Source organism: Oscillibacter sp. 1-3, from assembly GCF_000403435.2.
GTDB lineage: Bacteria > Bacillota > Clostridia > Oscillospirales > Oscillospiraceae > Oscillibacter.
Window position 1 is genome coordinate 1 of record NZ_KE159703.1, and the last position, 57008, is coordinate 57008.

The 57008-nt window shown below is 63.3% G+C and carries 51 protein-coding genes and 1 riboswitch (1 of these 52 running past the window's edge); of the genes, 28 read left to right on the forward strand and 23 right to left on the reverse strand.

Annotated elements, in window-relative coordinates; genetic code table 11:
• Positions 1–183 precede the first annotated feature (183 nt).
• Positions 184–1107, forward strand: a complete 924-nt coding sequence (locus C816_RS00005) for a hypothetical protein (RefSeq protein WP_016320342.1) — start codon at positions 184–186, stop codon at positions 1105–1107.
• Between the two features lie 40 nt (positions 1108–1147).
• Here the strand turns inward: C816_RS00005 and glyA are convergent, their stop codons facing one another.
• From glyA to dinB, 3 genes are all read right to left on the reverse strand, one after another.
• Entirely contained in the window at positions 1148–2395 is a 1248-nt protein-coding gene (gene glyA, locus C816_RS00010) for a serine hydroxymethyltransferase (protein WP_016320343.1), read from the reverse strand.
• 135 nt (positions 2396–2530) lie between these two features.
• A complete protein-coding gene (locus C816_RS00015) occupies positions 2531–3118 on the reverse strand; it encodes a 5-formyltetrahydrofolate cyclo-ligase (RefSeq protein ID WP_016320344.1) in 588 nt (195 codons plus the stop codon).
• Positions 3115–4332 (reverse strand): DNA polymerase IV, encoded by a 1218-nt coding sequence (dinB, locus tag C816_RS00020; protein WP_016320345.1) that lies wholly within the window; start codon positions 4330–4332, stop codon positions 3115–3117. The genes C816_RS00015 and dinB overlap by 4 nt, the downstream gene beginning before the upstream one ends.
• Positions 4333–4541: 209 nt before the next feature.
• Here dinB and C816_RS00025 point away from each other — a divergent pair, with 209 nt between their 5' ends.
• Positions 4542–5051: a helix-turn-helix domain-containing protein gene (locus tag C816_RS00025; protein ID WP_016320346.1), complete on the forward strand. Its 510-nt coding sequence runs from the start codon at positions 4542–4544 to the stop codon at positions 5049–5051.
• A 210-nt stretch (positions 5052–5261) separates the two neighbouring features.
• Here the strand turns inward: C816_RS00025 and C816_RS00030 are convergent, their stop codons facing one another.
• Entirely contained in the window at positions 5262–5957 is a 696-nt protein-coding gene (locus C816_RS00030; RefSeq protein ID WP_016320347.1) for an ECF transporter S component, read from the reverse strand.
• A 104-nt stretch (positions 5958–6061) separates the two neighbouring features.
• Positions 6062–6187, reverse strand: a riboswitch (FMN riboswitch).
• A 422-nt stretch (positions 6188–6609) separates the two neighbouring features.
• Here C816_RS00030 and C816_RS00035 point away from each other — a divergent pair.
• Positions 6610–7719 carry a KamA family radical SAM protein gene (locus tag C816_RS00035; protein ID WP_016320348.1) on the forward strand — a complete coding sequence of 370 codons (1110 nt, stop codon included), beginning with the start codon at positions 6610–6612 and terminating at the stop codon, positions 7717–7719.
• A 36-nt stretch (positions 7720–7755) separates the two neighbouring features.
• Here C816_RS00035 and C816_RS00040 read toward each other — a convergent pair whose 3' ends face one another.
• A complete protein-coding gene (locus tag C816_RS00040; protein WP_016320349.1) occupies positions 7756–8277 on the reverse strand; it encodes a spore maturation protein in 522 nt (173 codons plus the stop codon).
• On the reverse strand, positions 8274–8858 hold the full coding sequence (locus tag C816_RS00045; protein ID WP_016320350.1) for a spore maturation protein A: 585 nt from the start codon (positions 8856–8858) through the stop codon (positions 8274–8276). Before C816_RS00045 ends, C816_RS00040 begins: the two co-directional genes overlap by 4 nt.
• Before the next feature lie 140 nt (positions 8859–8998).
• Between C816_RS00045 and C816_RS00050 the strand changes: the two genes are divergently transcribed.
• Positions 8999–9241 (forward strand): AbrB/MazE/SpoVT family DNA-binding domain-containing protein, encoded by a 243-nt coding sequence (locus tag C816_RS00050; RefSeq protein WP_016320351.1) that lies wholly within the window; start codon positions 8999–9001, stop codon positions 9239–9241.
• A gap of 103 nt (positions 9242–9344) precedes the next feature.
• On the opposite strand, the gene rsmI is transcribed toward C816_RS00050, so the two are convergent.
• From rsmI to C816_RS00065, 3 genes are read right to left on the reverse strand one after another with little or no spacing between them, the layout of a single operon-like run.
• The gene (gene rsmI, locus C816_RS00055) at positions 9345–10181 is read right to left on the reverse strand and encodes a 16S rRNA (cytidine(1402)-2'-O)-methyltransferase (protein ID WP_016320352.1); all 837 of its coding nucleotides are present in this window, start codon (positions 10179–10181) and stop codon (positions 9345–9347) included.
• A 28-nt stretch (positions 10182–10209) separates the two neighbouring features.
• On the reverse strand, positions 10210–10932 hold the full coding sequence (locus C816_RS00060; protein ID WP_016320353.1) for a tRNA1(Val) (adenine(37)-N6)-methyltransferase: 723 nt from the start codon (positions 10930–10932) through the stop codon (positions 10210–10212).
• Positions 10911–11243, reverse strand: a complete 333-nt coding sequence (locus tag C816_RS00065) for a hypothetical protein (RefSeq protein ID WP_016320354.1) — start codon at positions 11241–11243, stop codon at positions 10911–10913. Before C816_RS00065 ends, C816_RS00060 begins: the two co-directional genes overlap by 22 nt.
• Before the next feature lie 119 nt (positions 11244–11362).
• Between C816_RS00065 and C816_RS00070 the strand changes: the two genes are divergently transcribed.
• Positions 11363–11809, forward strand: a complete 447-nt coding sequence (locus C816_RS00070) for a helix-turn-helix domain-containing protein (RefSeq protein WP_016320355.1) — start codon at positions 11363–11365, stop codon at positions 11807–11809.
• A 57-nt stretch (positions 11810–11866) separates the two neighbouring features.
• Here the strand turns inward: C816_RS00070 and C816_RS00075 are convergent, their stop codons facing one another.
• Positions 11867–13651: a sigma-54-dependent transcriptional regulator gene (locus tag C816_RS00075; RefSeq protein WP_016320356.1), complete on the reverse strand. Its 1785-nt coding sequence runs from the start codon at positions 13649–13651 to the stop codon at positions 11867–11869.
• Positions 13652–13895: 244 nt separating this feature from the next.
• On the opposite strand from C816_RS00075, the gene C816_RS00080 reads away from it, so the two are divergent.
• The 8 genes from C816_RS00080 (at position 13896) to C816_RS00115 (ending at position 23445) form a co-directional block, all read left to right on the forward strand.
• Complete coding sequence (locus tag C816_RS00080; RefSeq protein ID WP_016320357.1) at positions 13896–15167, forward strand: four-carbon acid sugar kinase family protein; 1272 nt, start codon at positions 13896–13898, stop codon at positions 15165–15167.
• Entirely contained in the window at positions 15161–16315 is a 1155-nt protein-coding gene (locus tag C816_RS00085) for an iron-containing alcohol dehydrogenase (protein ID WP_016320358.1), read from the forward strand. Before C816_RS00080 ends, C816_RS00085 begins: the two co-directional genes overlap by 7 nt.
• A gap of 34 nt (positions 16316–16349) precedes the next feature.
• The gene (gene dapA, locus C816_RS00090; RefSeq protein ID WP_016320359.1) at positions 16350–17255 is read left to right on the forward strand and encodes a 4-hydroxy-tetrahydrodipicolinate synthase; all 906 of its coding nucleotides are present in this window, start codon (positions 16350–16352) and stop codon (positions 17253–17255) included.
• Between the two features lie 22 nt (positions 17256–17277).
• The gene (gene pdxA / locus C816_RS00095) at positions 17278–18357 is read left to right on the forward strand and encodes a 4-hydroxythreonine-4-phosphate dehydrogenase PdxA (protein ID WP_016320360.1); all 1080 of its coding nucleotides are present in this window, start codon (positions 17278–17280) and stop codon (positions 18355–18357) included.
• Between the two features lie 67 nt (positions 18358–18424).
• Positions 18425–19525, forward strand: a complete 1101-nt coding sequence (locus tag C816_RS00100; RefSeq protein WP_016320361.1) for a TAXI family TRAP transporter solute-binding subunit — start codon at positions 18425–18427, stop codon at positions 19523–19525.
• Between the two features lie 135 nt (positions 19526–19660).
• Positions 19661–21643: a TRAP transporter permease gene (locus C816_RS00105; protein WP_016320362.1), complete on the forward strand. Its 1983-nt coding sequence runs from the start codon at positions 19661–19663 to the stop codon at positions 21641–21643.
• Positions 21644–21923: 280 nt separating this feature from the next.
• Positions 21924–23084, forward strand: a complete 1161-nt coding sequence (locus C816_RS00110) for a sialidase family protein (protein WP_016320363.1) — start codon at positions 21924–21926, stop codon at positions 23082–23084.
• Between the two features lie 13 nt (positions 23085–23097).
• Positions 23098–23445, forward strand: a complete 348-nt coding sequence (locus C816_RS00115; protein WP_016320364.1) for a VOC family protein — start codon at positions 23098–23100, stop codon at positions 23443–23445.
• Positions 23446–23512: 67 nt separating this feature from the next.
• Here the strand turns inward: C816_RS00115 and C816_RS00120 are convergent, their stop codons facing one another.
• From C816_RS00120 to C816_RS00130, 3 genes are all read right to left on the reverse strand, one after another.
• Complete coding sequence (locus tag C816_RS00120; RefSeq protein WP_016320365.1) at positions 23513–24718, reverse strand: NADP-dependent isocitrate dehydrogenase; 1206 nt, start codon at positions 24716–24718, stop codon at positions 23513–23515.
• Between the two features lie 12 nt (positions 24719–24730).
• Positions 24731–27514: a hydratase gene (locus C816_RS00125; protein WP_016320366.1), complete on the reverse strand. Its 2784-nt coding sequence runs from the start codon at positions 27512–27514 to the stop codon at positions 24731–24733.
• Positions 27515–27690: 176 nt separating this feature from the next.
• Entirely contained in the window at positions 27691–29097 is a 1407-nt protein-coding gene (locus C816_RS00130) for a citrate synthase (RefSeq protein WP_016320367.1), read from the reverse strand.
• A gap of 588 nt (positions 29098–29685) precedes the next feature.
• Here C816_RS00130 and C816_RS00140 point away from each other — a divergent pair.
• From C816_RS00140 to C816_RS00165, 6 genes are all read left to right on the forward strand, one after another.
• A complete protein-coding gene (locus tag C816_RS00140) occupies positions 29686–30978 on the forward strand; it encodes a UDP-N-acetylglucosamine 1-carboxyvinyltransferase (protein WP_016320368.1) in 1293 nt (430 codons plus the stop codon).
• Between the two features lie 308 nt (positions 30979–31286).
• Entirely contained in the window at positions 31287–32087 is an 801-nt protein-coding gene (locus C816_RS00145; RefSeq protein WP_016320369.1) for an MBL fold metallo-hydrolase, read from the forward strand.
• Entirely contained in the window at positions 32075–32557 is a 483-nt protein-coding gene (rlmH, locus tag C816_RS00150; protein WP_016320370.1) for a 23S rRNA (pseudouridine(1915)-N(3))-methyltransferase RlmH, read from the forward strand. The genes C816_RS00145 and rlmH overlap by 13 nt, the downstream gene beginning before the upstream one ends.
• A gap of 113 nt (positions 32558–32670) precedes the next feature.
• Entirely contained in the window at positions 32671–33057 is a 387-nt protein-coding gene (locus tag C816_RS00155) for a hypothetical protein (RefSeq protein ID WP_016320371.1), read from the forward strand.
• Positions 33058–33084: 27 nt separating this feature from the next.
• Positions 33085–33468 (forward strand): hypothetical protein, encoded by a 384-nt coding sequence (locus tag C816_RS00160; protein WP_016320372.1) that lies wholly within the window; start codon positions 33085–33087, stop codon positions 33466–33468.
• A gap of 215 nt (positions 33469–33683) precedes the next feature.
• Positions 33684–35411, forward strand: a complete 1728-nt coding sequence (locus C816_RS00165; RefSeq protein WP_016320373.1) for a phospho-sugar mutase — start codon at positions 33684–33686, stop codon at positions 35409–35411.
• 321 nt (positions 35412–35732) lie between these two features.
• On the opposite strand, the gene C816_RS00170 is transcribed toward C816_RS00165, so the two are convergent.
• The 8 genes from C816_RS00170 to C816_RS00210 all read right to left on the reverse strand — a co-directional run bounded on the left by C816_RS00170 (position 35733) and on the right by C816_RS00210 (position 45781).
• Positions 35733–36797 (reverse strand): Coenzyme F420 hydrogenase/dehydrogenase, beta subunit C-terminal domain, encoded by a 1065-nt coding sequence (locus C816_RS00170; RefSeq protein ID WP_016320375.1) that lies wholly within the window; start codon positions 36795–36797, stop codon positions 35733–35735.
• Between the two features lie 13 nt (positions 36798–36810).
• On the reverse strand, positions 36811–37068 hold the full coding sequence (locus C816_RS00175) for a hypothetical protein (RefSeq protein ID WP_016320376.1): 258 nt from the start codon (positions 37066–37068) through the stop codon (positions 36811–36813).
• On the reverse strand, positions 37068–37691 hold the full coding sequence (locus C816_RS00180) for an indolepyruvate oxidoreductase subunit beta (protein ID WP_016320377.1): 624 nt from the start codon (positions 37689–37691) through the stop codon (positions 37068–37070). The genes C816_RS00175 and C816_RS00180 overlap by 1 nt, the downstream gene beginning before the upstream one ends.
• The gene (locus C816_RS00185) at positions 37688–39571 is read right to left on the reverse strand and encodes a thiamine pyrophosphate-dependent enzyme (protein WP_081646223.1); all 1884 of its coding nucleotides are present in this window, start codon (positions 39569–39571) and stop codon (positions 37688–37690) included. Before C816_RS00185 ends, C816_RS00180 begins: the two co-directional genes overlap by 4 nt.
• 455 nt (positions 39572–40026) lie before the next feature.
• The gene (locus tag C816_RS00195) at positions 40027–41646 is read right to left on the reverse strand and encodes an ABC transporter ATP-binding protein (protein ID WP_016320379.1); all 1620 of its coding nucleotides are present in this window, start codon (positions 41644–41646) and stop codon (positions 40027–40029) included.
• A 3-nt stretch (positions 41647–41649) separates the two neighbouring features.
• Positions 41650–43479 (reverse strand): ABC transporter permease, encoded by a 1830-nt coding sequence (locus C816_RS00200; protein ID WP_016320380.1) that lies wholly within the window; start codon positions 43477–43479, stop codon positions 41650–41652.
• Positions 43480–43490: 11 nt separating this feature from the next.
• Complete coding sequence (locus C816_RS00205; protein WP_016320381.1) at positions 43491–44111, reverse strand: HAD family hydrolase; 621 nt, start codon at positions 44109–44111, stop codon at positions 43491–43493.
• Between the two features lie 254 nt (positions 44112–44365).
• Entirely contained in the window at positions 44366–45781 is a 1416-nt protein-coding gene (locus tag C816_RS00210; protein WP_016320382.1) for an LptM family lipoprotein, read from the reverse strand.
• A gap of 213 nt (positions 45782–45994) precedes the next feature.
• Here C816_RS00210 and C816_RS00215 point away from each other — a divergent pair, with 213 nt between their 5' ends.
• From C816_RS00215 to C816_RS00235, 5 genes are all read left to right on the forward strand, one after another.
• Positions 45995–47020 (forward strand): ABC transporter substrate-binding protein, encoded by a 1026-nt coding sequence (locus C816_RS00215; RefSeq protein ID WP_016320383.1) that lies wholly within the window; start codon positions 45995–45997, stop codon positions 47018–47020.
• Positions 47017–48720: a sensor histidine kinase gene (locus C816_RS00220; protein WP_016320384.1), complete on the forward strand. Its 1704-nt coding sequence runs from the start codon at positions 47017–47019 to the stop codon at positions 48718–48720. Before C816_RS00215 ends, C816_RS00220 begins: the two co-directional genes overlap by 4 nt.
• Positions 48714–49463: a response regulator transcription factor gene (locus C816_RS00225; RefSeq protein WP_016320385.1), complete on the forward strand. Its 750-nt coding sequence runs from the start codon at positions 48714–48716 to the stop codon at positions 49461–49463. Before C816_RS00220 ends, C816_RS00225 begins: the two co-directional genes overlap by 7 nt.
• Before the next feature lie 54 nt (positions 49464–49517).
• Complete coding sequence (locus tag C816_RS00230; RefSeq protein ID WP_016320386.1) at positions 49518–49877, forward strand: DUF1294 domain-containing protein; 360 nt, start codon at positions 49518–49520, stop codon at positions 49875–49877.
• A gap of 80 nt (positions 49878–49957) precedes the next feature.
• The gene (locus C816_RS00235; protein ID WP_242832082.1) at positions 49958–50524 is read left to right on the forward strand and encodes a TIGR04076 family protein; all 567 of its coding nucleotides are present in this window, start codon (positions 49958–49960) and stop codon (positions 50522–50524) included.
• 35 nt (positions 50525–50559) lie between these two features.
• On the opposite strand, the gene C816_RS00240 is transcribed toward C816_RS00235, so the two are convergent.
• Entirely contained in the window at positions 50560–51051 is a 492-nt protein-coding gene (locus tag C816_RS00240) for a GNAT family N-acetyltransferase (RefSeq protein ID WP_016320388.1), read from the reverse strand.
• Entirely contained in the window at positions 51048–51545 is a 498-nt protein-coding gene (locus C816_RS00245; RefSeq protein ID WP_242832083.1) for a GNAT family N-acetyltransferase, read from the reverse strand. Before C816_RS00245 ends, C816_RS00240 begins: the two co-directional genes overlap by 4 nt.
• A 158-nt stretch (positions 51546–51703) precedes the next feature.
• Here C816_RS00245 and asnS point away from each other — a divergent pair, with 158 nt between their 5' ends.
• The 4 genes from asnS to C816_RS00265 form a co-directional block, all read left to right on the forward strand.
• A complete protein-coding gene (asnS, locus tag C816_RS00250; protein WP_016320390.1) occupies positions 51704–53098 on the forward strand; it encodes an asparagine--tRNA ligase in 1395 nt (464 codons plus the stop codon).
• Positions 53099–53162: 64 nt separating this feature from the next.
• A complete protein-coding gene (locus tag C816_RS00255) occupies positions 53163–53933 on the forward strand; it encodes a heparan-alpha-glucosaminide N-acetyltransferase (RefSeq protein ID WP_016320391.1) in 771 nt (256 codons plus the stop codon).
• 186 nt (positions 53934–54119) lie between these two features.
• Positions 54120–55856 (forward strand): pyruvate kinase, encoded by a 1737-nt coding sequence (pyk, locus tag C816_RS00260; protein WP_016320392.1) that lies wholly within the window; start codon positions 54120–54122, stop codon positions 55854–55856.
• 462 nt (positions 55857–56318) lie between these two features.
• Positions 56319–57008, forward strand: partial view of a mannitol-1-phosphate 5-dehydrogenase gene (locus tag C816_RS00265; RefSeq protein ID WP_016320393.1) — the 5' portion only. The gene runs 462 nt beyond the window's last position; 690 of the gene's 1152 nt are visible here — the first part of the coding sequence; it begins with the start codon at positions 56319–56321; the stop codon falls past the right edge of the window.

A 57008-nucleotide genomic window follows, 5' to 3' on the forward strand; every position in this document is an offset into this window, starting at 1 on the left:
GCGACGGCCCGGAAAAATAGGTGGTGCCAACATCTGAGACACACTCTTTGGAGTGTGTCTCTTTTTTGTTACGCTTTTGTGATGAATTCCGATATTCCCCCTGCTAAAATATAGTAAAAAAGGGAGAACGATGTGGAAAAGACGTGGAACTGCGCCCGCTCTGCTGCCAGGAAAGGAGATCACATGAAAAAAGGAATTGTACTTTGGATATTGACGCTTGCCCTCGGCCTAACGGCCTGCGGACAGAGCGGAGAGACGCAGCCGGAGGAAGTAGCTCCGACACCGGAGATCCAGGCGCCGGAGCAGTCTGGGGAAACCTTGAGCCTGCCCCGGCGAATCATGTCCGAGGAGGCGTTGGAGTACACCAATCGGGAGGACTGCTCCAACGGCTTTGTTCTGGCGGAGCGGGAGGAGGACGGAGTGCCTTTTCTGGAATTTACCCGCCCGGAGACGCCGGACTTTTCCCTGCAGATCAATCAGGACCTGACGGAGGCGGTGGCGAAGTACCAGGGGCGGAGCATGACGCTGGAGCGGGTGGAGACACCCAACGGGGCGCTCTATGACTGGTATGTCTCCGCGGGCTACGGCGGGCTGGTGTCCGGGTACAGTATGCCTTTCTGGGTGGATTTCACCGGGGACGGGCAGCCGGAGCTGGCCTGGCTGCGGCACGGATATGGAACCGGCTTTCACGAGAGCGTCTGTACGGTCTACAACATCAGTGGCCGGGGGGAGATCATTTCCCTTGTGGAGCCATGGGAGGAAATGGCCGCCTCCATCACCGTAGAGCCCCAGGGCTGGGAGGACGGCTATATTCGCGCTCTTGTGACGGACAGTGAGGGACAGACCCATACGGCTTGGCTGATGGCCCAGGAGAAGGGCTGGCGGGAGTGCTATTACTGGCCTGGAAAGAGCGGATGGGCCAGTCTGGAAATTGACCAGGAGAGGGGAACATTGGAGGCCGTTATGATGTTTGGCATGGAGCAGCCTCACTCCTTTGGCATGTATATGGGCGAGCTGCAAACTGAGCTCGGCTATGACGCGGAGCGAGGGGCCATTGTCCGCTCCGGTCCAGTCTTCGTGTCCGTCTTTGAAAAGCCGGAGGCATAGAGAGCCGCGCCCGGCATGGGCGCGGCTCTCCGCATCTGCCTTATTGATAAATGGGGAACTCCCGGCAAAGGGCGTCCACCTCCTGCCGGACCTGCTCCCTGGAGCCCTCAAAATCCCGGGCCGCCATGGCCATCCAGCGGGCGATTTTCACCATCTCCGGCTCCTTGAAGCCACGTGAGGTGACGGCGGGGGTGCCTACCCGGACACCGCTGGTGACAAAGGGCTTCTCCGGATCGTTGGGGATGGCGTTCTTGTTCACGGTGATCTGGACCTCGTCCAAGCGGTGCTCAAACTCCTTGCCCGTGATGTGAAAATTCCGCACGTCCACCAGACACAGGTGATTGTCTGTGCCGCCGGACACCAGGCGAAAGCCCTGCTTTACCAGCTCCTCCGCCAGAACATGGGCATTTTTCACCACCTGCTGCCCATAGGCCTTGAATTCCGGCTTCAACGCCTCCCCCAGGCATACCGCCTTGGCGGCGATGATGTGCTCCAGCGGGCCGCCCTGGGTGCCGGGGAACACAGCGGAGTTGATCCTCTTGTACATGGCCTCGTCATTGCACAGGATCATGCCGCCCCGGGGCCCCCGGAGTGTCTTGTGAGTGGTGGTGGTCACCACGTCGGCATAGGGCAGGGGAGAGGGATGGACCCCGGCGGCCACCAGCCCCGCGATGTGGGCCATGTCCACCATCAGATAGGCGCCCACTTCGTCGGCTGCGGCCCGGAATTTAGCGAAGTTGATGGTCCGGGGATATGCGCTGGCACCGCAGACGATCAGCTTGGGACGGCAGGCTCTGGCGGTCTCCAAAAGGGCGTCGTAGTCAATGGTCTCGGTGTCGCCGCTGACGCCGTAGGACACGATGTTGAAATACTTCCCGGAGATGTTCACCGGGCTGCCGTGGGACAGGTGGCCGCCGTGGGCCAGGTTCATGCCTAGGATGGTGTCGCCGGGCTGGACCAGGGCGAAAAAGGCCGCCAGATTGGCGTTGGCGCCGGAGTGGGGCTGGACGTTGGCATAATTGCAGCCGAAGAGCGCACAGGCCCGCTTCCGGGCGATCTCCTCGGTGACATCCACGGCGTAGCAGCCGCCGTAGTACCGCTTGCCGGGATAGCCCTCGGCGTATTTGTTGGTGAGACAGGTGCCCATGGCGAGCATCACGGCGGGGCTTACCAAGTTCTCTGAGGCGATGAGCTCAATGTTGCGGCACTCCCGGGCGAACTCCTCCCGGATAGACGCGCCCACCTCCGGATCGAACTGGGAGATATAATCCATAGTCTGCTGTATCATCAGGGAATTTCCTCCTTTGTTGACGGCGAAAGTATTACCTCTATTTTAGGCGATGGAGCTCCTTTTAACAATGGCATATTTTCACCGGAAATTCCTTGGTATTTGCGGGGATATTGGTGTTTCTTACAGCTCTTTCTACCCCAGCCGGGCCGGGACGCCGTCCTCGTACAGCCCCCGCTCCGTCAGTACCCAGGGGACGGGATAGTCGTGGGGCTCCACGGGAATCTCCTCCCGAATCAGCCGCTCCCGGCACAGCAGAACCGTTCCGCCCCGGTAGCGGGCCAGGAAGCGGTCGTAGTATCCGCCGCCGCGGCCCAGGCGGTGTCCGGCGTGGTCACAGGTGACGCAGGGCAGGACGGCGAAATCCACCTCGTCGCTCCGGACCGCAGGACTGTCCGCCGGAGGCTCCAGAATGCCGAAGGCTCCGGGGGAGAGCCGGGCCGGATCGATGATTTGTCGCAGCTCCATCTGTCCCGGACCGGTGCACAGAGGCACGCAGAGGACCTTGCCGGCGGCCAGGGCGTGCTCCAGAATGGGCCGGGTATCCACCTCCCGGCCGATGCCTGCGAAGCAGAACACCGTCCCGGCGGCCCGGTATTCTGGCATGGCCAGCAGGCGGGCGGCGATGGCCCGGCCGGATTCCTCCAGATACCGGGGGGAGAGACGCTCCTCCAGCCCCCGGATAGTGCGGCGAAGACGCCGCTTTTCCTCTTGTCTTGTCATGGCAAAGGGTCCTCCTCTCGATGACCGGGCCGGGACGCGCCGAAGGCGATGGCGTCTGCGCCGAATCTGCCCCGGATGCGGTCCATGGCGGCCTCCAGTTTCTCCTGCTTTTCCTTTTTGGGCAGGGCCCCGGCGTTAAAGAGATCCACCTGCTCATAGGCCGCATCCTCCGGGGACAGGTGAATGGCGGTGACAGTCAGGGCCCGGATGGGGGCGGGGGGCTGCCACAGCTCCGCAGTCAGGGCCATGGCGGATTCCGTCAGGTCCCGGATAAGATGGGTGGGGGCGGCGAACTGCCGCTGGCGGGAGCGGTCGTGAAAGGCCGGGTCCCGGACGGTGACCTGGACGCCTCCGGCATACAGCCCCAGGCGGCGCAGGCGGGAGGCTACAGAGTCCGCCAGCACGGCGATGCCCCGTCGCACCTCCTCCCGGGTGGTGAGATTCTGGGGAAAGGTAGTGCCGTTGCCCACAGACTTCACCACGTCCGCCTCCGCCCGGGAGCGGACGGCTTCCCGGTCCAGGCCGTTGGCATACTCATACAGCTGGGCGCCCATCTTGCCCATGAGGGTCTCCAGCATCTCCCGGCGGCAGGCCGCCAGCTGCCCGATGGTCTCCACCCCATACTGGCGCAGGAGCTTTCGTGCCGCGCCGCCCACGTACAGCAGGTCTCCCACCGGCAGGGGCCAGACGATGGACTGCCAGTTTTCCCGGGAGATCACCGTGGTGGCATCCGGTTTCTTGTAATCGCTGCCAAGTTTTGCAAAGACCTTGTTGAAGCTGACGCCAACGGACAGCGTCAATCCCAGCTCCTCTTTCATCCGCTCCCGCAGAGTGTCCGCCAAACCGCCGGCGTCCCCGCCGAAGAGGTGGAGGGTGTGGGTCACGTCCAGCCAGCTCTCATCGATGCCGAAGGGCTCTACCAGATCGGTGTACTGGTCGTAAATGGCGTTGACCTTGCGGGAGTACTGGTGGTACAGGCCGTGGTGGGGTGGCAGAAGCACCAGGCCGGGGCACTTCTTTTTGGCCTGCCAGATGGTCTCCGCCGTCTGGACGCCATACCGTTTGGCGGGCTCGTTCTTTGCCAGGATGATGCCGTGACGGGAGGAGGGGTCTCCGCAGACCGCCGTGGGAATTTCCCGCAGGTCCGGGCGGCTCAGCAGCTCCACGGAGGCGTAAAAGCAGTTCAGATCACAGTGCAGGATCACGCGGTCCATGGGCGCACCTCCTCTCCAACAGATATTTTCTCTATAATAGCACATCTGTTCTCGCTTGAAAAGAGGGAGAAGCAGGGAGGGCACGCCCATAAAACCAATTTGGCGCGGTAGGAGGTCGGCAAAACGCGAATGTTAATATGCGTTGCTTGCAGCAATGGGCAGTTCCGCCTATAATTGTCCTAACAATCCAAAGAAAGAAGGCGTCCCTAATGCTAAACGAAAACATCAAAGCCATCAGAAAAGCGAAAGGACTTTCACAGGAGGAGCTTTCTGTCAAGCTGGGCGTGGTGCGGCAGACGATCTCGAAATGGGAGCAGGGGCTGTCGGTTCCCGATTCTGATATGCTGATCGCCCTGTCAGAGGCGCTTGAATCACCTGTGAGCGTGTTGCTGGGAGAGACAGCTGCTGAGCAGGAGAGTGACAGCTTAAGGGCGATTTGCGAAAAGCTGGAGATCATAAACCTCCAGCTGGCAGAGAGGAAGGCCATGAGACGAAAGATACTGCACTGGCTGCTGATCGCATTGTGGGGCGCCGCAGCGGCGATTTTTGCGGCCCTCAGCGTACTCCGCAGTCCATATCTGGGCTGGGATTACACTGATCCCGAGACCGCCCTCGCTGGAATGTTTTTCCACGCATTTGAGTGGCTGTTTGTCAGAGCTGCTCCGGTTGTCCTCATAGCGGCAGTGGTTGGAATTATTCTGACGCGGAAGAGAGGATAAAACGGCTCTGCGCTGCGCAAGCTCCGGGGTCTGTTGACGCTGTATTCACAGGCGATGACCGCCGTCTGAACGGGGCTTACCGGCAAAATTTCCTCGGAAGTCCGCGCACTTATCTTATATAAACAAGTCCCAAGCGGGAGAAGCAGGGAGGCGGCGGCGTGTTTCATCACGCCGCCGCCTCCAAAAAGGGAAAGGGTATGGATGGCAAATTCAGATAATCTTCATCAGCACCAGGGCGATGGTGACGAAGGTGGCCAGCACCGCCAGGGAGAACAGCAAAAATCCGGCGTTGAAGCGCTTGCTCTCCACGATGGTCTGGGATTCCGGCGCCAGCTTGGCCCGGCGCAGCGCGGTGACCACGGGCTTGTAGAGCACCAGAATGAGGCCCATGTTCAGCCCGCCCTTGACCAGGTTGAAGGGCAGGAACACGGTGGGCAGCATCCCCGCCACCACCTCCCGGGGCATGCCCTGGTAAATGGGGGTGATGAGGTAGTTCCACAGCAGCATCACAACCACCTGGGCGACGACGCCCAGAGTTAGGCCGATGACGGCGCCCTTTTTGGTGTGCATCTTCTTGTAAACAAAGGCGGCGGTGCAGCAAAAGGAAGCGGTGGCCAGCACATTCATGATGCAGCCGATGGGGCCGGTGTCGCTGACGGTGAGCATCTCAATGACGGGCAGCACCAGGGAGATGACGGCGGCGGCCAGGGGACCGAAGAGAAAGCCGCCGATGGTGATGGCGGTGGCCTGCACGTCCAGCTGGAGGAAGCCGTACACCTGGGGCAGCATCTTGCTCAGGAGCATGGTGACATAGGCCACGGCGGTGAGCATGCCCAGGGAGGTGACGGTCTTGACGCTCATGCGGGCGCGGGGACGGGAGACGACGGTGACATTGGGTTCGGACATAAAAATACACTCCTTTGATCTGTTTGAAAACACCTGGACGCTTTGACTTCTCTCCAGGTGAACAAACAGCAAAGGAGCGCGCAAACAGCGCGCGGTTTCGCCGCACTCATCTTCTTCCATCCCGACTATACGGTTGGTTCCGGAGTTTCACCGGGTCAGCGGAGGCCTTACGGCCGCCGGTCGCGGACTGTACCGCCAGTGGGGAATTGCACCCCGCCCTGAAGACAAAGGATTCAGTTGTTTTCTGGGCTTAGTATACGACACTCCTCCGGGAAATGCAACCCCCAATTTCAAAAAAATTTGGACGGCGGCGGAGTACATATATGGGGTAAGCTGTTAACATTTAGTTAAAAGCGCAAAATTCGACTTGCGCCGGCGAAGGTTTTTTGCTATAATACATAAAAAGAAATCAATGGAATATTCGGAGGCATGTTATAGGAGCGCGATAGAGAAGGCATAAATACCGTTGGAGGCAATCTGGCCATCAGGATTTGAAGGTCTCACTCAACATCATTTATGTAAGCGTGTAAGCCGGGCCCGCAGGGTCAGTTTATGCGCGTTTTCTTTTTCTGTATTCATGCCCGGGCCGGGACGGTCCCCGGCGGCGAATGCGGAGTTTTCTTTTTAGCCCAAAATGAAAGGCGGTACGAGTATGAGCTGGCAGAATGAATTGAAAAACGGTATCAAGACGGCGGAGGAGCTGGCCCCCATCCTGGGCTGGACGGCGGAGGAGACGGCGCGTCACGCGGAGGTTCTGGACCGCTTTCCCATGCTGATTACCCCCTATTACCTGTCCCTGGTGGACCCCAAAGACCCGGACGACCCCATCGGGCGGATGTGCATTCCCTCTCTTGATGAGCTGGACGGCGGCGGGTCCTTTGACACCAGCGGCGAGGCGGACAACACCAAGCTGGAGGGGATGCAGCACAAGTACTCCCAGACGGTGCTGCTGCTGTCCACCAACCAGTGCGCCATGTACTGCCGCCACTGCTTTCGCAAGCGGCTGGTGGGCCTGAGCGAGGAGGAGCTGAACAAGCGGGTGGACGAGGTGGCGGCCTATGTGAAGGACCACCGGGAGATCTCCAACGTGCTGGTCTCCGGCGGCGACGCCCTGCTGAACCCCAACCACATCGTAGAGCGCTACCTCCGGGAGCTGAGCGCGGTGGAGCACCTGGATTTCATCCGCTTTGGCTCCCGGGTGCCAGTGACCCTGCCGGAGCGCATCTACGGCGACCAGGAGCTGCTGGACCTGTTCGCGGAGTACGGAAAAAAGAAGACACTGTGCCTGGTGACCCAGTTCAACCACCCCCGGGAGCTGACGGAGGAGGCCCGGCGGGCCGTCCGGGCCCTGGCGGAGCGGGGCGTGCTGGTGCGGAACCAGACGGTGCTGCTGCGGGGCGTCAACGACAGCGGAGAGGTTCTGGGGGACCTGCTCTCCGGCCTGACCCGTTGGGGCGTGGTGCCCTATTACATTTTCCAGTGCCGGCCGGTAACCGGTGTCCACAGCCGCTTCCAGGTGCCGCTGAACGAGGGCATCCGCATTGTGGACGAGGCCAAGTCCAGGCAGAACGGCTTCGGCAAGGCGGTGCGCTACGCCATGAGCCACCCCTTGGGCAAGATCGAGATCTTCTGCCGGATGCCCGGCGGGGAGACGGTGTTCAAGTTTCACCAGAGCAAGTATCCGGAAAACGCCGCCCGGGTGTTTACGGCGAACCTGGATTCCACGGACACCTGGCTGGACGACGAGCTGAAGGGCATGTAAAGAAAAAGCGTGCGGAACACAGTTCCGCACGCTTATTTATGTTCCGAAAAAAAGCCGCACTGCCAGGGCGGAGGCGGCAAAGCCGGCCAGATCGGCGGTGAGGGCGGCGGGAATGGTGTGGCGGGTCTTGTGGATGCCCGCCGCGCCGAAATAGACGGCGATGGTGTAGAAGGTGGTCTCCGTGCTGCCCAGCATAACGGCGGCCACCCGCCCCGTGTAGCTGTCCGGGCCGTAGGCGGCCATCAGTTCGCTGCCCACCGCCAGGGCGCCGCTGCCGGACACCGGGCGCACCAGCATCAGCGGCGCCGTCTCCGGAGGGATGCCCAGCAGCTCCAGCGCCGGCGCACAGAGGGCGGACAGCCACTCCATGGCCCCGGAGGCCCGCAGCATGGACACTGCCGTCAAAAGCCCCACCAGGGCGGGAACGATCCGCAGGAGCACCGTCAGCCCCTCTTCTGCCCCCCGGGTCAGGGCGGCGTAGACGTCCACCCGCTTTCCCAGGCCGTATGCCGCCACCAGGGCCAGCAGCAGGGGCACTACCAGGGAGCTGAGATTCATGGCCGCCTCCGATCCAGCAGGGAGAGGAGCCGGGCGGCGGCCAGTCCCGCCGTCACCGACAGCACGGAGCTGAGCCACACCGCCGGCAGGATGTCAAAGGGGGCGGCGCTGCCCATAGCGGCGCGGAGAGAGCCCACGGTGGCGGGGATCAGCTGGATGGAGGCGGTGTTCAGCACCACCAGGGTGCACAGCTCGTCGCTGGCAGCGCCGTGGCAGCCATGGGCCATCCGCCGGGCGGCCTGGATGCCAAGAGGCGTAGCGGCGTTGCCAAGGCCCAGAAGATTGGCGGAGACGTTGGCGGACACCGCCGCCAGGGTCTCGCCGTCCCGGCTGGCGTCCGGCAGCAGCCGCCGCAGCAGGGGGCGGAAGGTCCGGGCCAGTCCCGCCGAGAGGCCGCATGCGTTCATGACCTCCATCACCCCGGACCACAGGCACAGCACCCCCGCCATGGAGATGCCCAGCCGCACGGCGGAGCCGGCCCCCTCCAGAGCGGCGGCGGATACCGCGTCCAGATTGCCGGTGCAAAGAGCAAAAATAAGGGAAAAGATTACCATTCCGGACCAGACCCAAGCCATTGCCATGGAAAAACCTCCCTAAAACTACAAAAAATTGTTAATTAAGTTTGAACTTTTCAGATATTGATTGACATATCAAGACTATGTATGATATTGTCTAGTCCAGTCGAAATGTAAACAAATGTGGGCGAAAGGAGAAATTCAAAGTGAAAGCGACAGGAATTGTGCGAAAGGTCGATGAACTGGGGAGGATCGTACTGCCCATTGAGATGCGACGCACCCTGGACATCGCGGAGAAGGACGCATTGGAAATCTATGTGGAGGGCTCGTCCGTCATTCTGAAAAAGTATAAACCCAGCTGTCTTTTCTGTGACGGGACCAAGGACATCACGGTGTTCAAGGGTAAAAACGTGTGTCCCCGATGCCTGCGGGAGCTGAAGGAGCTGTAAGCGCTGCCACACTTACGGGGGCTGGAGTGACAAGACGACTGAAAAAACACAACAAAAATGACAGCGCGGCGTATACGCCGCGCTGTCGCTATGTCATCCGATCTCAGCGCCCTTGCTCCAGGGCGGCGGCATACAGCTCGTTTTTGGAGAGTCCGGTGTGCTCCGCCACCTCCCGGGCCGCCTCCTTCAGCCGGACGCCCTGGCCCAGCAGGGCCAGCACCTGGGCCGTGCCCTCCTCCAGGGTGACGGCGGTTTCCCGCCGCCGCTCCCGACCCGCCACCACCAGGACGTACTCCCCCTTGGGGGTATTGGATTCATAGTAAGCCGCCGCCTCACCCAGGGTGGTGCGCCGGGTCTCCTCATGGAGCTTGGTCAGCTCCCGGCAGAGGGCGATCCGCCGCTCCGGGCCGAAGGCGGTGCAGAGGTCCGCCAGGGTGGTCCGCAGCTTGTGGGGGGCCTCGTGGAAGATCATGGTCCGCTCCTCGTCCCTCAGGCCCTCCAGGCGCTCCCGGCGGCTCTTTTTATTGACGGTGAGGAACCCCTCGAAGGTGAACCGTCCGGTGGGCAGGCCGCTGACCGCCAAGGCGTTTACCGCCGCGCAGCACCCGGGGACGGCGATGACCTCCACGGCGTTTTCCCCGCACAGGCGCACCAGGTCCTCCCCGGGGTCGGAGATGGCGGGGGTGCCGGCGTCGGTCACGAGGGCGCAGCTCTCCCCCGCCAGCAGCCGGGTAAGAATGGCCTGTCCGGCGGTGACGTGGTTGTGCTCATGGTAGCTCACCAGGGGCTTTTTGATGTTGAAATGGTTCAGCAGCTTCACGGACACCCGGGTGTCCTCCGCCGCGATGAAGTCTACGGCCTCCAGCGTCTCCGCCGCCCGGGGGGAGAAGTCCCCCAGGTTGCCGATGGGCGTGGCCACCAGGTAGAGTGTTCCGGACATAGGGACCTCCTTTGTGGGGAAGTGGGAATTAGGGGGCGCGGAAGTAGATCTGGTCCAACTCCTCTGTGGGGCGGCCCTCCGCTGTCTCCAGGATCAGCGGCGGCTCCCAGGCGAGGCCCGGCTTTCCGCCCCGGCGGGCTTCCAGAAGCGCCAGAGAGGGGGCGTCTCCCGCCCGCCGGACCACAGGCCGCAGGCGTTTGGGCTCTAAGGCGGCGAAACGGAGGGCGCAGAGGAGGTCCGTCAGCCGCTCCGGCTTGTGGACAAGGCACAGGGTCCCGCTCCAGCGCAGCAGCCACCCGGCGGCCCGGCACACGTCCTCCAGGGTGCAGGCGGTCTCCGCCCGGGCGGCCTGCAGGGAGGGAGACGGGGAGAGCTTCCCGGCTCCCGCCGGGTAGTAGGGGGGATTGCATACCACCAGGTCAAAGCTCCCGGCAGGGAGGAGGGAGCGGATGTTCCGCAGGTCCCCCCGGCGGACAGCGAGGCGGTCCGTCAGGCCGTTCTCCTCCGCGGCCCGCTCCAGAAGCGCCGCCGCCTCCGGCTGGAGCTCCACGCCGGTGACGGTGAGGTCTCCCTGGCGCTGGAGCAGCAGGAGACTCAGCAGCCCCGTGCCGCTGCCCAGGTCGCAGACCCGGAGATTCGGTTTCAGCCGGGGCAGGGAGGAGAGGAGAAACGTGTCCGTCCCCGGGGGAAAGAGAGCGTCGTCCCAGACGAAGCGGTATCCGCCGGGTTTCAGGGATTCCCAGTGCTCCATGAAGCGTCCCTCCTCTTCGGTTGGCCTGTGCGGATGCCGATGAGCCGGAGCGTGTCCCGGTACGGCTGCTCCCGGTCCTCCGGGCCGGTCATGCGCCGCCGCCCTGCAGCTGGAGGAAGACGTCTTTCTCCGGCCCCATAGGCCTCTGGCAGGCACAGGCCCATCAGGCCGCAGAAGAGGAAGACGTTCAGGGAGATTTTTGTGCTTCCCGGGGGAAAGGCGAAACAGAACATGAAGGCGGCGTACCCCAGGGCCCGGGTGAGGGCCGGGTGCTCCCGAAAAAAGCGGGGCGCGTATTTCCGTTTCAGCATGGCGCTCCCTCCCGCCAATTCAATGGCTCTATGATACCACACCGCCCCGGCGGTTGCAAGGGCCTGCCCCTCTGTGCTACAATGGGGAGCGGAAAATTGATCGCAAGGAGGATCATCGTATGGTCACCATGGCACAACGCATCGAACAGCTGCGGAGCGAGCGGGGCCTCAGCCGTCCCGCACTGTCCGCCGCCCTGGGGTTCCCCCGGATGGCGGTGGAGAAATTCGAGACCGGCCGCCAGACCCCCACCCAGGACCAGCAGGAGAAGCTGGCGTCCTTCTTCGGCGTGTCCGTGCTCTACCTGCGGGGGGAGAACAACGACCGCATCCGCATGGACGACTGGATGGACGGCGCCTTTCTGGACCAGCCCGCTCCGGCGCCGGAGCCCCCCAGGCGGGCAAAGCCCGTCCCCGCCGCCCCGGCGGGCGAGGGCACCATGCTGGACGCCTTCCTCACCAGCAAGAAATTTCAGGAGGCCCTGCGGGGAGCCGTGCTGGAGGCTCTGCGCTCCCCGGAGGGGCAGGAGCTGCTGGCGAAGGCCGTTCGCCGGGAGATGGGGAAATGACTGCGGAAAAGCCGCTGGGAAGCAGAAGGCCATTGCAGCGCAATGGCCTTCTGCTTTTTATTTTTTCAGGAGCCGCCACAGTGTGGTCCGGCTGATGCCGAGGCGCCTGGCGGCAGCGGTCTGGTTGCCGCCGGTCTCCTCCAGCACCCGCAGGGCCACGTCCTGATTGATCTCCTCCAGAGTGCGGCCCAGGTCCAACGGTACGGCGGCGTTTTCTGCGCGGAGAGAGAATGCCCCCATGTGGCGCTCCTTTTTCAGCACCTCCCGCACGCTCTCCGCCGTGATGACCTGCCCGGCGGCAGTGACCGCCAGGGCCTTGATTACCCGCCGGAACTGTATGTAGTTGTGGGGCCAGCGAAAGCTTTGCAGCAGGGAGGCTCCCTCCGGCTCAATGCCCACCACCTGCCGCGGAATAGCGGCGTTGAGGTGGCTGAGGGAGAGGTTAATCAGGGTGGGAATCCGCTGGGGCATGGACCGCAGGGGCGGCAGGTACAAAGAGAGGCACCGGAGCTTGTCCAGAAAGAGGGCGCCGGCGGCGGAGACATACTCTCCCGGCTGACACACGCAGGAGAGGATCACCCGGTTCCGGCGGCACACGTCCATCTCCAGCAGCACCGCCAGCAGCTGCCGCTGCCGTTCGGGGGAGAGCACGTCGATGCTGGAGAAGTAGAGGGTGCTGTCCTGGTCTGTCAGAGGGGAGTTGTGGTGCTCCAGCAAAAAGGCCCAGCTCTTGTCGTTGAGCAGGCTGCAGTTAATGGAGATCAGAGGGTGGTTTTGCAGGGAGCTGCGCATGTAGAGGAAGTAGACAATGGTCTCCTTGCCGGTGCCGTCCTCCCCAGTGACCAGCACCGGAGCCCGGCTCTGATTGATTTGGGCGATCTCATTTTGAAAGTCGCTGATGGTCTCTGCGAAGCTGAAAATGCTGTCGTCAAAGGCCCGCTCCGCCTCCGGGTAGGAGGAGAAGCGGATGCCCGACTGGTTGGGGGAGAGGGGCGTCTTCCGGGCCTCCAGGAAAAAGGCCGTATAGACAGCGCTGCCGGCGCCCACCTGCCGGATGCGGATGGCGTAGAGCATGCCGCCCAGGTTCCGGGTGATCCGCCGCTCCACGTCCCGCTGGGACTCCGGCAGCTCCCGCCGCAGCATCTCCAGCAGCTCCGGCACCGGGGCGTCCAGGGTGGAGAGGAACAGATTCCCCGACTGGTCGAACACCACGGTCTGGCTGATCTGCCCTCGGATCAGCGCCCGCAGGAACTGGTTTTCCTCCCGCAGGCTCTCCCGGCTGCCGCAGATCAGCAGGGCCTGGTCAAAGGCCTTGCGGATGCTCTCCACCGAGGAGGCCACCAAGAAGGAGTTCATTCCCAGGCGTTTGGCGGTGTTGTTGGCAAAGGTGTCGCACAGCAGGGCCTGGAAGCCGTCCTGCCGCAGCTCCAGCAGGGTGGGCTCCACGGTGTCGTGGGAGTCATAGGTCCGGATGTCCATGCTGAGATCCATGGCCTTGCACAGCAGCCGCGCGCTCTCTGCGATGCTGGGGGCAGCCACAAAGGCGATCCCGCCGCTGAGACTGCCCGCCAGCTTCAGCGTACACAGCAGGTCGTACATAGAGACCTCGATCTCCACCACGGGAATGGACAGGTCCCGCCGCAGCATGGTGGCGGTGTCGCCGCGGGAGACAACCACATCGTAATTTCCATGAAAATTGGCCCTGGCAATCTCCAGGCCCAGCTCCCGGTCGCCCACAAACAGCGACAGGTCCATCTGGGGGTATTCCTCCTTCAGGTTGGACATGAGGGTCTTCATGCCCTCGTAGGGCGCGATGCCCAGTACGCGGATCGGCGTATCCATAGGTCCTCCAAATATGTTCAATATTTGAACGTATTATAACAAACATACAAAAAATGCGCAAGTATTTTTCGACGTGTTTCAAAAATAAACGCTTTGGCGGCGAAAAAAGTTTGCGCAAATGAGGCGATACCTATAAAATAATGCCAAACAAACGGCGGCGCCACGGCGATTTTTGACAAAAATGCCAGTGCGGAAGGCGTCTCAAACCAAGTGTTTCAAAAATAAACGCATGACGAGGTGCTGCATGGTAAAGTTATTAATCATCGCAGATGATTTTACGGGCGCGCTGGACACGGGCGTACAGTTCGCCGCCCGGGGAGCCAGGACCTGCGTGGTGACGGACCCGGCCTACGACTTCTCCCGGACGCAGGCGGAGATCCAGGTGCTGGTGCTGGACGCGGAGACCCGGCACCTGGCGCCGGAGGCGGCTTACGGTGTGGTGCGCAGGGCGGTGGAGGGGGCCCTGGGGGCCGGCTTCACCCACATCTATAAAAAGACGGACTCCGCCCTGCGGGGCAACGTGGGCGCGGAGCTCACCGCGGTGCTGGACGGCGCCGGGGCGGATTGCCTTTCCTTCCTGCCGGCCCTGCCGAAGATGGACCGGATCACCCGCAGGGGCGTCCACTACATTGATGGCGTGCCTGTGGCGGAGAGCGTGTTCGGGCAGGACCCCTTCGAGCCGGTGAGAGCCTCCTCCGTGGCGGAGATCATTGCCGCCCAGTCGGAGACGCCGGTGTTGGTCCACGGACTGGAGGAGACGGCGGCGGCGGGCTGTCCGGGCATTCACGCCTACGACGCGGAGAGCGACAGCGACCTTCTGCGGATTGGACGGCAGCTGGGCCAAGAGGGGCTGCGGCTCTCCGCCGGCTGCGCCGGCTTTGCGGCGGCCCTGGCGGAGATTCTGGAGCTGCGGGGCGCGCCTCCGGTGCTGCCGGACCTGGCGCCCGCCCTGTTCGTGGCCTGCGGCAGCGTGAACCCGGTGACGCTGCGCCAGATGGCGGTGGCGGAGGAGCACGGCTTTCCCCGCGTCCACCTCAGCCCGGTGCAGAAGCTGGAGGAGTCCTGGCTGGAGACGCCGGAGTGCGCCGCGGATACCGGCGCGTGGCTGGCGGCCGCGAAACGGGAGCGGCGGTTCATTTTGGATGTCAACGATCCGGAGGGCTGTGACGACACGGACCGTTACGCCAGAGCGCGGGGGATGACCACGGAGGACCTGCGCCGGGGCATCTCCGCCCAGCTGGGCCGGCTGGTCCGGCAGCTGCTGGAGGGCGGACTGGACGCCACCATCCTCTGCACCGGCGGCGATACGCTGCTGGCCCTGATGGGGGCCGTGGATGTGGCGGAGCTGATTCCGGTGTGCGAGCTGGACACCGGCGCGGTGCTCACCGACTTTGTGTATCAGGGCAAGACCCACCATATCATTTCAAAATCCGGCGGATTTGGAGAGCCGGACCTGTTTTACAGACTGGCGTTGTCCATGGGCGCCGGAGATCAAGAGGAGGATGTCATATGCTGACCAAGTACGAATTGAAGATGCCCCACGCTGTGTATAGCGGCGAGGATGCCCTGGGCCGGATTCCGGAGATCTTTGCCGCCAACGGCGTCAAGCGTCTGGTGGTGTTCACCGACAAGGGCATCGAGGGTGCTGGCCTTCTGGATTTCCCCATGGCCGAGATCAAAAAGACCGGCGTGGAGACCGTGATCCTGGACGACCTGCCGGCGGAGCCCAGCTATATGGAGGCCCAGAAGCTGGTGGACCAGTGCAAGAAGTGCGGCGCGGACTTTATCATGGCCGTGGGCGGCGGCAGCGTTATGGACACCGCAAAGCTGGCCAGCATCCTGATGACCGACGAATATGGCATTAAGGAGCTGCTGGACACCCCCGGCCGGGCCCGGAAGTGCATGAAGACTTTGATGATCCCCACCACCGCCGGCACCGGCTCCGAGGCCACCCCCAACGCCATCGTGGCCGTGCCTGAAAAGCAGCTGAAGGTGGGCATCGTCAACACGGAGATGATCGCGGACTATGTGATCCTGGACGCAGTGATGATTAAGAAGCTGCCCAGAAAGATCGCCGCCGCCACCGGCGTGGACGCCCTGGCCCATGCCATCGAGTGCTACACCAGCAACAAGGCCAACCCCTTCAGCGACGTGTTCGCCCTCCAGGCCCTGGACATGATTCTGAACAACATCCAGCGGGCCTGCGACGACCCCGAGGCCATGGACGCCAAGAACACCATGCTCCTGGCCAGCTTCTACGCCGGCGTTGCCATCACCGCCTCCGGCACCACCGCCGTCCACGCCCTGAGCTATCCTTTAGGCGGCAAGTACCACATCGCCCACGGCGTGTCCAACGCCATCCTGCTGGCGCCCGTCATGCGGTTCAACGAGCCCGCCTGCCGCCCCCTGCTGGCCAAGGCCTACGACCGCTGCCTCCGGGGAGACGCCAAGACCCAGGAGGAGAAGAGCGCCGCCGTCATCGCCCGGCTGGAGGAGATCGTCAAGCACCTGGACATCCCCACCAGCCTCACGGAGTTCGGCGTGCCCAAGGAGGACCTGGAGGCCCTGGTGGCCTCCGGCATGGAGGTCACCCGCCTGCTGGTGAACAATATGCGTCAGGTCACTCCCGACGATGCCCGGAAGATCTATCAGGAAGTTCTTTGAATCCGACAGGAATTTATATAAGGAGCGTGCGAACATGAAGCAGGTTGAGATCAAAGGCATCATTCCACCGGTCGTCACCCCCATGAACCCCGCGGACGAGAGCGTCAACATTCCCGAGCTCCGTAACCAGATCGAGCGGCAGATCGCCGCCGGCGTCCACGGCATCTTCCCCTTCGGCACCAACGGCGAGGCCTACATCCTCAGCATGAAGGAGAAGGAGGAGATTCTGGAGGCCGCCGTGGACCAGGTGAAGGGCCGCATCCCCGTCTACGCCGGCACTGGCTGCATCTCCACCCGGGACACCGTGTACCTCAGCAAGCGGGCCGAGGAGATGGGCGCGGACGCGTTGTCCATCATCACTCCCAGCTTTGCCGCCGCCAGCCAGAAGGAGCTCTACGACCACTACTGCGAGGTGGCCAGGCATGTGAACATCCCCATCGTGCTCTACAACATCCCCGCCCGCACCGGCAACAAGCTGCTGCCGGAGACCGTGGCCAAGCTGGCCCGTGACGTGGACGTCATCATGGGCGCCAAGGACTCCAGCGGCGATCTGGACAATCTCAAGGCGTACATCGACCTCACCCGGGACATCGGCAAGGACTTCGCCGTCCTGGCCGGCAACGACGGCAACATCCTCCCCTGCCTGAAAGCCGGCGGCGCCGGCGGCGTGGCGGGCCGGGCCAACCTGTGGCCCGGGACCATCGCCTCTATTTACGACTACTTCGTCTCCGGCGACCTGGAGAAGGCACAGGCGGCCCAGGACGCCATTGTGGCCCTCCAGCGGGTGTTCAAGTTTGGCAATCCCAACACCATCATCAAAAAGGGCGTGGCCATGCTGGGCTACCCCGTGGGCGACTGCCGCAGGCCCTTCAACTACCTCTGCGACGAGGGCGTGGAGGAGCTGAAAAAGGTTCTGGAAGAAACGAAGGATCTCTGCTGATCCAACATAAGGAGGAGTACATATGCGCAAGCCAATCTTAGGCATCACCATGGGCGATCCCTTCGGCAACGGCCCGGAGATCACCGTCAAGGCCCTGGCGGACAAAACCGTCTATGACCGCTGCCGCCCCCTGGTCATCGGCGATGTCGCCGCCATGGAGTACGCCGCCAAAGCAGCCAAAAAGGTCTCCGGCATTGACATGAAGGTCCGGGCTGTCAAGGCCGTCGGCGAGGCCAAGTACGAGTACGGCGTCATCAACGTGTACGACATGGGGATTGTGAAGGCGTCCGACATCCCCGGCGACCCTGAGGACCCCAAGCCCTTCGGCCTGGGCGCCACGGCCCTGGGCGGCGAGGCGGCCTTCCAGTACGTAAAGAAGGTCATCGAGCTGGCCATGAACGGCGAGGTGGACGCCACCATCACCAATGCCCTGAGCAAGGAAGCCATCAACATGGCGGACCACCATTACAGCGGACACACCGAAATCTACGCCGACTACACCAATACCTCCAAGTACACCATGATGCTGGCCCACGAGGAGCTGCGGGTGGTCCACGTCTCCACCCACGTCTCCCTGCGGGAGGCCTGCGACCGGGTGAAAAAGGACCGGGTGCTGGACGTGATCCGCATTGCCAACGAGGGCTGCAAGGCCATCGGCATCAAGGAGCCCAAGATCGCAGTGGCCGGTCTGAACCCCCACTGCGGCGAGAACGGCATGTTTGGCCGGGAGGAGATCGAGGAGATCCAGCCCGCCATTGACGCCGCCATGGCCGAGGGCATCATCATCCCCGAGAAGAAGCCCACCCCGCCGGACACCGTGTTCTCCAAGGCGCTGGGCGGCTGGTATGACATCGTCGTGGTCATGTACCACGACCAGGGCCACATCCCCCTGAAGGTCAAGGGCTTCGTCTACAACAAGGCCGAGGGCCACTGGGACGCCGTGGCCGGCGTGAACGTCACGCTGGGTCTGCCCATCATCCGGGCCAGCGTGGACCACGGCACCGGCTTCGGCCACGCCGGAGACGGCCACGCCAACGAGCTCAGCCTGGTCAATGCCATGGACTACGGCATCCGCATGGCCAACGCCAAGGCGGAGAAATGACCTCCCCTCTTTAACCGGCTCCGCCGGAGAAGATATAGCCACCAAAAATTTGAAAGGAAGAAACACCATGAAAAAAGTATTTGCTCTCATCCTGACCCTGGCCATGGTTCTGAGCCTGGCCGCCTGCGGCGGCGGCGACCAGCCCGCCAGCAGCGACACCCCCGCCGGCAACGATGCCCCCGCCGGTAACGATGCCCCCGCCGCCCCCAGCGGCGAGCAGAGTACCGATATCTCCGGCAGTGTGGACCTGACCTTCGCGGCCCAGGAGGTGGGCACTGCGGCCTATAACTACGCCGCCGCCATCCAGACCGCCATTGTCAAGGAGATCCCCGGCGCCAACATCAGCATTACCACCACCTCTCCCGGCGGCGTGGGTGCGCCCGTCATTGTCAACGGCGGCGCCCAGTGCGACATCGTCATGTCCAACTCCGCTCCCGCCAAGTGGAGCATGGAGGAGGGCATCCTGGGCAACGCCCCCACCCCCGACATCTGCGCCATCGCCGGCGGCCTGGGCCATGACTTCGTCAACGTCATGTTTACCCAGAAGTTTGTGGACGCCACCGGCATCACCACCGTGGAGGAGCTGGTGGCCCAGAAGTACCCCGTGAAGCTGGTCATCAAGACCAACGGCACCTTCGGCGAGCTGGCCGCGGAGAAGGTCTTCGAGGCTCTGGGGGTGACGCTGGAGGACGTTGCCTCCTGGGGCGGCGTGGTTGAGAAGACCGGCGGCGACGCCATCAAGAGCGGCCTGCAGGACGACCTGTACGACATGACCATCGACCACATCGGCGCCGGCCAGGCCAACACCTCCGAGCTGTGCCTGACCCACGACATGTACGACGTGCAGCTGGGCGAGGAGACCATGGCCAAGATGGTGGAGATGGGCTACGACTACGTTACCGTGGAGGCCAACACCTGGAACGGCCAGACCGAGGAGATCAAGACCGTGGGCTCCCAGCAGGTGATCCTGGTGCCCACCAGCCTGGACTACGCCGTGGCCTACCACATGGCCAAGGCCGTGTGCGAGAACAAGGCCGACCTTGCCAGCGCCGTGGCCGCCATGAGCTACTTTGATCCCGAGACCGCCGGCACCCTGACCCTCACCGGCGTGCCCCTGCATCCCGGCGCCGCCGCCTACTACGAGGAGATGGGCTACGCCCACGGCTGATTCCGCCATACATAGCGCATAGGGGCCCGAGGCCCTGACACAAAGACCCAGGAGCCGCCGGGGGACGAGGAAGCCCTCGTCCCCCGGCGGACCTGTTCACACCATCCATATACACCTGAGGAGGGGTATCCAACAATGGGAAAGAAACTCGAATGGCGCCAGCTGGCGGCGATTGCGCTGACAGTGGTGTTCTTCCTGTTCCAGATGTATCTGGCACTGATTAAGCAGCTTCCCACCATGCTGCAGGCGCCTTTGCACCTGCTCTTCGCGCTGTCACTGGTCTATCTCTACAATCCCCCGGATAAGAAGTACCGCAAAAAGCTCCAAAAGGAAAAGGGCGATGCCGTCACGGAGCAGGAGCTGAACAAGTTCGGCTGGTCCCGCTGGATCGACATCCTGGTGGCCGTCTGCATCGTGTTCCAGCTCTGGTACGTGGTGACCCGCTACCAGTCCCTGGTGGACCACGTGCTGTTTATCAGCCCTGTGGACTCCATCGACATCGCCTTCATGGTGATTACCGCGGTGCTGCTGCTGGAGGCCGTGCGCCGCACCCTGGGCGGCATCCTCTTCGGCTTTATCCTGCTGTTTGTCATCTACGCCTGGACGGCCCAGTATCTGCCGGGTATCCTCTACACCCGGGGCAAGCCCTTTGCCGCCATGCTCAAGCAGTTCACCGAGGGCATGACCATGAGCACTTCCGGCATCTTCGGCTCCCCGCTCCAGACCTCCGCCAACAGCCTGTTTTACTTCATCGTATTCGGCGCGTTCTTCTCCGCCTTCGGCGGCGGCCAGCTGCTGATTGACATCGGTATGAAGGCCTCCAACAAGGGTTCCGGCGGGCCGGCCAAGGCCGCCGTCATCTCCTCCGGCCTCATGGGCATGATCTCCGGCTCCGCCGTGGCCAACGTGGCTACCACCGGCGTTATGACCATCCCCATGATGAAGAAGGTGGGCTACGAGCCCGAGGAGGCCGGCGCCATCGAGGCCGTGGCCTCCACCGGCGGACAGGTCATGCCTCCCATCATGGGCGTGGGCGCCTTCATCATGGCGGAGATGCTGGGCATCCCCTACGGCCGCGTGGCCACCGCCGCCATTATCCCCGCCGTGGCCTACTACTTCGCCGTGTTCGTCCTGGTGGATCGGCTGGCCGCCAAGCGGGCCAGCCGTCTGGACGGCAGAGCCGACACTACCATCAAGGTGGAGCGCAAGATCCTCCCCCGACTGTATCTGCTGCTGCCCGCCTTGATTCTGGTGGTGTTTATCATCCGGGGCGCCTCTTTGATGCGGGCCGGCACTATGGGCATCTTCTCCTGCCTGGTGTGCAACGTCATCAGCTACTTTGTGGGCGAGAAGAAGGATTTTGTGAACCTCAAGGGCATCTGGGAGTGCTGCATGGACGGCGCCAAGCAGGCCGCCGAGATCGCCATTCCCACCGCCGCCTGCGGCATCATCATCAACGTGGTCACCGGCCAGACGGCCCTGGCCACCAATCTCTCCGCTGTCATCAGCGGACTGGGCACTGATATGCTGTTCGTGGCGCTGCTGATCGGCATGGTGGGCTGCATGCTGCTGGGCATGGCTCTGCCCACCGTGGCGGCGTATCTTGTGGGCGTCATCCTGTTCGTGCCCTGCATCCGTCCCATCCTCATCGCCAGCGGCATGGCCGACGGCACCGCCAACCTCTGTGCCAACATGTTCGTGTTCTACTACGGCATCATGGCCCAGATCACCCCGCCCGTGTGCGTGGCCTCCTACACCGCCGCCGGCATCGCTGACGGCAACGCCATGAAGACCGGCATCAAGGGCTTCCTGTTCTCCATGGTGGGCTTCATGGTCCCCTTCGTGTTCGTGTACAACCCCGCCATTTTGCTGGAGGGCACCGTGATGGAGATCGCACTGGGCGCCGCCATGCTGCTGGTGGGCACCTTCTTCCTGGCCACCGTGGTCTCCGGCTATTTCAGCATGGAGCTGAGCGTGGCGGAGCGGACGCTGCTGTTTGTGGCGGCCATCTGCCTCATAAGCCCTGAGACCATCACCTCTGTCGTGGGCGTTGTTTTGGGCGTGGTTCTGCTGGTGCTGAACACTGCCCGGAAGAAAAAGACTGTAAAAGTCGCCTGACCCCGAAACGGGAAGATCCACCCCTGAGAGACCGAGGGCGGAACGGCTCCGCCGTTCCGCCCTCTCAGGCTGTCGAAAAAGTCCCGGCGGCCTGCTGATGTCTCGTTTTTCCAATCGCGCGGCAATTGGAAAATCTGCCGCTTCGCTCCGCAAACGGCTGCTCCGCAGACGTTTGCAGGACCTTCGATTTCTAATTGATGCGGGCGCCGCCCCTTGTGCTCCCCGCATAATCTGTGACCTCTCTTCATCCTTTGAAAATTTCACCAGAAAGGCTGATTTTATGAGCTATCCTGTTCTGCCCGGGCTGACCACTGACGGCGTGCTCTATCAAAATTTGGAGATGGGCACCGTGGAGGCCGTCATTCCCCCCGGCGTCCACCCCACCTGCCACTCCCCCGCTACGCTGGAACTCCCCAACGGCGATCTCCTGTGCTGCTGGTTTGCCGGTACCTATGAGGGCAGCGCAGACGTCCACATTGTCTGTGCCCGTCTGCCCAAGGGGGCGGACCGCTGGACAGAGCCCGTGGACATCTCCGGCGACCCGGAGCGCAGCGAGCAGAACCCCTCGCTGTTCTACGGCCCCGACAATGCCGTGTGGGCCATGTACACCGCCCAGAAGGACCGCCAGGCGGGGAAGGACAACATGCAGTTCACCTCCCAGGTTCGCCTCCAGAAGAGCGCCGACGGCGGATTGACCTGGGGGCCCTACGAGACCATCTTCCCCCGGGAGGGCACCTTCTGCCGCCAGGCCATCCAGGTGTTGTCCAATGGCCGGTGGATCTTCGCCAACTGGCTGTGTACCGACTCCGTGGATGGCCTCTCCGGCGACCCCACCGCCTTCCAGATTTCCGACGACCAGGGAAAAACCTGGCGTCAGGTGGATATGCCAAAGAGCAACGGCCGGGTTCACGCCAACGTGGTGGAGCTGGAGAACGGGCATCTGGCGGCCTTCATGCGGGACCGGGAGGCGGCGAATATCTACCGCAGCGAGTCCTTCGACTGGGGCGACACCTGGACCGAGCCCAAGCCCACGCCCCTGCCCAACAATAACTCCAGCATCAGCGCCATCCGCCTCCAGAGCGGGCGGATCGCCATTGCCTGCAACCCCACCTGCACGCCGGAGCCCAGCCCCGGCAAGGCGGCCTGGCCCGGCCTGCGGTGCCCTGTGGCCGTGGCTCTCAGCGAAGACGGCGGACTGACCTTCCCCATGATCCGCTGGATGGAGCGGGGCGAGGGCTTTATGGGCGACGAGAACAGGACCAACAACAAGCAGTATGAATACCCCCACATCATGCAGAGCGCCGACGGCCGCATCCACCTGACCTACGCTGCCTTCACCCGCAAGGCCATCAAGTACGTCAGCTTCACCGAGGCGGACGTCATGGGGGCCAAGCGGGAGACCGTGGGCCTGTACAATCCCACCGCCGCCCAGTCCAGATGAGGGGGAGCCGGTCATGGAGAACAAATTTGAGCTGGCCCACCTGGGCATCAACACCCCGGACCCGGAGTCGGCGCTGGAGCTGGCAAAGCTCCTGAGCTTGGTGTTTAACCTCAATCCCCGTCACGGACAGAAGTCCGAGTTTGCCGGGGAGTATTTCGAGTGCATGAAGTCCCCCTTTCTGGGGGAAAACGGCCACATTGCCATGCGGACGCCGGACCTGGATGCCGCCGTGGAGGAGCTGAGGGGGAAGGGCTTTGCCTTCAAGATGGAGACCGCCGCCTATACGGAGGACGGCAAGCTGAAAAACATCTACCTGGACGACGAGTTCGGCGGCTTCGCCATCCACATCATGCGGGGCTGACCCCGGCGGACCGCGGCGTCGCGTAAAGCGGCCCGGCACTTTTGTGCCGGGCCGCTTTTTGCCGCGCTCAGGCCAGACGGGCGGCGACGGCGTCCAGAAACTCCTCGCTGTCCACGCCCCGGGCCTGGAACCCCGGCTCCACCAGGGGCAGGAGGTCCTTTGTCATCACACCCTCCTCCAGGGTTTGGAGGGAGGCGGCCTCCAGGCGCTCGCCGAAGCGGACCAGGTTCTCCAGCCCGTCCAGCTCGCCCCGGCGCTTGAGGGCGCCGCTCCAGGCGAAGATGGTTGCCATGGGGTTGGTGGAGGTCCGCTCGCCCTTCAAATACCGGTAGTAGTGCCGGGTGACGGTGCCGTGGGAGGCCTCGAACTCCATGGTCCCGTCGGGGGACACCAGGACAGAGGTCATCATGGCAAGGCTTCCGAAGGCGGCGGCGACCATGTCGCTCATAACGTCGCCGTCGTAGTTTTTCAGCGCCCAGATAAAGCCGCCCTTCGACCGGAGACAGCGGGCCACAGCGTCGTCAATGAGGGTGTAGAAGTAGGTAATGCCCAGTTTCTTGAACTCCGCCTGATAGGAGGTCTCGTACTCCTCCTCAAAAATCCGCTTGAACTCCCCGTCGTAGACCTTGGCGATGGTGTCCTTGGCGGAGAACCACAGGTCCTGCTTTTGGGACAGGGCGTACTGGAAGCAGGAGCGGGCGAAGGCCCGGATGCTGGACTCCTTGTTGTGCTGGCCCTGCCAGACGGCGGGGCCGTCCACGGTCTGGACGGTCAGCGTCCGCTCCGCTCCGCTCTCGCCCTTGAAGGTGAGGACGGCGGTGCCCGGCTCCTCCGTGGTCATGTCCGCGGCCTTGTACATGTCGCCGTAGGCATGGCGGGCGATGGTGATGGGCTTTTCCCAGTTTTTCACCACGGGCCGGATGGCGGGCAGGATGATGGGAGCCCGGAAGGCCGTGCCGTCCAGAATGGCCCGGATGGTGCCGTTGGGGGACTTCCACATCTCGGTGAGCTCGGGATACTCCTCCATCCGCTGACGGTTGGGGGTGATGGTGGCGCATTTTACCGCCACGCCCAGACGTCTGGCGGCATTGGCGGCGTCAACGGTGACCTGGTCCTTTGTGGCGTTGCGGTTCAGGAGTCCCAGGTCGTAGTACTCGGTTTTCAGGTCCACAAAGGGCAGAATCAGCTTCTCCTTAATCATCCCCCAGAGGACGCGGGTCATCTCGTCCCCGTCCATCTCCACCAGGGGGGTGGTCATCTTGATCTTTTCCATAAAAACGCCTCCTCACATGACATGCAGGTCGATGAATGTCAGCGCGGCTGTTTGATCGTCCAGCTTCCGCAGGAAGAACTGGGCCGTTAAATCGCTGGGCTCCCCGTTCAGGGGGACCTTGTGGTAGTCGATGACCGCCGCCGTGTCGTCCCGGCCCATCCAGCGGCAGTCCCAGGAGATGTCGACGGCCTTGTGAATTTCCTCCCGGCAGGGGCTGCCTTTCAGGGAGGTGACCTTGTAGTCGGCGCGGCCGAACTCCCTGGCGGCCTCCTCCCGGGTGTATCCAGGGCAGCCGTAGCCGTAGACGGCGGACGCCAGCAGCTCCGGAGTCCAGTCTCCGGTGTTGGTGTCAATGAGGAACATGGACAGGGCCTCCTCGTACCTCTCCTCCGCCAGCAGCTCCGTCCACTCCTCCAGCAGGGCGATGATCTCCTCCCGGCCCGCGCCGGCGGGCAGGGTGCGGAGCTTCGGGTCCGCCCGCTTGGCGTAGTAGTTCATGAGGCAGCCGTCCAGGATAATCTCCTCTTCGTCAGGCGTGAGGGGCGGGAGGTGCAGGGTGATGTCCTCCACGCCGCCGTCACGCCTGAGCACCTTGGCGTGGATGTCCTGCCGGTGGTAGCGTACGGCGTGCCGGACGTTCGGAACAAAGATACAGTCCCCCGCCTCGTAGGGGAACTCCGTCCCCTGGTCCAGGGTGAAGGGCAGGATACCCCAGTTGATGCAGTTGGAGCGGTAGCGCTTGGTGGCGAACTCATAGCAGATGTTGGCCAGGCCCCCCAGCACCTTCTGACAGCTGGCGGCCTGCTCCCGGGCGGAGCCGTCGCCGGGCTTGTTGGCGAAGACGCAGGAGCCGAACTGGGTGTTTTCCGCAGAGACACGGTACCGCTCCAGCTGGGCAAGATGGGTCTTGGTGAGGGGCTTGCCCTTTTGGCTCTTTTCCAGCATGGTCTTGTCGGCCGCGTATTGGACAGCGCCGGCCAGGCTCAAAAGCTTTTGCAGCTTTTCCGGCGTCTTGCCTGCCAGCCGCTTGGCCTCCATCTCCGCCGCGGCCTTGGCCCGTCCCACGTACTCCGGCTCCCGGCGGGACAGGGTGAACTCCGCCAGCCGCAGGGGGTTGGAGCGGTAGCTGGAGGTCTCGCCGGAGGGGATCAGCTCGTCGGTGGTGGTGACGGGGTCCCGCAGCACCGCCGCCAGCTCCACCAGCAGATGGTCCGCCAGAGGCCGCATCCTCGGCCAGTCGGTGATGTTGGGGCCCAGGATCAGCTCCTCCTCCGGGCGGGGCCTCCCGAAGCCGTTGTAGACCCGCTTTTCATATACGCTTTCGTCGAAGTGGTAGGGGCGCCGGACGGGCTCGTAATCCGCCTCCGTGGCGGGGGTGATTCTGCCGCCGTTTCGGGCCGTGGCGGCAATGGACCGGGCGTCCATGAGGCACACGGCGGCGAACTGGCCCTCCCCGGGCTTGGAGCCCTCCCGGTTGGGGAAGTTGCGGGTGGTGTGGCGGAGGGAGAGGCCGTTGTGGGCGGGCACGTCCCCCGCGCCAAAGCACGGCCCGCAGAAGCTGGGCTTGATGACGGCGCCGCTTTGCAGCAGGTCCGCCGCGGCCCCGATCTTTGTCAGCTCCAGGCTGACGGGGACGCTGGTGGGGTACACGTCCAGGGTGAAGTACCCGTCTCCGCAGCTCTCGCCCCGGAGGATGTCCGCCGCCTCGGTGATGTTGTCAAAAAGGCCCCCGGCGCACCCGGCAATGACGCCCTGGTCCGCCCAGACGCCGCCGTCCCGGACCTTCTGCGTCAGGCGGATGTCCGCCTTGGGGAAGCGCTTTTTGGCGTCGGTTTCCACCTGGGCGAGAATCTCCGGCGCGTTTTCCAGAAATTCCCGGATGGTCCAGGCGTTGGAGGGGTGGAAGGGCAGGGCGATCATGGGCTCGATCCGGGAGAGGTCCAGCTCGATGTACTTGTCGTACCAGGCGAAGTCCCCGGGGCGGAGCTCCTTGTACTCGGAAGAACGGCAGTGGGCGTCGTAGAAGCCCTTTGTCTCGCCGTCGGTCTCCCAGATGGAGGAGAGGCAGGTGGTCTCGGTGGTCATCACATCGATGCCGTTGCGAAAGTCGATGGGCAGGGCCGCGACGCCGGGGCCCGCGAACTCCAGGACGCAGTTATTCACAAAGCCGCTTTCAAAAGTGGCCTTTACCAATGCGATGGCCGCGTCATGGGGTCCTACGCCCTGCTTGGGCGCGCCGGTGAGATAGACCAGCACCACTTTCGGATAGGGTACGTCCCAGGTGTTTTTGAGAAGCTGCTTGGCCAGCTCCGGCCCGCCTTCGCCCACGGCCATGGTGCCAAGGGCGCCGTAGCGGGTGTGGGAGTCGGAGCCCAGGATCATCTTCCCGCAGCCGGCCAGCTGCTCCCGGGCGTAGGAGTGGATGACGCTCTGGTTGGCGGGGACATAGATGCCGCCATACTTCCGGGCGGCAGAGAGGCCGAAGACGTGGTCGTCCTCATTGATAGTGCCGCCCACGGCGCACAGGGAGTTGTGGCAGTTGGTCAGGGCGTAGGGCATGGGGAATTCCCGCATGCCGGAGGCCCGCGCCTGCTGGATGATGCCCACGTAGGTGATGTCGTGGCTGGCCATGGCGTCGAAGCGGATCTGGAGCTTCTCCGGGTCGCTGGAGACGCTGTGGGCCTGGAGGATCTGCCAGGCCAGGGTCTTCTTCCGTCCCTCCTGCGGGGAGATGGGGGCGGCGGTGCGGAGGGCGCCTTCCGCCAGGAAGACGCCGGTATCGTGGAGAGTGAGCATGACGGAAACCTCCTGAAAATTAGAAATTAGGCGAGAGAGGCAGGCGCACGGACATGGACGGCAATCAGGCTCTTGGAAATCCTTGGTCAGAGGGGAATTTCAATCAAAGCGCCGGACGCCGGAATTTCTCATTCCCAATTCCGCGTACTTTGCGGGTTTGAGAATTGCCCTGGAAATCAGCAGCGCTCCGCCAGGGGGACATAGGGCGTTCGCCTGGAGATGGTCTTGTAGGCGGGGCGGATAATGCGGGGGTCCTCGGCGCAGCACTCCTCAATGCGGTGGGCGCACCAGCCGGGCATCCGGGCGCTGGCGAAGAGGGCGGTGTACAGGTCCGCGGGAATGCCCAGGAGCTTGTAGACGAAGCCGGAGTACAAATCCACGTTGGCGCAGATGGGCTTGTCGGTATCCCGCTCGTTCTGGAAGACCTCCGGGGCCAGCCGTTCCACGGATTCGATGAGGTCCAGCTCCTTCACCATGCCCTTCTTCTCCGCCAGGTGGCGGGAGAACTGCTTGAGGATCTCCGCCCGGGGATCGGAGAGGGTGTAGACCGCGTGGCCCATGCCGTAGATCAATCCCGTGCCGTCCCCCAGCTGGCGGCGGAGGATGCGGACCAGCTGGTCCCTCACCTGGCCGTCGTCGGTCCAGTCCCGCACGGCCCGCTTGAGGTACTGCATCATCTCCACCACCTTGATATTGGCGCCGCCGTGGCGGAAGCCCTTCAGAGCCCCCACCGCCGCGGCGATGGAGGAGTAGAAGTCCGTTCCTGAGGAGGTGAGGACGCGGCAGGCGAAGGTGGAGTTGTTGCCGCCTCCGTGCTCGGCGTGGAGGATCATGCAAAGGTCCAGGAGCTTTGCCTCGTCGTCGTCGAACTTCGTGTCCTCCCGCAGGGAGTAGAGGAAGTTCTGGGCCACGCTCATGTCCGTCCGGGGGCGGTGGAGGTACAGGCTCTCCCCGTCGAAGTAGTGGCGCTTGGCGGCGTAGGAGTGAGCGACGATGGTGGGCGTCCTGGCCACCATGCGGAAGGACTTGAAGAGCTCGTTTTCCAGCGTCATGTTCTCCGCCTCGCCGTCGTGGGAGTGGAGGGCCACAATACAGCTCTCCAGCTTGTTCATAATGTTTTTGTTGGGGGAGCGGAGGATCATGTCCTCGCTGAAATAGCCGGGCAGCTGGCTCCACTTGGCCATGAGGTACTGAAACTCCGTCAGCTGGGGGGGCGTGGGCAGCTGGCCGAAGAGCAGCAGGTACACCGTCTCCTCGAAGCCGAAGCGGTCCTCGGCGATGCACTGCTGGATGATGTCGTTGATGCTGATGCCCCGGTAGAAGAGCCTGCCCGGCCGGGGGACCTTCTTCCCGTCCACCAGGTCGTAGCCGTCCACGTCGCCGATGGAGGTGACGCCTGCCACCACGCCGGTGCCGTTGGGGTAGCGCAGGCCCCGCATAACCCCCTCGGCGGACTGGCTGGGGGGGAAGATGTCGTTTTCGCGGATGAAGTCCTCGGAGCCGCTGACAAAGGACAGTGAGGACTCGATCAGGTCCTGGTGCCGGAGCATCCGGCGCAGGTCCCGGTCAACTTTGTAAGACATTCGTATAACCGCCTTTCATGAGGATGGGCGGGGAAGGCCCCGCCGTATGGCGCGCGGGCCCGGGCAGCGTCCGGACCCGTGAGAAAATATTTTTTTATTATATCAGATGCCGCCGTTTTTTTCAATCCCGGAAATCCGCAGGGGGGTTAAAACGCGCATTTTGTCATCCGCGACGGATGGCAGGGGAAAGCGGATTTGGGCGGCGTCCATCTGGAAGGAGAGCGCCGCCCCGGCGGCAAAAGCTCCGGCGGCAAAAGCCGCCCAATTTTCTGCCTGCCGAATGTCAGGAAGGATTTGCATTTTGTATTTTGGTGTGGTATACTAAGGTCCAACCCAGCGCCGGAGGCGGGTTCGGCGGTGCGGGCCGGGGGATGCAAATCCCCTTGGGAGACACATTTTCCCCGTTTTTGACAAAAAGTTTTATAACCAGTCTCTTTTTGGAGAACTTGATTGTTTGAGCCGGAGATTTTTTCCGTTCGGCTCCCGCGGCCGCCGGTATGAAGCGGCACTGGGTGGGCAAACTGTTTCTGTGAAATACCGGGACGGCTTGCCGCCACAAAAGAACATCCTTGAAAAGAGGGTCAGACTTTGACGAAGTATATTGTGCAGGGCGGAAAGCCCCTGTTTGGCGAGGTAGAGATCAGCGGCGCGAAGAATGCCGCCGTCGCCATCATCCCAGCCGCCTTGATGGTGGACGGCGTCTGCCGGGTGGAGAACCTGCCCCAGATCTCCGATGTGACCATGAGCCTGAAAATTCTGGAGAACCTGGGCGCCCAGATCCGCACGATCAACCGCCATACGGTTGAGATCGACTCCACCCACATCCACTCCACCCGGACTGACTACGAGCTGGCGCGGAAGATCCGCGCCTCCTACTACCTCATCGGCGCCCTGCTGGGCCGTTTCGGCCACGGCGAGGTGGCCATGCCCGGCGGCTGCAACTTCGGCGGCGTCCGCCCCATTGACCTCCATGTCAAGGGCTTCACCGCCCTGGGGGCCAAGGTGACGGTGGAGGGCGGCTTTATCCGCGCCGCCACGGACCGGCCCCGGCTCAAGGGGGCCAACGTCTATTTGGACGTGGTCTCCGTGGGCGCCACCATGAACATCATGATGGCCGCCGCCATGGCCGAGGGGAATACTGTCATTGAAAACGCCGCCCGGGAGCCTCACATCGTGGACCTGGCCAACTTCCTCAACTCCATGGGGGCCAACATCCGGGGTGCCGGCACGGACACCATCAAGATCCGGGGCGTGGAGCGTCTCACCGGCGGCACCTATGCCATTATCCCCGATCAGATCGAGGCGGGCACCTACATGACCGCTGTGGCCGCCACCGGCGGGCAGATCCTCATCAAGAATATTATCCCCAAACACATGGACTGTATCACCGCCAAGCTGGTGGAGATGGGCGTAGAGGTGGAGGAGAACGAGGACACTCTCCTGGTCCGCCGCAACGGCCCCCTCCAGCGCACCAACGTCAAGACATTGCCGTATCCGGGCTTTCCGACGGATATGCAGCCCCAGATCACCACAGTTCTCTCCCTGGCGGAGGGCACGTCGCTGGTGACGGAGGGCGTCTGGAGCAGCCGCTACCGCTACGTGGACGAGCTTCGCCGCATGGGCGCTAAAATTCAGGTGGACGACAAGACCGCCGTGGTGGAGGGCGTGGACCATCTCACCGGCGCTCCGATCCAGGCCAGCGACCTGCGGGCCGGCGCGGCTCTGGTCATCGCGGCCCTGGCCGCCCACGGCGAGAGCGAGGTCAGCCACGTGCAATACATTGAGCGGGGCTATGAGAATATTGTGGAAAAGCTCCGGGCCGTGGGGGCGGAGATCCGCTCCGTGGAGGAGCCGGAGCGGGCGGCGCTGGACGCGGGATGATGTTGTCCCCCTCAAGGGGGGACAGGCACTCTTGGGAATTTCCCGCACCAGTGACAGCGGTCACTGGTGCGTGCGCTCCGAGGGCGAACGGGCCGCGGCTAAAATGATCCGCCTCCGGGGAATCTGTCTGGGAAACCAGGGGGTTCCCTGCGCCCCCCTTCCCGTTTTTGCGCCTGCCTGCGCTGGACGGGGAGATGAGCCGTGGATAAATATACATAATGGTTTGCGTCCGCGATGAGAGGATGGCGGCTTTCGTCGGCGGCCTCCTGCGCGGGCGCGTTTCATTTTTTAGAAACGAGGTAGGCCTTTTGACCACTGTACACACCCTTGCCGGCGGGTCCTCCGGGAATGCGCTGGTGCTCTGCTGCGGGGATGTCCGGCTGCTGGTGGACGCCGGCATCTCCTGCCGCCGCGTGGGAGCGGGACTGCGGGAGCTGGGGCTGGAGCTGGCGGATCTCACCGCCGTCTTTATCACCCACACCCACGCCGACCACATCTCCGGTCTCAGGACGCTGCTGAAACGGACGGATGTCCCCGTCTATGCCGCGGAGGCGGCGGGGCGGGATCTTGCCCTCCGCCTGCCGGAGACGAGCGGGCGGCTGGAGGCGCTGGAGCTGTGCTGTCCGGTGTCTCTGGGGACGGTGGAGGTCACCGCCTTTCCCACCGCCCATGACGCCCCCGGCGCCTGCGGCTTCCGGTTCGACACCCCTGACGGCGCCGCAGGACTGCTGACGGACACCGGTTATGTGACGGAGGAGGCGGCGGACATCCTGCCCGGCGTGGCTCTGGCGGTGCTGGAGGCCAACCACGACGTGGAGACCCTCCGCAGCGGGCCCTATCCCTATTACCTGAAGCGGCGCATTCTGGGGGAGGAGGGCCACCTCTCCAATGAGGACTGCGCCCGCTTTGCCGTGACGCTGGCGGAGCATGGGGCGGCAGAGATTGTCCTGGCCCATTTGAGCAAGGAGAACAACACCCCTGCCATGGCGCGAAACGCCGTGGAGACGGCCCTCTCCGCCGCGGGACTGGCCCCGGCGCTGTCTGTCGCGCCCCGGGATGTCCTAGGGGAGGCCCATGTGGTGCAGGAGGCCAGCCGATGCAGAGGGTGACGCTGATCTGCGTGGGGAAATTGAAGGAGAAGTTCTACGCCGAGGCGGCGGCGGAGTACGTCAAGCGCCTTGGCCGGTACTGTAAGCTGACCGTGATGGAACTGCCGGAGGAGCGGCTGCCGGAGAGCCCCTCCCCTGCCCAGGTGGAGGCGGCGCTGGAGAGGGAGGCCGCCGCCATCCGGAGCAGGCTGCCGGCCTCGGCCGGCCTGATTGCCCTGTGCGTGGAGGGCCGGATGCAGTCCAGTGAGGAGCTGGCCCAACTGATGGAGACCTGGGCCGGCCGGGGGGAGAAGCAGCTGGTGTTTTTGATCGGCGGCTCCTTTGGGCTCCATGAGTCCGTCAAAGCAGAGGTGCGGGTGAAGCTGTCTATGTCCCCCATGACCTTTCCCCACCATCTGGCCCGGGTGATGCTGCTGGAGCAGATCTACCGGGCGTATCAGATCAACGCCGGGACGAAATACCATAAATAAAAAGCTGTGACAATGGGCGAAACCGCACATCCCGCCGGAAAATCGAAGAGGGCGCTGCGGTGAAGGTCAGGTGTCCCCAGGGGCTGCATAAAAAAGGAAAAAGGAGAGAATTTATGAGTTTTAGGGAGACGAATTATCCCGACGGCTTCCGGCCGGAGGAGGAGCTGTCCCCTGAGGAGAAGACCCGGTTTGCACGGATCTTCCGCCGCAGGGCCGTGTTCACCGACGTTTGTCTGGCGCTGAGCGCGGCCTGCACTGTTTTCGCCGTGACCTTCCGGGACTCCCCTCTGGCGGGTCCAGCGCTCGTTGCCGTCCTTCCCCTGCTGGCGGGACTGCTGGCGGGCGTATTTTTGACCTACGGGTGCTGTCCCTTCTGCGGGCGGCGGCCCCGCAAGTGGGACTGGGCGTGGACGCCCATTCTTTGGCGCTTCTTCCGCTGTCCGGACTGTGATTTCACGCCGTTCTGGGACAAAAAGTACGGCGCAGACCCGCAGGAGTAGAACAAAAACCGGGGAAGGAGTACTTTTATGAATGCAGCTTATTTCGGAGGCCCCCGTCCGGACATGGAGCTGTCCGGCGAGGAGAAGGCCCGCCGGGTCCGGCGCTTCCGCAGAGGGGCCGTTTTGGCAGACATCGCCGCGACCCTGTTTTTCGCGCTGGTTCTGACACTCATCCTCATAAGCCGCTTTTCTGTGCGCCTGCCGGACCCTCTGCTTTTTCTCCTGCTGGCCGCCATCCTGCTGTCTATGACGGGATGCCTGCTGGGGGAGATGCTGGTTTTCCGCCGCTGTCCCTTCTGCGGAAGGCTTCTGCTCAGGCAGGACTGGGCGGCAGGGGTCTTCCGCTGGCGGATTTTTCGCTGCCCGGACTGTGACTTTACGCCGTACTGGGACCAGAGCGCGGGGAATTGAAATAAACGCCAGGCGCGGCCCCGGAGGCTTCTCCGGAGCCGCATTTTTGCCTGACGGAAAACAACAGGCAATTCTTGACAAGGAAGCCCCTGCCTCGTATAATGTTTTTATGCGGTATGAATAATTTTCCCCGCCGCACTTCGCCGGCTGTTGGGGAATTTCGTCAAATCCACGAGCCGGCGCTTTGACGTATCAAAATAAGGAGGAGCAGAAATATGGACTTCATGAAGGAATACGAGAAATGGCTTGCCAGTCCCGCCCTCAGCGCCGCGGAGAAAGCCGAGCTGGAGGCCATTAAAGACGACCCCAAGGAGATTGAAGGCCGGTTTTACGGTCCCCTGGAGTTCGGCACCGCCGGCCTGCGGGGCACCATGTATGTGGGCCTCCACAATATGAATATCCACGTCATCCGCTGGGCCACCCAGGGCTTTGCCGACGTCATCTGCGCCGAGGGCGAGGAGGGCAGAAAGCGGGGCGTTGCCATCTGTATGGACTGCCGCAACCACTCCATGGAGTTCGCCCGGGCCGCCGCGGAGGTCTGCGCCGCCAACGGCATCCAGGTGAAGATCTTCGAGTCCCTGCGCCCCACGCCGGAGCTGAGTTTTGCCGTGCGGGAGTACCGCTGCCAGGCGGGCATCAACGTCACCGCCAGCCACAACCCCAAGGAGTACAACGGCTACAAGGTCTATTGGGAGGACGGCGCCCAGCTGCCCCCCCGCCACGCCGACGCCATCGCCAAGCGCCTGGAGGAGCTGGACATCTTTCATGATATTAAGACCATGCCCTATGACGACGCCGTGAAGGCGGGCCTCATTGAGGTCCTGGGAGAGGAGACCGACGAGAAGTTCCTCAAAAACGTCATGGCCCAGGTCAACGACGCCGAGACCGTGGCCAAGGTGGCGGACACCTTCAAGCTGGTCTATACCCCCTTCCACGGCACCGGCCACAAGCTGATTCCCGAGGCCCTGAAACGCCTGGGCATCAAGCACCTGATCTGCGTCCCTGAGCAGATGGTCATCGACGGCGATTTCCCCACGGTGGTCTCCCCCAACCCGGAGAATCCTGAGGGCTTCTACCTGGCGGTGGATCTGGCAAAGAAGGAGGGCGCGGACTTCATCCTGGGCTCCGACCCCGACGCCGACCGGGTGGGCATCATGGTCCGCACCAAGGACGGCAGCTTCAAGACCATCTCCGGCAACCAGACCGGCGTGCTGCTGCTGGATTACCTCATCGGCGCCATGAAGCGCTCCGGCAGGCTGCCGGAAAAGCCCGTGGCCCTCAAGACCATCGTTACCACGGAGATGGCCCGGAAGGTGGCGGAGGTCAACGGCCTCCAGTGCTTCGATACCTTCACCGGCTTCAAGTTCCTGGCGGAGAAGAAGGATAAGCTGGAGAGCACCGGCCAGGGGAATGTCATCTTCTCCTACGAGGAGAGCTACGGCTATATGCTGGGCAGTTACGTCCGGGACAAGGACGCCGTCACCGCCGCCCTGCTTCTCACGGAGATGGCTGCCTGGTATGCCGCCCAGGGAAAGACGCTGGCGGACGCCCTGGAGGGTCTGTATGAAAAGTACGGCTATTACGCCGAGCACACCTACAACCTGGTCATGCCCGGCCTGGACGGTCTCAAGGACATGGCCAAGCTGATGAAGTCCCTGCGGGAGAATCCCCCGACGGAGATCTCCGGTGTGAAGGTCCTCCAGTTCAAGGACTATTCCGACGGCTCCGTCACCGACTGCGCCAGCGGCGCGCAGACCCGTATGGAGCTCTCAGGGTCCAACGTGCTCCGGTTTGAGATGGCCGACGGCACCTCCGCCATTGTCCGGCCCTCCGGCACGGAGCCTAAGATCAAGGTTTACATCCTGGCCCAGGGCAAGGACGCCGCCGACGCCGCCGCCAATGTGGAGAAGTACGGCAAATGGGTGGACTCCCTGAAAAAGTAATTGCAAAGTTGACTGAGACGCCGGGAGCATCTGCTCCCGGCGTTTTTCCTCTTTTGGATTTACAGGTCGTCCGCGTCCTGCACCGGGACCTCATAGGGGTCCGCGGGACAGCCGGTCCAGCTGCCCTGGGGGTCGGTCTTTGCGGCGGTGAACTGGGACATCTCTCTGGCCTTTTCCATGGGTTTGTCTTCCTTGCGGCGCTTTTCCACTGGCATCGCCTCCTTTGCGGAGGTAGTATGCGCCGCGGAGAGAATGCTATGCGGAGACAGGCGCTCCGGCGAAAATCGTCCCCCGCCGGCATCAGCGGGGGACGATTTTTCGTTATTTCCGGAGCTCCGCCAGGTACTTCTCCCCGTTGCGGCGCTTGCCCATAGACGCGCCCTTGAGCTTGTCAAGGCCTGTCTCCGGAACTTCCTTGAACTCCAGCACGCCCTTCTCCCGGGCGAGCTTCAAAAGCTGCTCGCCCTTTTCGGAGCGGACAATGACCTGATTCCATTTCCTGTCTACGTCCCAGCCGTCGGCGCTGCGGGCCCCGCCTACGGAGAGGTCGGCGAACTCCGCCGTCATGTCCGTGCAGTAATGGCAGCCGGAGCGCACCAGGGGCGTCACCTCGTCCAGGTTTACGGAGACGGTCTCGCCTCCCTGCCGCAGTTCCAGGGAGTGGTACTTGCTGGGGGGAATGTCCATGTGGCTGACCTTCTCCGGCTCCGCGTGCCGGGCGGTAAGCGTGCGCAGGCCCTCCCAGTCCAGGCCCCAGCCGCAGAAGAGACCGAAGACCATGCCGATGTTTCCAGCGTGGTTGTCGTTGTCCGGCAGGGGGTTGCCCTTCATCTTGTAGACGGCCAGGGTCTTGCAGGGGGTGCCCACCACGCCGATGGCGTGGTATTTGTCCTCACGCAATGCCCGGTTCAAAACCGCCAGGGTGGGCGGCACCTGGAAGCTGCTGCCACAGCAGGCGCGGACCTCCTCCGGCGTCGCCGCAAGGGTCCCCTCCGGGTTCAGCCCGCCTTTGGAGCGGGTCAGAACGGCGGCGTCGATGAAGCCCTCTTTCAGGGCCAGCTCCACCAGGGCCGTCATGGTGCCGCCGTGCTGGGCGTTTGCCCGGATGGATTCGTCGGCGGCCCGGGTCAGGTACAGCCCCCGGAAGGGGCCGATTTCGGGGAGAATGGTCTCCTCCTGGAAGAACTGGCGCCGCAGAGCGTCCAGGTCTGTGGGCATCCGGGGACAGAACCGCTGGCAGCGGCCGTCCCGGCGCTCACAGTCAAAATAGCAGATGGTCCGCCCGTCCACGGAGTCCCAGTAGGGGCACATTCCCTGGCAGGCGCCGCAGCCGGTGCAGAGGCCCGGCTTGATGACCTGGGTATCCAGCGCGATTGTACTTAACATTGCCGTCCCCTCCTTATACCATGATCTGCGGATACCGGAAGATCTCCAGCTCCATGGACGATGCCTCCGCCGGGAGGTAGTCCTCCAGCAGGTGGTTCTCGCCGCACAGGTGGTCCTGGAAGAGATACCGGTAGCCGGGCTTCTGGGGCGTCAGAAAGCCCTTTTCATACAGCAGCGGCGTCAGGGCGGAGAACCGGGTGTCCCGGGGCAGGGAGAGAGTCAGCTCCGAGCGCTTGACAAAATCGCTGAAACGCACCTGAATGGCGTCCATCACTCCGCCCCCTTTCCTGCGGCCTCGCAGCCCATGGCGAAGGCCCGCCGGTTGATCTCCAGCACCGCGCCCTTGAACCGCTGGGAGAGGATTTTCTCCAGGTCCTCCCGACTCAGAGGAGCCCCGGGCAGCTGGCTGAACGCCCCCAGAAGGGCGATGTTGGCGGCCTTGGAGTCCCCGGCCTCCATGGCGATGCCGGCGGCGGGGACGGCCAGGGCCATGGACGTCAGGCCTTTAATCTCGGCGGCGATGTCCTCCACCGCCGGGTACTGCTGGATGCCCTGGAGCACGCCCAGGGGGTACACCGGACGGGGGTCGTAGACCACGGTGGTGTCCTTCCCGGCGTACTTGCGGACCATCCGCAGCGTTTCCAGGGGCTCAAAGCCGATGATGATGTGGGCCTCGCCGGAGGGAATCAGCACGCTGGGGTCCATTTTGGCGGACACCCGCACATGACTCATGACGGAGCCGCCCCGCTGGGACGCGCCGTAGGTCTCCCCAACGGCCACCCGGAAGCCCCGGTCGCACATGGCGCTGCCCAGAACTTCGGCGGCCAGCACGTTGCCCTGCCCGCCGATGCCGCAGACCACGATGTTTAAGGGATCAAATCTCAGTTCCTTCACGCTTCCTCACCGCCTTCCACATGGATGGCCCCGCTGGGGCAGAACTTGGCGCACACGCCGCAGCCCACGCAGGTCACTGGGTCGATCTGGGCTTTGCCGTTTTTGAAGTCCCAGGTGTTGCCGGGGCAGCCCCAGACACGGGAGCAGTACTTGTCGCACCCGCAGCCCTCGCCCAGGCACACGTCCTGGTCCACCCAGACCCGGACGGGCTTCTTCTGCTTCTTGGCGGTCAGGGTGGCGCAGGGCTGGCGCATGATGAGGACGTTCATGCCGTCCTCCTGCAAAAGCCGCCTCACGGTCTTCTCCGTCTCCGCCACGTCGAAGGGGTCGGCCACTTCCACCTTGCAGCCCATGGCCTCCAGAATTCTCTGGATGTTCATGGGCTCGGCGGGGGCGCCCATGGCGGTAAGGCCGGTGCCGGGGTGGGGCTGGAAGCCGGTCATGGCGGTGGCGGAATTGTCCAGCACCATGAGGAGCATGTTGGCCTTGTGGTACACGGCGTTGACCACGCCGGGCATGATGGTGTGGAAGAAGGTGGAGTCGCCGCAGACGGTGACCACCTTCTGGTCCAGGCCGTACCGGGTCAGCTGGCCCAGGGCCTCCGCCAGGTTGATGCCGGAGCCCATGCAGTTGACAGCCTGGAAGGCGTACTGCCCGGCGAACTGGCCGGACATGATGTAGCATCCGATGTCGCCGACGACCACGCCGGGGTTCTTCTCCTGGCGCAGCACCCGCTTGAGGATGTGGAAGGTGGCCCGGTGGGGGCACCCGGCGCAGAAGGTCATCTCCCGCACGGGAAGCTCCTGGGTGGAGGCGGCCTTTTTCTCCGGCAGGGGCACCCCCGCGAAGGCCGCGATGGCCGCCGTTACGTTGTCCGGGTCCAGCTCCCCGATCTTGGGCAGGGTCCCCTCAGACCGGCCCATGAAGGTCAGGTGCAGGCCGTTTCGGCCCGCCAGGGCCGCCAGGTGGTTTTCCAGGAAGGGGTCCACTTCTTCCAGGGTCAGCACGGTTTCCGCCCGCTCCAAATAGCGCAGGATGCTCTCCTCCGGCAGGGGCCACAGCGTCCCCAGGCTCAGCAGGCCCACCCGGCTTGTAAGGCCCAGACGGTGTAATGCCTCCTGGGCGTAGAGCCGCCCGGTACCGCCGGCAACGATGAGGAATTTGGCCCTCTCCGGCCCGTCGTAGTGGTTGTACTCACAGTGTTCAAACTCGCTCCGCAGGGCCTCCAGCCGCTCCAGCATGGGCGTGTGGAGGTACGAGACGCACACCAGCCGGTCCCACTCCCGCACCCTTTGAATGGGGTGGGGCTTTTCCGGCAGGGCCCCCAGCTTCACGACGCCCCGCCCATGGCACACCCGGGTGGTAAGGCGGACAATCACCATCTGCCCGGTTCGCTCGGAGAGCTCGAAGGCGTAGGGCACGATGTCCTTGGTCTCCTGCATAGTGGTGGGCTCCAGCAGCGCCACGCTGGCGGATTCCGCCTGCCAGCGGGAGTCGAATTCATTGGTGCTGGAGTGGGCGCTGGGATCGTCCGAGGTCACGATCACAAGGCCGCCCTTGACGCCGTGCTGGGCGCCGCAGTGCAGGGAGTCCGCCGTGCACAAAAGGCCGTTCTGCTTTACGATACAAAGTGCCCGGGCCCCCGCCAGGGAGGCACCGACGCACGCCTCCAGCGCGCAGACCTCATTGGTGGACCACTCGGCGTAGAAGTTTCGCTCCCCGGCGATTTTGCCCAGCATTCCCAGTACCTGGGAGGACGGGGAGCCGGGGTACGAGGCGGCGAAGTTGATCCCAGCCTCCACCGCGCCGCGGACAATGGCCTCGTTGCCCTGCATCAGGCAGGCCTGTCCCGGCGCGTTGGCTGTCATCGTCCATTCCATAGTTCCAAAGTCACCCTCTCTAAAAATGAATATTTCTCTGGTTAAAAATTTATCATGCTTCCGTTCTCTATTGTAGCACCCTCAGCGGGAAATGCAAGTGGGAGGGATGGATTATTGGCGAAAAAAGCGCGAAGCGCAGATCAAAGTTTCGCCAGCCTTTTCAAAGGCTGTGGGGTCCCGGGGCAAAGCCCCGGGGCGCGCCCCGCAGGGCGCGAAATATCTGTTATTCAGTAGAGGGGCGCAAAACGCGCATTCCCGTTTCGGTATTATAAAAGCCGCAGCTGAGAGGGCCTTTGCCTGCGCCGTTTTCCCGCTTTCCTCGAACCTGCAGGGGCTTTGCCCCCGCACCCCCACCGCCCTTTGAAAAGGGCGGCCCCAAACTTTAACAATCATAGCGCGGCCCGCCATAAAGACGCGGGGCGGGAAACCTCCCGCCCCGCAACAGAGAATCCGTTTTAGAACGCCAGACTCCCAAACGCCACGCACTTGCCGCTTTTGCGGTCAAAGAGCATGATGTTGTCCCCGGAGATGTCCACATGGACCTGGGCGCCGATGGTGAAGAGCGTGCTGCCGAATACCACGCCGGTGAGCAGGAAGTCCCCGATGCGCACCTTGATGGTGGACTCCATGCCGGTGGGCATGGCGCCGTAGATCTCGCCGCAGAGGGCGCCGCCCTCTGCGATGTCGATGAACTCCGGACGGATGCCCAGCACCAGGTCCTCGTTGGTCAGCACCGGCTCCTCCTGGAGGGAGAGATCATCCTCCTCTACCTTGGCGATGTGGTAGCGGAAGGTCTCGTCCTTGTTGCCCTTTTCCACAAAGCCCTTTTCCGCGGCTTTCTTTTTGTGCTCCTGAGCCAGAGCCGCGTCGCGGTCGTCCCGGGTCTTAAACCAGCCGGCCAGATCCAGAGGGTGAGCGGGCTTGAAAACGGCCTTTTTATCGCCGAAGACGGTCAGCTCTATGGCTTCGTCGCCCCGCTGGGTGCCCTTGGCCTCCACGAAGTTGATGGAGGGGTTGCCCACAAAGTCCGCCACAAACAGGTTGTTGGGGCGGTTATACACCGTCAGGGGCGCGTCGTACTGCTGGAGCACGCCGTTGTTGATGAGGCAGATCTGGGTGGCCAGGGTCATGGCCTCCATCTGGTCATGGGTGACGTAGACGAAGGTGGACCCGGTCTCCACGTGGAGACGCTGCAGCTCGTAGCGCATCTCCAGGCGGAGCTTTGCGTCCAGGTTAGACAGTGGTTCATCCATGAACAGCACCGAGGGCTCCGGCGCCAGCGTCCGGGCGATGGCCACCCGCTGCTGCTGGCCGCCGGACAGCTCCGCCGGATACCGGTCCATGAACATGCCGATCTTTACAATCCGGGAGACCCGGCGGACGGAGAGGTCGATCTCCTCCTTCGTCAGCTTGCGGACCTCCGTGACAGGCCGGCCGTTCTGCACGGCCTCGAAATGATCGTTGAGGCCCTGGGACTTTTTGGCGCTCTCCGCCTTCTCCCGCAGGGCGGCGGCCTCGCCGGACATGTCCTTGCCGCTCTCTAGGTGGTAGCCGTAGAGCTTTTTGGCGGTGTAGAGGGAGATGGTGAAGGCGTCGATGAGCTTGATGTATGCCTTTTTCTCGTCGATCTTTCCCGTCTTGTCCCGGCAGTCCTCCACAACCTTCACCACCTCGCCGGGATTGGCCAGAATCTCCGCCAGGCGGGCGTTGTTTCTGGCCTCGAAGTCAATCTTCGGCAGGGCCTCCTTGATGTTGGAGAGGCCGAAGGCGATGTTTTCGTAGACGGTCATGTTGGGCCACAGGGCGTAGTTCTGGAACAGAAAGCCCACCTTGCGCTTGTTGGCGGGGACGTTGATGCCAAGAGCGCTGTCAAACACCACCTTGTCGCCGATGGTGATGCGGCCGCTGGTGGGGGTCTCCAGACCGGCGATCATCCGCAGCGTGGTGGTCTTGCCGCAGCCGGAGGGGCCCAGCAGGGTGACAAAGGAGTTGTCGGCGATGACCAGGTCCAAATCGTCCACGGCGTAGAACTTGCCCCACCGCTTTGTCACGTGTTCCAATCTGATTTCAGGCATAATTTAACCTCCAATACCTTTGTCTAAGCTGGCTCCTGTGACCTTGTTGACCAGCGTGTTGCACACCAGGATGGTGACGATCAGAATCAGGTTGATGCCGCTGGAGAAGGCGTACAGGCCCATCTCGTCGAAATAGTCCAGTGTGGTGGAGAGGATGAAGCCCTGGGTGCACAGCAGCATGAACAGGCTCAGTTCCCGCAGGCACGTCATGAAGGGCAGCAGGTAGCCGCTGATGATGGACGACTTCTGGATGGGGATGATGATGCGGGTCATGCGCTTGATCCAGGGGATGTCCTGGATGATGGCTGCCTCCTCGATCTCGCCGGAGAGCTGGAGCATGGAGTTCAGGGAGCTCCGGCTGGCGAAGGGGATGTACTTAATGGTACCGGTGATAATCAGCAGCGTGTAGGTGTTGAAGAGGTTCACGTACTGGTTGGAGAACAGGATGAAGAAGGCCACGCCAACGGCGATGGAGGGCATCAGATATGGCAGGAATGCCACGCTGTTGACGTAATTGGCCCATTTACTTCGCCTGTTTTTGGACACGGCGTAGCCGATCAGGGTGCCAATGGTGCCGGCGATGAGGGCGCAGCAGACGCTGACCCAGATGGTGCCCTTGAAGGCCCGCCAGATGGTCTCGTTGTGCAGGATGCCTTTTTGGCCGTACATGCCGTTTTCGGAGACGTTCTCGTCCGTCACCCACCACTTGGTGGTGAGGTTGCTGGCGTCGCCGGTGTAGAGGAAGGAGTAGTCCCCGGGGTTGGGCAGGAAGGTTTCAAAGGCGAAGGAGACGATGGGGAAGATGCTGGTAAAGAACGTCACAACCACCAGCGCCAGGGCGATGATGTACTTCCCCGCCCGGCCCAGGTTGATCTTGGAGATCTGGCCGGATTTGCCGGTGACGGTGGTGTAGCTCTTGCGGCTGGTGAGGGAGAGCTGGTTTAGAAGCATGATGGCCACGCCGAAGAACATCATGATGATGGCGAGAATGCTGGCCTCTCCGGTGTACTTGGAGTTCATGGAGACATACTTGGTGGATAGGGTGGTCAGCCCCAGGTAGTGGGGCACCGGGTAGGAGCCCATGGAGCTGCCGAACACCAGCAGAATGGTGGAGAGGATGGCGGGCTTCACCATGGGCAGCGTCACCTTGCGCATAATCTTCCACTTGGGAGTGTCCAGGATGGTGGCGGCCTCCTCCAGGTTCGCGTCCATGTTGCGGAAGATGCCGCCGATGAGGATGTAGGCGAAGGGGGCGTAGTGCAGTCCCAGCACCACAAGGCTTGGGAACAGGCCCTGGCACCACCAGAGCGGCATGTTCACACCCAGAGTGGCCGCCAGAAGGCCGTTGGACGTGCCGGTGACGGCGTTGGAGTTGAACAGGTTCTGCCACACCACGGCCAGCGTCCACTGGGGCATGATGTAGGGGAAGATGAAGATGGAGCTGAGGTACTTCCGCCAGGCCAGATTGGTCCGGGTGATGAGGAAGGCGAACACGCCGCCGAATAAGATGGATACCACGCAGGTGCCCACCGCCAGCAGCACGGTGTTCAGAAGCGGCGTCCACAGGTTGGTCTTTGCCAGGCGGCTGGTGAAGAGGTCTATGTAGTTCACCACGGTGTAGCCCGCGGCCTGGCCGGTGAGGTGGGCGTCGATGGTGCCGGGGTGGATCTTAAAGGTGTCCTCCACGATGGCGATGATGGGGGCCACGGTGGTCACCGTCAGCACGATGCCCATCAGCACCAGGATCACGTTGTGGGGCTTGGAGAAAAAGGTCTTGACCTTGTTGAAAAAGATGGTGGACTTGCTTGCCTGGAGGGTGGCCGTTTGATTCATAAAAACTCCTCCTAACATTCCAAAGCAGCGGGGATACCGGCCTCGCGCAGAGCGGCGCGGAGCCGGGAGATGTCGTTTTGATAGCAGAAGGCCTGCATCCCGCACCAGCGGGCGGCCTCCACGTTCAGATGCAGGTCGTCGATGAAAAAGCACTCCCCGGGGGACAGGCCGAACCGGGGGAACAGGCGGCGGTACAGCTCCGGGTCCGGCTTGAGGAGCTTCTCCTCAAAGGAGAGGAGGGCGCCGCGCAGCAGGGGCCAGACCTCGATTTTTTCCCGGAAGCGGTAGAAGCGGGCGGAGGTGTTGGACAGCAGGTACAGCGGCACGCCCAGACCGTCCAGCTCCCGGGCCAGGGCGTTCATCTCCTGCTTGGGGAAGAGAAACTCGTCCCAGTGTTCCACCACCTGGGCCGCCCCCTCGTGCAATCGCTCCGGCAGCCGCTTTCGGGCGGCGGAGAGAACCTGCTCCTCCGACGCGAGCCCCCGGTCCAGAGCTACCCATTCCGGGCTTTTGAAGATGGCCTGATCCAGGAGGCGGGCGTCCTCCGCCGTGCGGGAATAGGCGGCGGTGAGCTCCAGCATGGGAAAGTCCAGCAGGATGCCGCCCATGTCGAAAATGACTGCTTTGACCATGGGAATCCGTCCTTTCAATGGATCGGTGGATAGGGAAGGTCCGGGGCGCGCGTCCGCGCCCCCCGGACCTGATTGGATAGACAGCCTGCGGTCAGACCGCGTGTTCAAACGTGATGACCGGCCGCCGCACGCATGCCACGTTTTCCCCAAAGGAGACAGCCTTGACTTCCCAGCCTTTACCGGCCAGGTTGTTCATTTCGGATTCTGCCGCCCCGGGTGATTTTACGGTTACATCACTCTTTCACGTCTTGGAATCAGCCGGCGCTGTACTTGGTCAGCATCTCGACCCAGCTGCCCACGGTGAAGGATACGTCGGCGCAGTAGGTGGGGTCTTCCAGAACCAGCTTGCCCTCGGTGGTCCACCAGTCATAGCCCCGGTCGTTCTTGGCCTCGAACTCCACGGTGGTGCCGTCCTCGGCCATGCCGCCCTTGGAGTGGCCGTACTGGGCCTCGGTGCCCTCAGCCACGGTGGGGTTGGAGGAGTAGCCGCCCATGTCCTTGCCCCAGGCGGAGAAGCCGTCCACGGTCTCGGTCATGTAGGCGATGAAGGCGCAGGCGGTCCAGGGCAGGGGGGAGTTGTCGGTGACGAACAGGTAGTGGCAGTAGCCGTAGCCGCCGATGCCGGTGTAGCCGTCGTCATAGGCCGCCACGTTGATGTTGTTGACGGACACGGAGCTGGACTCCTCCACGGAGCGCAGCTTGGAGTACACCAGCAGGCCGAACTGGTTGGTGGCGGACTTGTCGACCAGGGTGTTGCAGATGGGGCCGTCGTCGGTCTGGGCGTTGTAGCTCTCCACCCACAGCTTGATCCAGGCCAGGGCATACGCGCCGTCGGCGCCCAGGCCCAGATCGGCGGCCTCGGACTCCATGGCCTTGATGGTGGGCTGGAAGTAGGCCTGCTCATCGGCGGAGAGGGCGTTGAAGGCGTCTTTCAGCCAACCGGCGTAGGTGTCCTCGGTGAGCATATACAGGAAGTTCTTGCCCACGATCTCAGAGTCGATGTCCATGTACAGGCCGTGCTCACCCTCGGCAACGAAGTCCCAGCAATTGTCGTAGGTCTTGGAGCCGGTGTTGTTGTACATGAAGACCTTGTTCAGGGTCTGGAGGGCCAGGTAGCCGTCATAGGCGTCGGCGGTGGTGCCGTTGGCCTCGGCCCACTCCTTGGGGATGAAGGTGTCCAGGATGCCGGTCTGGACCATCTTGCTCTCGATCTGGTTGCCGTCCTGAATCAGGGTCATGGCAAAAGTGCCCTCGGGCTTGAGGGAGTCGGCGGTGAGCTGGTCGAAGATCTTGTTGTTCTTGGGCTGCTGCCAGTCAAACTCCATGCTGTAGCTGGGGTCGATGGACTGCAGGTATTCGATGAACAGGGGCAGGGCGCTCTTGCCGCGGCTGGAGTTGCCCACGCCGAAGAACGTCTTGCCGTTGGACTCCTCGATGGCCTTCTTGGCCAGATCCTCCAGGGACATGCCCTCGGCCTCTTTGATGATCTTCTGGGTCGCGGTCAGATTGGCGTCGTCCGCGGGAGCGGGGGTGGGGGCGGGGGCGTCCTGGCCGCCGTCGGACTGGGCGGGGGGCGTGTTGTCCTGGGCGGGGGGATTGCTTCCGCCGCCGCAGGCGGTGAGGGTGAACAGCATGACCAAGGTCAAAAGCAGTGCAGAGATTCTTTTCATTTCGGTTCCTCCTTCGGTGTTTTCAACAAAATCCGGCGCTTCCAAATTCCGCCGGTTGTTAATTTTATTGTATGAGACAATGGAAAAAAAGAACAGGGGACAATTCTGCGTTTTTTTGGGCACTTCTGATATTTTTGTCGGATTTGGATGAAAACGCCGCCGGGGATGTGATATACTATGGATAAATCACCCACTGGGAGGAGGGGCTGTGCCGTGAAGAGGATCTGTCCGCTGCTGCTGGCGGCGCTGCTGCTGGCGGGAGCGGCGGCCTGCGGGGCGAAGGAGCCGGAGACCGCCGCCTATGCCCCGCAGGAGAGCGAGCGGCTGGTGATCTACACCTCCCACAAGGAGGAGGTCTACTGGCCCGTTGTCCAGGAGTTTGAGCGGCGCACCGGCATCTGGGTGGACGTGGTGGCCGGGGGCACCAACGAGCTTTTGGAGCGCATCCGGGAGGAGGGGGACAGCCCCGGGGCGGACGTGATGTTTGGCGGCGGCGTGGAGAGCCTGGAGTCCTGCCGGGACTGCTTCGCCCCCTATGTCTGCGCGGAGGCGGAGGAGATCCAGGAGCGGTTCCGCAGCCCGGACGGGCTGTGGACCCCCTTCTCCGCCCTGCCGGTGGCGCTGGTGTACAACACCAAGCTGGTCCCGGAGGGGGGCGTCACGGGCTGGGCGGACCTGCTCTCTCCCCGGCTGCGGGGACGCATCGCCTTTGCGGACCCGGCGGTGTCCGGCTCCAGCTTCACGGCTCTTGTGACCATGCTCCAGGCGGTGGAAGGGGACGAACAGGAGATCCTGCGCCGCTTCGCGGAGAATCTGGCCGGGCGGCAGCTGGAGGGCTCCGGCGATGTGGTCGGCTCCGTGGCCGGGGGCACGGACCTGGTGGGCGTGACGCTGGAGGAGACGGCGCTCAAGCACATTGCCGCCGGGGACAACATTGCCCTGGTGTACCCTGCGGACGGCAGCAGCTGCGTCCCGGACGGCAGCGCCCTGATCCGGGGCGCGGCCCATGAGGAAAACGCGAAACGGTTTTTGGACTTCACCGTCAGCCGGGAGGTCCAGAGCCTGCTGGCGGGAGAGTTCTGCCGCCGCTCCGTCCGGGGGGACGTGGAGCCGGAGGCGTCCATGATCCCGCTGGAGGAGATTCCCATGGCGGACTACGACGTGGCCGGGGCCAGCGGCCGCCGGGACGCGGTGCTGATGAGCTGGGCCTTCTACCTGGGAGAGGAGGGGGAGCCATGAGACGGAGACCCTCCTTCCGCCGGCGGCTCTTCGCGGGCTTTCTGGCGGCCTCCCTGATCCCCACGCTGGCCTGCTCCGCCATGATGCTCCAGGTCTTCCGCCTGCGGATGGCGGGGGAGGCGGAGCGTGAGATGGCGGAGAATCTCGCCGCGGCCTCCGCCGCCCTGGACGCGGCCTTTGACGCCTTCTCCCAGGCCGCCGCCCGCCTCCAGGACAGTGCCATCGCGGCCCGGGCCCTGACCGGGGACGGGGCGGAGGACACCCTGGTCAACGGCGAGCTCTTCGCCGCCGCGGGAGAGGCCCGGGGCTATGCCGCCTTTGCCCTCTACGACCTCCAGGGCCGGCGGCGCTACTCCACCCGGCAGACGGCGGGGGAGGAGCGCCTCCCCACCGGCTGGGGCGTGCTGTACGGCGCGCCGCGGCAGGGGGAGCCCATGCGCTTTACCGCCTGTGAGGACGTGACGGACACGGAATCCCCCCTGCTCCAGGGGGCGGTGACGCTGACCGGCGCCGGGGGCCGGGAGACGGGATACCTGGTAATCAGCGTGTACTACGCGGGCTTTCGCCAGCTGCTGGAGGGCAAGTACGGCGCCCAGAACGAGCTGATTTTGCTGAGTCCGTACTGGCGGCCGGTGTACTGTGTCCAGCCCTCTCTGGCGGACGCCCTGGCGCCTAGCCTCCGCAGCCGCCTGCTGGCGGGCCGGGGGCTGGATGACCCGGCGGAGGCGTTTTTGTACGCGGCGGTCCGCCATGAAAAGAGCGGGCTCTATCTGGTGCTCCGGCGGCCCCAGGTGTTCACGGCGGAGACCATCCGGCTGCTGCACACCGTGAGCCTGGGGTGCGCGGTGGTGTGCGTGGCGCTTTCGGTGTGCATGGGACTGGCCCTCAGCCGCCAGATGTTCCGGCCTATCCAGCGCCTGCGCCAGGGCATCGGCGAGGTGGAGCACGACAACCTGGACGTCTTCGTCCCAGCCGAGGGGGAGGACGAGCTGGGGGAGCTGGCCGGGCGGTTTAACAACATGGTGGAGGCCCTGCGGCGGAACCGGGAGGCGCTGGTAGAGAACCAGCGGGAGCTGAACCAGGCCCAGATCCGGATGCTCCAGGCCCAGCTGAACCCCCACTTTTTGTGCAACACCCTGGATACCATGAAGTGGATCAGCAAGATCAACAAGGTGCCCCAGGTAGCGGAGATGTCGGCCAACCTCGCGGACATCCTGCGCTTTTGCATCTCGCCGGAGGAGTTTGCCTCCCTGCGGCGGGAGGTGGAGATCCTGGAGCGGTACGTGGAGATTCAGGAGATTCGGATGTCCGGGGCCTTTGCCTTCCGAGTGGAATTGCCGGAGGAGCTGGCGGACTGCCGGGTTCCCAAGATGATCCTCCAGCCCCTGGTGGAAAACGCCATTCTCCACGGCCTGGAGGGTGTGGAGAACGGCGCGGTGGAGGTGACGGTCCGGGAGAAGGCGGGGATGCTGCGCATCACCGTCCGGGACAACGGCGCGGGTCTGCCCCCCGAGATGGCGGCGGGGCGGTACCGGAGCCGGGGCCCCGCCGGGAGGCACCTGGGTCTTTACAATGTGAACACGATTTTGACGAAGTACTACGGGGACGGCTGCGGGTTGTTCCTGGAGAACGGACCGGCAGGCGGCGCCGTGGTGACGGCGGTGCTGCCGGTGCGCGGAGAGGAGGAAAACCCATGTTAAAGGTTCTGGTGGTGGAGGATGAGGAGATGATCCGCAGGGGCATCGTGCTGGCGGTGGACTGGGCCGCCATGGACTGCGTGGTGGTGGGGGAGGCCGCCAACGGCCAGGAGGCCCTGGACGCCGTGGAGCGCCTGGACCCCTCCCTGATTATCACCGATCTGAAAATGCCCCAGATGGACGGCATCGAGATGCTGCGGCAGCTGCGGGCCCGGGGGAACGGCGTCTACGTCATCATCCTCACCGCCTACGACAGCTTCACCTACGCCCAGAGCGCCCTGCGGCTGGGGGCGGTGGACTTCCTGCTCAAGCCCTTCCACGACGGGGATCTGGAGCGGGCGGTGGCCGCTCTGCGGCGGCGGATCGGGTCCGCCGCCGCCCGGGAGGCGGAGAGTCCCCTGCCGGGCCTTAAGAAGGGGGACAAGAGCAAATATGTGCTGGAGGCCATGGACTACATCGGAGAGCACTACAACGACCCCGGCATCAACATCGCCGCCATTGCCCAGCACCTGGGACTCAGCGAGGGACACCTGAGCCACACCTTCAAAAAGGAGACGGACTACACCCTTTTGAACTACCTCACCCGCTACCGGGTCCACAAGGCCATGGAGTTGCTGCGGGACTGCCGGGTGAAGGTCTACGAGGTGGCGGAGCGGGTGGGCTACCGGGACATCACCTACTTCTCCGCCACGTTCAAAAAGCTGGTGGGCATGACTCCCTCGGAGTACCAGGACACCTGCCGGTAAAAAAAATAGGCCGATCAATGGCGAAATACGCAGCGGTGAGAGGAGCTTTGAGTGATGATGAAACCGGTATATCTTCCGGAGGAACAAAACGATTTTATCTGGGCGGTGATCGGCTCCCCCTGGGGCCTGCTGGCCCTGTGGCTGGCGCTGATAAACCTGACGGCGTTTTTCGTCTTCGGGATCGACAAGTGGAAGGCAAAGCGGAAGGAGACCCGTGAGAACACCCGCCGGGTGCCGGAGAGGACCCTCTTTCTGCTGGCGGCCCTGGGCGGCAGCGCAGGGGCTCTGCTGGGCATGAGGGTCTGGCGCCACAAGACCCTTCACAGAAGCTTCCGCTATGGAATCCCCACCATTCTGGTCCTCCAGATTCTCGTCCCCCTGGGGCTGTGGGTCTGGTGGAATTTCATCCGTTGACCTGCGCTCCGCCGCGGGATGCAGTAAAATGGGACCCAGACCGATTTTTCAGGAGGTGCGGTTATCAGCACAAGTGTAAAGTGACAGTGCTGGATAAGAAGCTCTACCCAGAGCACCAGGCACAATACTGCGCGGACCCCAACGCGGGCCCCTGTCCCTGCCGTCTTGTAGGAGACGCGTACATATTTGAGCAGTACGGACAGGCGGACGACTTCTGGCACATGGGCGCGGGAACCCTGGCGAACGGAGAGGGGCGGAGGGACGGCACCGCAGGGAGCCCCGGCGTACCCCCGCTGCTCCGAGGCCTGGGATGCCGTCAGCCACTACATCTACACAGCCCTCCAGGGCGGCAGCGTCACGCGGGGCGGATGAACGACCGGCGGGTGATGATCGTCTGCTGCTCCGACGGCACCCGGCCCGTGATTTTCGAAATTGAGCGGCTGGACTACAAGGCGCTGTATATTCAGGATATTGGATACGGAGAGTGCCGGGAGCGCGCCGCCGCCCTGAGCACTGTTTCGGAGGCTGCGGATGTGGCGTTTCGGGAGACATTCGCGGAGGTGTATCTGGACCGGGATGTCCCCTGCGAGGATTTGAAGCAGGTGGCGGCGGCCTGCGGGGCCTATACCGTGACAAAGATCGACTGAGCGGAACTGGCGGCCCTCCTGGGGAGGGCCGCCTTCTATATGTCTTTCAGGAATCTAACGCCGCAAGCCAGGTAGGGCGGGCCCAGGTACTCCGTCCGGTCCCGCCGGCAGCCGTGTTTTTCATAGAAGCGGAGGGCCCCTGTGTTCTCCCGAAAGGCCCAGATCAGCATCTCCCGGCATCCCCGCCTCCGGGCCAGCCGCTGGGCATGGGCCAGCAAAAGCCTGCCGGCTCCCTTGCCTCGGGCCTCCGGGGCCAGATAGAGCCGCCAGATCTCAAAGGCCCCCGGCCGGTCCGGGTCCGCCGTGTCCCCTGCGGACAGCAGCCCCAGGACCCGGCCCGTCTCCTCCCAGACGTACTCCTCCAGCCGCTGCTCCCGGAACTCCCGCTCCAGCTGGATGGCCCGCTCCCGGCATCCCTCGCCGCTCAGAAGCGCCGGGTTGATGAAGCCGGCGTACAGGGACCGCCAGCAGTCGTTGACAATCTCAATGGCCGCGTTCCAGTCGGCCGCCTCCAGGGGGCGGATCATCTCCGCGCCTCCTCTCCGCGGGCCCCAATCAGGCGCATATACAGCAGGGGATAGGGGCGGCCCTGCTGGTCGCATTCGGTCCGCCTGTAAGTCTGAAAGCCCATGTGCCGGTAAAATCCGATGGCCTGGGGGTTCTGCTCGTTGACGGTCACCCGTTCCAGGCCGCAGCGCTCCATCCCCCAGCGGACAAGCCGCCCTCCGCTCCCCTGTCCTTGGGCCTCCGGGTCCACGAACAGCATCTCCAAGCTCTGTCCGTCCAGCCCCATAAAGGCCGCGGGACGGCAGGAGACGGTTTCCGCTGTGATGAGAAGGGGGACCTGGGCCAGGGCCTCCGGAACGTATTCCCGGATGCGCAGGATCTCCGCCTCGGATAAAAATGTGTGGGTCGCCCGTACGGAGCGCTCCCAGAGCGCCAAAAGCCGCTCCGTCAGCGCGGGGGACCGCTCGCCGGCCTCCGTGATAATCATATGCTTCACCTCGCCTCGTACTGTCATAAAAAAAGATATGATACCACATATGCCGCTTTTTGGGAAGTTTTGTCTAAGCGGCGGGAAAGGTGAGCAAGCCCCCTTGTAAAATCAAAAAAACCGTGGTACAATCAGAGACCATGATACGGAATTTACCGCTAAAAACAAGAAATGGGTGAAGATTCATGAGCTACACAAAAATCGCCGCTGTCTTTGCCGACAGCGAGGACCTGGCCGGAAAGACCCTCACCGTGGGCGGCTGGGTCCACACCATCCGGGACCTGAAGGGCTTTGGGTTTATCGAGCTGAACGACGGCTCCTGCTTCAAAAACCTCCAGGTGGTCATGGAGTCCGCCGCCCTGGAAAACTATAAGGAGATCGCCGCCCAGAACGTGGGCGCGGCCCTGGTCGTCACCGGCACGGTGGCGCTGACCCCGGAGGCCAAGCAGCCCTTGGAGCTCAAGGCGGCGAAAATCGCGGTGGAGGGCGTCTCCGCCCCGGAGTACCCCCTCCAGAAAAAGCGCCACGGCGTGGAGTTCCTGCGGACCATCCAGCACCTGCGGCCCAGGACCAACCTGTTCTCCGCCGCCTTCCGGGTGCGCAGCGCGGCGGCCTTCGCCATCCACGAATTCTTCCAGAGCCGGGGCTTCGTCTACGTCCACACTCCCATCATCACCGCCAGCGACTGCGAGGGCGCCGGCGAGATGTTCCGGGTCACCACCCTGGACCCCAAAAACCCGCCCCTCACGGAGGACGGGCAGGTGGACTTCTCCCAGGACTTCTTCGGCAAGCCCGCCAACCTCACCGTCTCCGGCCAGCTGAACGCGGAGAACTTCGCCATGGCCTTCGGCGACGTTTACACCTTCGGTCCCACCTTCCGGGCGGAGAACTCCAACACCGCCCGCCACGCCGCAGAGTTCTGGATGATCGAGCCGGAGATGGCCTTCTGCGATCTCAAGGGGGACATGGACGTGGCGGAGGCCATGATTAAATTCATTATCAAACGCACCATGGAGCGCTGCCCGGACGAGATCAATTTCTTCAACAGCTTCGTGGACAAGGGTCTCAAGGAGCGGCTGGAGCACGTGGTCTCCTCCGACTTCGGCCGGGTGAGCTACACCGAGGCCGTGGAGATTCTGGAGAAGAACAACGACAAGTTTGACTACAAGGTCCGCTGGGGCTGCGATCTCCAGACGGAGCACGAGCGCTATCTCACCGAGCAGGTGTACAAGCGCCCGGTGTTCGTCACCGACTATCCCAAGGAGATCAAGGCCTTCTACATGCGCCTCAACGACGACGGAAAGACCGTGGCCGCGGCGGACTGCCTGGTGCCCGGCATCGGCGAGATCATCGGCGGCAGCCAGCGCGAGGAGCGGCTGGACATTCTGGAGGGCCGCATCAAGGAGCTGGGCATGAAGCCGGAGGACTACTGGTGGTACTGCGACCTGCGGCGCTACGGCTCCTGCCGGCACGCGGGGTTCGGCCTGGGCTTTGAGCGCATGGTGATGTATCTCACCGGCATCAGCAACATCCGGGACGTGCTTCCCCACCCCCGCACGGTGGGCAGCGCGGATTTCTGACAGAGAAAGAGGAGGGCAGCGCGGCCGCCCTTTTCCCATGGAGCCAAACGGAGGAGGGGCGGCATTGACACGCTATACGGGAAAGAAGTGGGACGTGCGGCGCTGGGCGGCGCTGGACAACCTGCGGGGGCTGACGCTTTTGAGCATGATCGCCTACCATGCCTGCTGGGACATGGTCTATCTCTTCGGCGCGGACTGGGGCTGGTACCGCTCCGCCGCCGCCTACGTCTGGCAGCAGAGCATCTGCTGGACCTTCATTTTTCTCTCCGGCTTCTGCTGGCCCCTGGGGAGCAGACATCTGCGGCGGGGGCTGGAGGTCTTTTGCGGCGGCCTTGCGGTGACGGCGGCGACGGTGCTGGTCATGCCGGCCAACCGGGTGGTCTTCGGCGTGCTGACGCTGCTGGGGACGTGCATGCTGCTGCTGATCCCCCTGGAGCGGGCGCTGCGGCGCGTTCCCTCCTGGGCGGGCCTCGTGGGAAGCGCTTCGCTCTTTTTCCTGCTGCGGAACGTGAACCGGGGGTATCTGGGCTTTGAGAGCCTGCGGCTCTGCCCCCTGCCCACCTGGCTGTACCGGAGCCTTGCCACGGCCTTCCTGGGCTTTCCCCCGGCGGACTTCGCCTCCACGGACTATTTCTCCCTGGCGCCCTGGTTCTTTTTGTTTCTCGCCGGGTATTTCGCAAACCGCCTGTGGCGGGACCGCCGGCGGATTCCCATGGGCGGCAGCCGCGTCCCGGCGCTCAGCGCTCTGGGGCGGTACTCCCTGCCGGTATATTTGCTGCACCAGCCGGTGGTCTATGGACTGCTGTGGGGATTTGTGCAGCTGAAAAGTACATAAGAGCAAAACCGGACGCGGCGGCCCTTTGGCCGCCGCGTTTTCCGCGCTTTGTCCCGCCAAAGAACCGCCGCGTTTTCCAAGGCTTTTTTGCGGATTTGTGCATTTACATTTGCTGGGTACGTGGTACAATAAAACTGTGTCAGAGTGTATAAAAATGATTACCATTGAGGAAAGGTGGTAAAAACTATGAGAAAAACGAAAATCGTCTGCACCCTCGGTCCCGCTACGGATCAGGAGGGTGTATTGCGTGAGATGATGCGCGCGGGCATGAACGTGGCCCGGTTCAACTTCTCCCACGGCAGCCATGAGGAGCACGGGGCCCGCCTGGATCAGCTGAAAAAGCTGCGGGAGGAGCTGGACCTGCCGGTGGCGGCCATGCTGGACACCCGGGGTCCGGAGGTGCGCCTGCGGACCTTCGAGAAGGGCGCCGTTACGCTGCGGGCCGGGGCGGAGTTCACCCTGACCACGGAGGACATCGTTGGCAGCGAGACCCGCTGCGCCGTCACATATGCCGAGCTGCCCGGGGACGTGAAGGAGGGGGATACCATCCTTCTGGACGACGGCCTTGTGCGCCTCACCGTGCTGGAGACCACCGCCGTCTCCATCCGCTGCCGGGTGGAGAACGACGGCGTGATGAAGAACAACAAGGGCGTGAACATCCCCAACGTGCGATTGTCCATGCCCTACATGAACCAGCGGGACCGGGAGGACATTCTCTTCGGCGCGGAGCAGGACTTTGACTTCATCGCCGCCAGCTTCGTCCGCTCCGCCGCCGACGTGCGGGAGATCCGCCGCCTGCTGGACGAGCGGGATTCCCGAATCCGCATCATCGCCAAGATCGAAAACCAGGAGGGCATCTCCAACCTGCCGGAGATCCTGGCCGTGGCGGACGGCATCATGGTGGCCCGGGGCGATCTGGGGGTGGAGATCGACTTTACGGAGATTCCCGTGATTCAAAAGCAGATGATTACCCAGTGCGTGGCTGCCGGCAAGCCGGTAATCACCGCCACCCAGATGCTGGACTCCATGATGGAGAACCCCCGCCCCACCCGGGCGGAGATTACCGACGTGGCCAACGCCATCTACGACGGCACCTCCGCCATCATGCTCTCCGGCGAGACGGCGGCGGGCCGGTACCCGGTGGAGGCGGTGAAGACCATGGACGCCATTGCCCTGAAAACGGAGTCCAGCATTGACTGCTCCAAGCGGGTGAAGATGGACGGCAAGAAGATGTCCATCACCGCCGCCACGGCCCACGCCGCCTGCACCACGGCCCTGGACATCGGCGCGGACGCCATTCTCACCGTCAGCCAGGGGGGCACCACCGCCCAGATGGTCAGCCGTTTCCGCACCAGCACCACCGTGGTGGCCCTGCTGCTGGACGCGCAGGTCCGGCGGCAGATGAACCTCTACTGGGGCGTGGCGCCCATCATGATGCCCTACGCCGGCAGCACCGACGAGCTGGTGGACTTCGCCGTCCAGGCGGCGGAGGACGCAGGGCTCGTCAAGCAGGGGGACATTGTGGTGGTCACCGCCGGCGTGCCCGTGGGCGTGGCCGGCACCACCAACATGATCCGGGTCCGCCAGGTGGGCGGGTCTCTCATCAACGGCGTGGGCGTCGGAACCCAGATGGCCAGCGGACGGCTGTGCGTCTGCCGCACCGCGGCGGAGGCGGCGGAGAAGTTCCGGCCCGGCGACGTGCTGGTGGTGCCCTATACCAACAACGACTTTTTGCCCTACATCCGGGAGGCCGCCGCAGTGATCTGCGAGGAGGGCAGTGCGGAGGGCCACGCCGCGACAGTGGGTCTGACCCTGGACAAGGCGGTGATTGTGGGGGCCGTGGCCGCCACACGGCGCCTGGAGGACGGCGTGCTGGTGTCCGTGGACTGCGCCCGGGGCGTGGTGCAGACACTGCCGCAGTAAGAACAGCGAAAAATTTCGGAGAAGCCCTGGCTTCTCCGAAATTTTTTAGAGCCTTTTAATATGGCACAAAGCGGCCTATAGCAGCCATCAGAATTCCCGGCAGACGGGACGTCGGAGGCGGCGGCGGTCCGGCGCCCGCAATTTTGAAAACTGCCGTCATTACGTATCTTTGATTCGGGCGCCCCGCGTCCGATTTCCACCTTGCTCAAATCGGGAAAAAGTGGTATACTATCTAAGACTTGTTTGAAAAATGTCAAAACACCCAGATGACGGATCTTTTTCCGTCGCTCCGCGTTGATTTTTCTTGCCATGCACAAAGTGTGGCAAAATCAAATCGCCTTGATCGGCAAAAAATCTCTCGCCGTCATGCGTCTTGCCATTGATCGAACAAGGTCTAGGCACAGCGGCTTTGCAGCCAGGAGCCGCGGAAGTCAAAAAATGCCACTTAATTAAGGAGGAGCTATGAAACAGGCAATCCAAATTGGAGCCGGCAATATCGGCCGGGGTTTTATCGGCGCACTTCTCTCTCAGGCAGGCTGGCATGTCACCTTCGCCGATGTGGTGGAGCCCATCATTGAGGCGCTGAACCGCGGCCACAGCTACACCGTCCATATTCTGGACAGCGACCCCGGCGAGATCGCCATTGACAACGTGGACGGCGTGATCTCCACCTCTCCGGAGTTTGCTCAGCGGGTGGCCCAGTGCGACCTGATTACCACGGCGGTGGGCCCCAATGTACTGCCCGTCATCGCCAAGTCCATCGCGGCGGGCATTCAGGCCCGGAAGGCCGCCGGAAACACCGCCCCCATGAATGTGGTCTGCTGTGAGAACGGCCTGCGTACCACCACCCGGCTGAAAAACGAGGTGGTCAAGCACCTGAACGAGGAGGAGACCGCCTTCCTGGAGGCCAACATCGGCTTTGCCGACTGCGCCGTGGACCGCATCTGCCCCAAGCCCAATTTTGAGAACATTCTGGATGCCGCGGTGGAGCGCTACTGCGAGTGGGACGTGGAGGCCGCCGCCTGGAAGGGCGAGAAGCCCGACATTCCCGGCCTGACCTTTGCGGACAATCTCATGGCCTACTTGGAGCGCAAGCTCTTCACCCTCAACAGCGGACACGCCATCTGCGCCTACCTGGGCTACCTGAAAGGC

What these genes read in the sequence shown, in the direction of transcription:
- C816_RS00005 (WP_016320342.1), top strand. Translation starts at nt 184, where the DNA reads ATGAAAAAAGGAATTGTACTTTGGATATTGACGCTTGCCCTCGGCCTA.
- glyA (WP_016320343.1), bottom strand. Translation starts at nt 2,395, where the DNA reads ATGATACAGCAGACTATGGATTATATCTCCCAGTTCGATCCGGAGGTG.
- C816_RS00015 (WP_016320344.1), bottom strand. Translation starts at nt 3,118, where the DNA reads ATGACAAGACAAGAGGAAAAGCGGCGTCTTCGCCGCACTATCCGGGGG.
- dinB (WP_016320345.1), bottom strand. Translation starts at nt 4,332, where the DNA reads ATGGACCGCGTGATCCTGCACTGTGATCTGAACTGCTTTTACGCCTCC.
- C816_RS00025 (WP_016320346.1), top strand. Translation starts at nt 4,542, where the DNA reads ATGCTAAACGAAAACATCAAAGCCATCAGAAAAGCGAAAGGACTTTCA.
- C816_RS00030 (WP_016320347.1), bottom strand. Translation starts at nt 5,957, where the DNA reads ATGTCCGAACCCAATGTCACCGTCGTCTCCCGTCCCCGCGCCCGCATG.
- C816_RS00035 (WP_016320348.1), top strand. Translation starts at nt 6,610, where the DNA reads ATGAGCTGGCAGAATGAATTGAAAAACGGTATCAAGACGGCGGAGGAG.
- C816_RS00040 (WP_016320349.1), bottom strand. Translation starts at nt 8,277, where the DNA reads ATGAATCTCAGCTCCCTGGTAGTGCCCCTGCTGCTGGCCCTGGTGGCG.
- C816_RS00045 (WP_016320350.1), bottom strand. Translation starts at nt 8,858, where the DNA reads ATGGCAATGGCTTGGGTCTGGTCCGGAATGGTAATCTTTTCCCTTATT.
- rsmI (WP_016320352.1), bottom strand. Translation starts at nt 10,181, where the DNA reads ATGTCCGGAACACTCTACCTGGTGGCCACGCCCATCGGCAACCTGGGG.
- C816_RS00060 (WP_016320353.1), bottom strand. Translation starts at nt 10,932, where the DNA reads ATGGAGCACTGGGAATCCCTGAAACCCGGCGGATACCGCTTCGTCTGG.
- C816_RS00065 (WP_016320354.1), bottom strand. Translation starts at nt 11,243, where the DNA reads ATGCTGAAACGGAAATACGCGCCCCGCTTTTTTCGGGAGCACCCGGCC.
- C816_RS00070 (WP_016320355.1), top strand. Translation starts at nt 11,363, where the DNA reads ATGGTCACCATGGCACAACGCATCGAACAGCTGCGGAGCGAGCGGGGC.
- C816_RS00075 (WP_016320356.1), bottom strand. Translation starts at nt 13,651, where the DNA reads ATGGATACGCCGATCCGCGTACTGGGCATCGCGCCCTACGAGGGCATG.
- C816_RS00080 (WP_016320357.1), top strand. Translation starts at nt 13,896, where the DNA reads ATGGTAAAGTTATTAATCATCGCAGATGATTTTACGGGCGCGCTGGAC.
- C816_RS00085 (WP_016320358.1), top strand. Translation starts at nt 15,161, where the DNA reads ATGCTGACCAAGTACGAATTGAAGATGCCCCACGCTGTGTATAGCGGC.
- dapA (WP_016320359.1), top strand. Translation starts at nt 16,350, where the DNA reads ATGAAGCAGGTTGAGATCAAAGGCATCATTCCACCGGTCGTCACCCCC.
- pdxA (WP_016320360.1), top strand. Translation starts at nt 17,278, where the DNA reads ATGCGCAAGCCAATCTTAGGCATCACCATGGGCGATCCCTTCGGCAAC.
- C816_RS00100 (WP_016320361.1), top strand. Translation starts at nt 18,425, where the DNA reads ATGAAAAAAGTATTTGCTCTCATCCTGACCCTGGCCATGGTTCTGAGC.
- C816_RS00105 (WP_016320362.1), top strand. Translation starts at nt 19,661, where the DNA reads ATGGGAAAGAAACTCGAATGGCGCCAGCTGGCGGCGATTGCGCTGACA.
- C816_RS00110 (WP_016320363.1), top strand. Translation starts at nt 21,924, where the DNA reads ATGAGCTATCCTGTTCTGCCCGGGCTGACCACTGACGGCGTGCTCTAT.
- C816_RS00115 (WP_016320364.1), top strand. Translation starts at nt 23,098, where the DNA reads ATGGAGAACAAATTTGAGCTGGCCCACCTGGGCATCAACACCCCGGAC.
- C816_RS00120 (WP_016320365.1), bottom strand. Translation starts at nt 24,718, where the DNA reads ATGGAAAAGATCAAGATGACCACCCCCCTGGTGGAGATGGACGGGGAC.
- C816_RS00125 (WP_016320366.1), bottom strand. Translation starts at nt 27,514, where the DNA reads ATGCTCACTCTCCACGATACCGGCGTCTTCCTGGCGGAAGGCGCCCTC.
- C816_RS00130 (WP_016320367.1), bottom strand. Translation starts at nt 29,097, where the DNA reads ATGTCTTACAAAGTTGACCGGGACCTGCGCCGGATGCTCCGGCACCAG.
- rlmH (WP_016320370.1), top strand. Translation starts at nt 32,075, where the DNA reads ATGCAGAGGGTGACGCTGATCTGCGTGGGGAAATTGAAGGAGAAGTTC.
- C816_RS00155 (WP_016320371.1), top strand. Translation starts at nt 32,671, where the DNA reads ATGAGTTTTAGGGAGACGAATTATCCCGACGGCTTCCGGCCGGAGGAG.
- C816_RS00160 (WP_016320372.1), top strand. Translation starts at nt 33,085, where the DNA reads ATGAATGCAGCTTATTTCGGAGGCCCCCGTCCGGACATGGAGCTGTCC.
- C816_RS00165 (WP_016320373.1), top strand. Translation starts at nt 33,684, where the DNA reads ATGGACTTCATGAAGGAATACGAGAAATGGCTTGCCAGTCCCGCCCTC.
- C816_RS00170 (WP_016320375.1), bottom strand. Translation starts at nt 36,797, where the DNA reads ATGTTAAGTACAATCGCGCTGGATACCCAGGTCATCAAGCCGGGCCTC.
- C816_RS00175 (WP_016320376.1), bottom strand. Translation starts at nt 37,068, where the DNA reads ATGGACGCCATTCAGGTGCGTTTCAGCGATTTTGTCAAGCGCTCGGAG.
- C816_RS00185 (WP_081646223.1), bottom strand. Translation starts at nt 39,571, where the DNA reads ATGGAATGGACGATGACAGCCAACGCGCCGGGACAGGCCTGCCTGATG.
- C816_RS00195 (WP_016320379.1), bottom strand. Translation starts at nt 41,646, where the DNA reads ATGCCTGAAATCAGATTGGAACACGTGACAAAGCGGTGGGGCAAGTTC.
- C816_RS00200 (WP_016320380.1), bottom strand. Translation starts at nt 43,479, where the DNA reads ATGAATCAAACGGCCACCCTCCAGGCAAGCAAGTCCACCATCTTTTTC.
- C816_RS00205 (WP_016320381.1), bottom strand. Translation starts at nt 44,111, where the DNA reads ATGGTCAAAGCAGTCATTTTCGACATGGGCGGCATCCTGCTGGACTTT.
- C816_RS00210 (WP_016320382.1), bottom strand. Translation starts at nt 45,781, where the DNA reads ATGAAAAGAATCTCTGCACTGCTTTTGACCTTGGTCATGCTGTTCACC.
- C816_RS00220 (WP_016320384.1), top strand. Translation starts at nt 47,017, where the DNA reads ATGAGACGGAGACCCTCCTTCCGCCGGCGGCTCTTCGCGGGCTTTCTG.
- C816_RS00225 (WP_016320385.1), top strand. Translation starts at nt 48,714, where the DNA reads ATGTTAAAGGTTCTGGTGGTGGAGGATGAGGAGATGATCCGCAGGGGC.
- C816_RS00230 (WP_016320386.1), top strand. Translation starts at nt 49,518, where the DNA reads ATGATGAAACCGGTATATCTTCCGGAGGAACAAAACGATTTTATCTGG.
- C816_RS00240 (WP_016320388.1), bottom strand. Translation starts at nt 51,051, where the DNA reads ATGATCCGCCCCCTGGAGGCGGCCGACTGGAACGCGGCCATTGAGATT.
- C816_RS00245 (WP_242832083.1), bottom strand. Translation starts at nt 51,545, where the DNA reads ATGACAGTACGAGGCGAGGTGAAGCATATGATTATCACGGAGGCCGGC.
- asnS (WP_016320390.1), top strand. Translation starts at nt 51,704, where the DNA reads ATGAGCTACACAAAAATCGCCGCTGTCTTTGCCGACAGCGAGGACCTG.
- pyk (WP_016320392.1), top strand. Translation starts at nt 54,120, where the DNA reads ATGAGAAAAACGAAAATCGTCTGCACCCTCGGTCCCGCTACGGATCAG.